The organism is Comamonas kerstersii (genome assembly GCF_002056725.1).
Classification (GTDB): Bacteria; Pseudomonadota; Gammaproteobacteria; order Burkholderiales; family Burkholderiaceae_C; genus Comamonas; species Comamonas kerstersii.
The window spans coordinates 795255-852557 of the sequence record NZ_CP020121.1 but is presented as its reverse complement, the minus strand read 5'-3'; the positions used below and the strand labels follow the sequence as shown (position 1 = coordinate 852557).

The window sequence follows — 57303 nt, the reverse complement described above, 5'->3', positions numbered from 1 at the left end:
TCAAACAGCTGCGGCGAGTCAGTTGACGAAGCGTGTGCGTCTTGCAGCGCACACGCCACCCCACAGGCTGCGCGCCTCGGCGCAGGTAGAAGGGAATGGGGGCGCACCAGTCGCAAGACTTCTGAATGACATATGGCTTAAACGCAGATGTAGCAAGCGCTGTAAGCTATTTTCTTGGAAGCGTTTTTCACTTCTTTGCCCCCTCTCCCGCTTGCGGGAGTGGGCTGGGGTGAGGGAGGAATTGCTCTCCTTCCCCCGTTGGGGGAAGGGGGGATGGGGTCATTGTGCTTTTGTGTGGGCGCTGTGTTTGTGGTGAGGCAGGGAGTCGGCCCTCAGTCCGGCCATCGACCTGCTTCCCTTGGCTTGCCCAAAGAAAAGCAGGTCCAAAAAATAAAGATAAAAAAGACCTTTAAGCCTTATTCAGCAAGCGCTGATAGCTCCTGTTTTTATATGGCTGAAACACAGCCGAGACAACCGCCATGCCCCATGCCAAGACACTGCGGCATGAATGCGCTACAAACGCTCCATCTGCTTTGTATGACTGCCGCCATCCGGCAGAACGCTTATGTCTCATGCTTCGATTTCTGCTGACCGTGATGCTGCCCACTGGCTGACGCCGCGCAACCTGCTGCGGGTGTCGGTGGTGGTGGCGGTTATCACCATCGTGCTCAAGATGCTGGCGTGGTGGCTGACGGGGTCGGTGGGCTTGCTGTCGGATGCGCTGGAGTCGTTTGTGAATCTGGCGGGCTCCATGTTCGCGCTGGCCATGGTCACGATTGCGCAGCGGCCTGCAGATGAAGACCATCCTTACGGGCACTACAAGGCCGAGTATTTTTCGGCAGGCTTTGAGGGGTTGCTGGTCATGGGCGCCAGCGTGGCCATTGTCTGGTTCAGTGTGGACCGGCTGCTGCACCCGCAGCCGCTCGAGCAGCTGGACTGGGGCATGGGGCTGTCTTTGCTGAGTACGGTGCTCAATGGGGCGCTGGCCTGGGTGATGTTCCGTAGTGCGCGCACCTATCGCTCACTGGCGCTCGAGGGGGATGCCAAGCACCTGATGACGGACGTCTACACCTCGGTCGGGGTGGTGGTAGGTTTGCTGCTGGCCGAGCTCACTGGCTGGGTGTGGGTGGACGCGGTCGTGGGTCTGCTGGTGGGCCTGAACATCATGTGGCATGGCTGGCAGCTGGTGTGGCGCTCGTCGCAGGGCTTGATGGACGTGGCCATGGAGCCGCAGCAGCTACAGGTCATGGAAGCGGTGCTGGCACAGCAGGTGCTGGCAGCCAAGTCAGAGACCGGAGCCGGCATCAGTTTTGACGGTATGCACACCCGTCAGGCGGGGGAGCGCTGCTTTGTGGATCTGCACCTGCATGTGCCGGGTGAGTGGAGCCTGTTTCAGGCTGCGCACTGGCGCGAGCAGGCAGAGGCGGCGTTGATGGCGGCCGTCCCCGGTCTGCAGGCGCGTATTGAGCTGCTGCCTGAAGGGGCAAATACCTTGTACGAAAAGCATGCAGATGAAGGAATGCCGCCAGCTGGCGCCATGTAGCAGCGGCGTTCAGCCCTCATTGCTGGCAGGCAGAGCGCTGCTGTCCTCAGGGGGCTTGCTGCCCAGGATGTTCTGGAAGAAGGGAACGTAGGCACGGTCTTCTTCCAGAATGTGGTGCAGCAGCCAGTTCTTCAAAAACTCCATGGCTTCTACAGCCACCTCTTCGCCAGCTTCAAAGCGCAGCAGCCAGTTCATGGCCTGGGCGGTGAACTGGGCATGTTCGGCCATGTGCTCCTGCATCTGGGGATAGCCGTGGCGCTGGAACAGGACTTCCTCTTCGATGAAGTGGTTGTGGGTGTAATCCACCAGTCCTTCGAGCACCTGGCCGATCACTGCACGGTTGGGGATGGGGTTGCCCACCTCGTCGTGCAGGGTGTTGATCAGGCCCACCAGTGTCTGGTGCTGCGCATCAATGTACGGAATTCCCAGCATGAGCGCGCTGGACCACGGCATAAAGGGCATGGTGATTTCCTCCAGAGGGATAGCTGGTATGCATGTTGTCTCGGCGATGCAAGGGTAATGGGGCATCCGTGCGTGTAAGCAGGTCTCCTCAGAGGCTCTGATGCACATCAATGCTTAGGAGGCGTGGGTGTCGTGCCTGCCCCACGGCTCGCTCAGGTATGTGCGCTGCACGCGGTGGCGGGCAGAGCGCGAGATAATCCCTGCCCATGACGCCAGCCCGGCGGGACAACTCTTATAGATTGCTTATGTCTCAGAACGCACTTCCTCTCGATATCGTCATCATGGCTGCCGGTAAGGGCACACGCATGAAAAGCAAGACCCCCAAGGTGTTGCAAAAGCTGGCTGGGCGTGCGCTGCTGCAGCATGTGCTGGATACGGCTGCACAGCTGCAGGCACGCTCTGCGGTAGTGATTACCGGCCATGGTGCACAGGAGGTGGAAGCGGCGGTTGCGCAGGGGCGCAGTGCAGATGTGCTGGATCTGAAGTTTGTGCGCCAGGAGCCCCAGCTGGGTACAGGCCATGCCGTGCAGCAGGCCGTGCCTGTGCTGGCAGATGACGGCATGGTGGTGGTGCTCTCTGGTGATGTGCCGCTGACGCAGGCGGCCATCTTGCAGGATCTGGTGACGGCCGCCGCTGGCACACGCATGGCATTGCTGACCGTGACGCTGGACAACCCCATGGGCTATGGCCGTATCGTGCGCAATGCCCAGGGCACGGTGCAGCGCATCGTGGAGCAAAAAGATGCTAGCCCGGAAGAACGCGCCATCAACGAGATCTACAGCGGCATCATGGCTGTGCCTGCCAAGCAGCTGGCACAGTGGCTCTCTAAACTCAACAACAATAATGCCCAGGGCGAGTACTACCTGACCGACATCGTCGCCATGGCGGTGGCCGATGGCGTGGAGGTGGTAGCCCACCGCATCAGCGATGAAGTGCAGGTGGCAGGTGTGAACAGCCCCCTGCAGCTGGCAGAGCTGGAGCGTGCCCACCAGCTGCGTCAGGCGCGCAGGCTCATGGAGCAGGGCGTGCGTCTGGCGGATCCCGCACGTTTTGACCTGCGTGACGATGTGCGCGGCAACCCTGCTGAACTGGTCTGTGCCCAGGACGTAGAAATTGATGTGGGCTGCATCTTTACAGGCCGTGTAGAAATTGGTGAAGGGGCACGCATCGGTGCCTACTGCCACATCAGCAATGCAACGATTGCCGCAGGTGCGGTGATTCACCCCTTTACCCATATTGACGGTGAAAAGCTGGGCGCCAGTGTGGGCGAAGGTGCGCTGATTGGCCCGTTCGCCCGCCTGCGCCCCGGTGCACAGCTGGGTAAGGAAGTGCACATTGGCAACTTTGTGGAAGTGAAAAACTCCACCCTGGCCGATGGTGCCAAGGCCAACCATCTGGCCTATCTGGGCGATGCCACTGTGGGCGAGCGTGTGAACTATGGTGCAGGCTCGATTACGGCCAACTATGATGGTGCCAACAAGCACCGGACGGTGATCGAAGCGGATGTACATGTGGGCAGCAATTGTGTACTGGTGGCACCCGTGACGCTGGGTGCTGGAGGCACGATTGGTGGTGGTTCGACCATCACCAAAAATACGGAAGCCGGAGCCCTGACTGTGGCTCGCGGCAAGCAGGTGTCCATTGCGAACTGGAAGCGTCCCGTCAAACAAGCCAAGTCTTAAGGCAGAAAGGCCTGCACATGCCAAACGACCACATCCTTCAGCCTGCAACACTGCAAGAAGCGCAGGCCATGCTGGTGCAGCAGCAACAGGAACTGGAACGGCTGCACCGTGCCCATGAAGCCTGGATGCGGGTAGTGGCCCATGATCTGCGCGCACCGCTGCGGCATGTCACATCGTTTGCACCGCTGCTGCGCGAAGCGGTCGAAGACCTGGCGGCCGAGGCTCCACAGGCGGCAGAGGCGGTTGCCGATGCGCGTGAGTTCGTCACCATGATGGACCAGTCGGCCCGCCGGATGTTTGCCATGCTCGAGGGCATGACTCAGGTCTCGCGTGCCATGCGTGCAGTCCTGCATCTGGAGGTGGTGGACTGGGGTGTGCTGCTGGCCCAGGTGCTGCAGCCCGTGCAGCAGCAACACCCGCGTGTGCAGTGGTCAGTGGCGCTGCAGTCAGCACTCATCATGGCCGATGTGCACTGGCTAAAAATGGCCATGCAGGCCGTGCTGGACAACGCCGTGAAGTTTTCTTCCAAGGCGACGGTGCCCATGGTCAGCGTACACATTCAGGCGCTGGAGCCGGGTTGGTGGCGTCTGCAGGTCAAGGACAACGGCGCGGGTTTTGACATGGAGCGTGCCCAGTCACTGGGTGAGCTGTTTCAGCGCATGCACCGTGAACAAGAGTTTGAGGGCGTGGGCTGCGGGCTGGCGCTGGTCGATGTGATCACGCAGCGCCATGGCGCAAGCTGGCAGGTGCAGGCCCAGCCGCAGGGCGGCTGCACGGTATCGCTGGACTGGCCTGTTCCTGTTTAAACCGCATGCTTAGCGCTGCGAATCACCTGCTGCCAGTGGTGGCAGATGCGGGCTGAACTTGGCACGCCTGGTGGCAAAAAAGCTTTTGACATTGCGCACATTGCGGTGCGCAGTAAACAGGCGTTGTGACAGAGCCAGATAGGCGGGCATGTCGCGGCAGGCAATCACGAGCATGAAGTCCGGCCCCGGCGATACGCGCCAGCATTGCTGCACGCCGTCTTCGGCCACGGCCAGGGCTTCAAAGGCATCGAGCGCCTCAGCATTCTGGCGTTCCAGCGAGACTTCTACCAGCGCCTGCAGGCCATGCCCTACCAGCGGGGCCAGTACCTCGGGACGCACGATGGCGACCTGGCGCTCAATCAAGCCCAGGCTGTGTAGTCTGCGCACGCGGCGCAGGCAGGTGGGTGGGGAGATATGCAGCTGCTGCGCCAGGTGCAGATTGCTTTGTCCGGCATCACGCTGCAGCAGGTCCAGCAGCTGCAGGTCGGTGAGGTCCAGACTGCTTTCGCTGATGTTTGTTTCTTTATTCATTAAATATTGAAATTAAATTTCAACGATGGTTTTTTGTGAAATTAAATTTCTCTGACAAGAAAAAATAGATCATAAGTTTTATGGCGATGCTTTTAGCATCAGCACAGTTTCAACCTTTTCGGAGTTCTGTCTATGTGTGGCATCGTCGGCGCAGTGTCTACGCGCAACATCGTTCCCCTGCTGGTGCAGGGTCTGCAGCGACTGGAATACCGCGGCTATGACTCCTGTGGCGTGGCCGTGCATCGCATGGTGGCAGGCAGCCCCATCAGCCAGGGCCTGCAGCGTGCACGCAGCACGGCTCGTGTGGCCGAGCTGCTGGAACAGGTCACGACCGAAGACCTGCAGGGCCTGACCGGTATTGCCCACACCCGCTGGGCCACCCATGGCGAGCCTGCCGTGCGCAATGCCCACCCCCACTTCAGCTATGGCCCCGGCGAGACCATTGACAGCGGCAAGCCAGCCCGTGTGGCGCTGGTGCACAACGGCATCATTGAAAACTACGAAGCCCTGCGTACGCAGCTCGAAGCCAAGGGCTATATCTTTGCCAGCCAGACCGACACGGAGGTGATTTGCCACCTGGTAGACAGCCTCTATAACGGCGATCTGTTTGAAGCCGTCAAGGCAGCGCGCGCCCAGCTGCATGGTGCCTACGCCATTGCTGTGATGCACAAGGATGAACCGCACCGCGTGGTCGGTGGCCGTGCAGGCTCTCCTCTGGTGCTGGGCATCGGCAGTGACAACAGCGAATTCTTCCTGGCCTCGGACGCCATGGCCGTGGCCGGCGTCACCGACCAGATCGTGTATCTGGAAGAGGGTGATCTGGTGGATCTGCAGCCCGGCCGCTACTGGATTGCAGGCAGCGACGGCCATGCCGTGCTGCCCGAGCAGCGCCCCGTCAAGACCGTGCATGCACACAGCGGTGCCGTGGAGCTTGGCCCCTACCGCCACTACATGCAAAAGGAAATCTTTGAGCAGCCCCGAGCTATTGGGGACACGCTGGAAGGCGTGGTCAATGTGGCTCCTGAGCTGTTTGATGGCGCAGATGGTACCGCTGCCTGGCGCGTGTTCAAGGACATCGACAGTGTTCTGATCCTGGCTTGCGGCACCAGCTACTACAGCGGCTGCACTGCCAAGTACTGGCTGGAGGCGATTGCAGGTATCCCCTGCAATGTGGAAGTGGCCAGCGAATACCGCTACCGCACCAGTGTGCCCAATCCCAAGACGCTGGTGGTCACCATCAGTCAGTCCGGCGAGACAGCCGACACATTGGCAGCCCTGCGCCATGCCCAGAGCCTGGGCATGAACAACACCCTGACCATCTGCAACGTAGCCACCAGTGCCATGGTGCGCGAGTGCAAGCTGAGCTACATCACCCGCGCAGGCATGGAAATTGGTGTGGCCTCGACCAAGGCCTTCACCACGCAGCTGGCGGGCCTGTTCCTGCTGACGCTGGCCTTGGCGCAGTCCAAGGGCAAGCTGACTGAAGCGCAGGAGCAGGAATACCTGACTGCCATGCGCCACCTGCCGGTGGCCCTGCAGTCCGTGCTGGCGCTGGAGCCTCAGGTGGTGAGCTGGGCCGAGAACTTTGCCAAGCACCAGAACGCCTTGTTCCTGGGTCGTGGCATGCACTACCCCATTGCCATGGAAGGTGCGCTCAAGCTCAAGGAGATCACCTACATCCACGCCGAGGCCTACCCTGCTGGTGAGCTCAAGCACGGTCCGCTGGCGCTGGTGGACAGCAGCATGCCTGTGGTCACGGTGGCACCTAATGACGAACTGCTGGAAAAGCTCAAGAGCAATATGCAGGAAGTGCGTGCGCGCGGTGGTGTGCTCTATGTGCTGGCCGATACCAAGACCAATATCGAAAACGCCGAAGGCCTGCACGTGATCCGCATGCCCGAAAATTACGGTGCGCTCAGCCCCATCCTGCACGTAGTGCCGCTGCAGCTGCTGGCCTATCACACGGCAGTTGCAAGAGGTACCGACGTAGATAAACCACGTAACTTGGCCAAGAGCGTGACGGTGGAATAACCGTAGCGCCAAGGTGCGTGGTTTGCAGCGAGGCGAAGCCGAGCTACAACCATTTCTTGTTCGCCAAGAGCGTGACGGTGGGGTGTCGTCACGCTCGTTGGGTGCACTCAGCGCATCCCAGAGTACCTGCTTTCATATGCAGCGTTTTTTAGCGCCAGAACTCCTCAGCGTGTCGAGTAGGACAGTGCCGTGAAAACGCGCTCATCGCGCAGTTCTTGTTTCAAACCGCTAGCAAATTCCATGGGACGGCCAACAATGCAGCAATCACCTGCCCATTGCCTTGCTCGTCAAGCGGGGCGGGATTTCTCGTCCCCAGGAGCTGTTATGCAAAAAACATGGAAAAGTGCCGCCTTGGCGGCTGCGCTGATGTTCTCAATGTCGGCCTTCGCTGGTGACAAAGTGCTGAACAAAGACAACCCGGACGGTTACCAGCAATTCAAGATGGACTACGCCGACATGGTGGAAGTCGCCAACCCGAATGTGCTGGCATGGCGCATGTTCTATGTCAAACCATCCACAGGCCCGGATGCAAAGTGGTTTGATGCCGTCAAGCGTGGTGATCTGGAACTGGTCAAACAAATGGTCAAGGAAGGCCAGAACATTGAGGCCAAGGACGAGGATTCACTGGGCCAGACTGCACTGGGCTGGGCCGCTTTTATTGGCTATGAAGACATGGTGGACTATCTGCTGGAACAGAACGCCGACCTGTTTGCCACCGACCGTGGTGATGTCAGCAATGCGCTGAAGTCGGCAGGCCTGGGTGCGAATGTGGATATCTTCAAGAAGCTGCACCAGCGCCTCAAGGACAAGGTCGATCTGAACGACCAGAAAAACGATCGCCAGGGCGAGACCATTCTGATCGTGGCCTCCAGCAATGGCCGGGACGATATCGTGGAATACCTGCTGGAAAACGGTGCCAACCCTAATCTGGTGACCACCATCAAAGACAGCAAGGATGCCGCCTATGACCAGGATGCGCTGACCTTTGCCTGCCAGCGTGGTCATGCAGGCGTGATCAAGCTGCTGCTCAAGCACGGTGCGGTGAATCACCGCACTGGCAAGGCTGCCTGCGACTATTGAGCCGCGCGGTTGATTGCTGCGCTGGGCCTGCAGGGCCAAGGTGCAAGACCCTAGTCCTGCCTTCTGCAGCGTTTGTACGAAGCGGGTAGAGTGGCGCCCTTGTTCTGAGTTGCTTTGTCGCCATGTCCCGCTCCAAAAATACTGCCCCCGTTGCTGATAGCTTTGATGCATTCCTGAGCCCTACCGATGTGGAGCAGGTCTATATCGTGCTGTCGCTGGCGCGGCAGTCGTATGGCAATGATGTGGCGCAGGGTGTGCAAGCCATGCTGGCGCAGCCCACGGAATTCGCGCGCAAGGCCGTAGCGCACCAGGATGCGATTGCCAAGCGCCACTACGGCATTGCAACCCTGTTTGGCGTGATTGTGCTGGCCATGGTCTATGTGATGTACCAGGCCTTCACCACGCCCGATGTGGGCCTGCTGGGTGTTGTTCTGCCGGGCGCTATGGCGGCCTTTGCGCTGTGGCGCATGGAACGCTCGGTCTACCGTGGCCGTCAGGGCAATCTGCTGTTGCTGCGCCTGCTGGATGCGCTCGATGGTCAGCCCTACAGCTATGACGCGGCCAAGTTCGATAAATTCATAGCTGCTCACGCTGAACTGGCAAGCGCTAGAGGTCAATTTCCTGCTTCATCGGAAATGGCGCTCAAGCATATTGCAGCCCTGAAGTGGGCCGAGCTGCAGGCACGCGGTCAACAGGGCTGAGCAGCCCCATCGCCTGTCAAGCCACAGGGGAAACGCTTACAGTGGCGCTATGGCTACTGCAACCCCTTCTTCCTCCCTTCAAGTAGATCTGCCCGTACAGGGTATGAGCTGTGCCTCTTGCGTGGGGCGTGTGGAGCGTGTGCTCAAAAAACTGCCCGGTGTACAGGACGCCAGCGTCAATCTGGCCACCGAGCAGGCGCGCATCCACTTTGCTGGCGTAGCGGATGTGCCCGCCGCCATCGCCGCCATTGAAAAAGCAGGCTACAGTGTGCCGCAGCACAGCCTGGAGCTGCAGGTGCAGGAGATGACCTGTGCCTCCTGTGTGGGGCGTGTGGAGCGCATCCTTCGAAAGCAACCCGGTGTGCTGAACGCCACCGTGAATCTGGCAACAGAGCGCGCCACGGTGCAGGTGGTGGATGGAGTGGATGTAGCGCGTCTGCTCGCGGCAGTGAGCAAGGCTGGCTATCCGGCACAGCTGCTGCAGGCCGATGCGCCAGCCGCCACAGGCAGCACCGCCCAGCGCCATGCCGAAGAAAGCCAGCATCTCCAGCGCGAACTGTGGATCGCTGCCGCGCTGGCATTACCGGTGTTTGTGATGGAAATGGGCGGCCATCTGTGGCCTGCCTTCCACCACTGGGTGCATGCCGCCATCGGTCAGCACAGCAGCTGGCTGCTGCAGTGCGTGCTGACCACGCTGGTGCTCATCGGCCCCGGCCGCCGTTTTTATGCCAAAGGCATTCCCGCCCTGCTGCGTGGTGGGCCGGACATGAACTCGCTGGTCGCGGTGGGCACGCTCGCGGCCTATGGCTATTCGCTGGTTGCGACCTTTGCGCCGCAGTGGCTGCCTGCAGGCAGCACGCATGTGTATTACGAATCGGCCGCTGTCATCGTGGTGCTGATTCTGCTGGGCCGCTTCATGGAAGCGCGCGCCAAGGGCAACACCTCGCAGGCGATTCAGCAGCTGGTGCAGCTGCAGGCCAAGACCGCGCGTGTGCGGCGGGGCGGGCAGGTGATGGAACTCGACATCGCCCAGGTCGTGGCGGGTGATGTGCTGGAAGTGCGCCCCGGCGAGCGCATTCCTGTCGATGGCGTGGTGCTGGAAGGCCGCAGCTTTGTCGATGAATCCATGCTCAGCGGTGAGCCGGTGCCCGTGGAAAAAACCGACGGCGCGCCGCTGATGGGCGGTACGGTGAACCAGCAGGGGGCGCTGGTCATGCAGGCCACCAAGGTGGGGGCGGACACGCTGCTGGCGGGCATCATCCGCATGGTGGAGCAGGCGCAGGGCGCCAAGCTGCCGATCCAGGCGCTGGTGGACAAAGTGACGATGTGGTTTGTGCCTGCCGTCATGGCCGTGGCGCTGCTGACCTTTGTCGGCTGGATGGTCTGGGGGCCAGCGCCTGCGCTGTCCCTGGCGCTGGTTAACGCCGTGGCCGTGCTCATCATTGCCTGCCCATGTGCAATGGGACTGGCTACGCCGACTTCCATCATGGTCGGCACAGGCCGTGCCGCACAGCTCGGTGTGCTGCTGCGCAAGGGCGAGGCGCTGCAGCTGCTCAAGGATGCCAAGGTGGTGGCCGTGGACAAGACCGGCACGCTCACCAAGGGTAAGCCGGAGCTGACCGATGTGCTGCTCGCCCCCGGTTTGGACCGCACCACGGTGCTCGCACAGATTGCGGCCGTGGAAGCCAAATCTGAACACCCGATTGCGCGGGCCATCGTTGAAGGAGCGCAGGCCCAAGGGCTGGCGTTGCCTGCGGTGGACAGTTTCGAGTCGCTCACAGGCCGTGGCGTGCGGGCACAGGTCGCGGGTGTGCGTGTGGACATTGGCGCAGACCGCTGGATGGCAGAACTGGGCTGCGATGTGGCCCTGTTTGCCGCAGAGGCCGAACGGCTGGGCCGCGAAGGCAAGACGCCGCTGTATGCCGCCATCGACGGGCAGCTGGCCGCGATGATTGCTGTGGCGGATCCCATCAAGCCCAGCACGCCCGCTGCCATTGCCGCGCTGCACCAGCTGGGCCTGAAGGTGGCCATGATCACGGGCGACAACCGCCACACGGCGCAGGCGATTGCGCAGCAGCTGGGCATTGACGAGGTCGTGGCTGAAGTGCTGCCCGGCGGCAAGGTCGATGCAGTGCAGCGCCTGCAAGCGCAGTACGGCACGCTGGCCTATGTGGGCGATGGCATCAACGACGCACCCGCGCTGGCGCAGGCCGATGTGGGCGTGGCCATTGGCACGGGCACGGACATTGCCATCGAATCTGCCGATGTGGTGCTCATGTCCGGTGACCTGCAGGGCGTGCCCAGAGCGATGGCGCTGTCTCAGGCCACCATGGCCAATATCCGCCAGAACCTGTTCTGGGCCTTTGCCTACAACGTGGCGCTGATTCCGGTGGCCGCTGGCGTGCTCTATCCGTTTAACGGCACGCTGCTCTCACCCATGTTTGCGGCGGGGGCCATGGCCATGTCCAGCGTGTTTGTGCTGAGCAACGCACTGCGCCTGCGGCGCTTCATGCCTTCAATTTGATAGCTGCTTGCGCACAAAATAAAAGGACTTCAGATAGTTTTCTATCTGAAGTCCTTGTTTTATAAGCGCTGCAAGCTCTTATTTGGGGAGCTTGGGCACGTTGATAAAGTCTTCCAGACTCAGCCCCTTTTCTTGCAGCAGGGCTTCGAGCACCGGCTTGAGCTGGCCCAGGCTGGCCTCGACAGTTTCGCGCACGGTATCGACCACTACCTGCGTGCTGCGCTCGATCTCAATGTTCACCAGATCGCCCACCTGCTTGCGGCCAAATACCGTCATGCGCAGGGTCTCAGGAATCAGCCAGACCTCGAACCAGCCGGCCTTGCGGTCCACTTCCGCCACCGTCAGGCTGGCGCCATTGATGGCGATATAGCCCTTGGCAAACACATAGGGGCGGAAGGGTTCGGGAATGCCAAAGCGGATCTTGTGGTTGGTGTCCGTCTTCAGCACTTCCAGCACGGGCGCGGTGAAGTCCACATGGCCGGACAGCGGGTGGCCGCCGATCTCCGCCCCATCCTTGGCGGCACGCTCCACGTTCAGCACATCGCCCACCTGGTACTGGCCCAGCGTGGTGATGTTCAGGCTTTGCAGCATCACATCAAACGTGGCGCGTGTGGGCGAGAGGATTTCGGTCACCGTCAGGCACACGCCGTCGTGCGAGACGCTGGCGCCAATGGCCAGGTCCTGGCAAAAGCCCTCGGGAAATTCCATGGTGAAAGTGCGCAGACCGTCCTGGTCGCGCAGCGCGGCAATCGTTGCCACGGCTTGGATGATGCCGGTGAACACGGGTGAAACCTCAAAAATCAGACAAGCAGGCGCCAAGTGTAGACGGCGCAGCGCTTAGCCAAGCACTTCAGATATCCAGTTCTGGTAGATGGCTGCTGCCCAGATGCCGCCACACAGCAGCAGGCTCAGCAGCACGGCGGCACTGCCCAGGTCTTTGGCGAGTTTGGATAGGGCATGCCACTCGGGGCCGATGCGGTCAATCGCGGCTTCAATCCCAGTATTGAGCAGCTCCACCACCATGACGGCGACGACGGCGGCGGCCAGCACGGCTGTTTCCAGCCAGGTGCGGCCCAGCCAGCAGCTGGCAGGCAGCATGAGCAGCGCCAGCATCACCTCCAGCCGAAAGGCGGCGGACTCACGCCAGCCTGCGCACAGGCCTTCCAGGGAGTAGCGCCCTGCATGCCACAGGCGTGACAGGCCACGGCGCTGTTTCTGGGCATTCGGGGCTTCGGGGTGGACAGACATGGCGTGGGTAATCAGAGCAAGAGCAAGGCCGCAAGCATAGCGTGCAGCGAATGCGATGGCGTACATAGCGCAGCGGCGATACCTTGCAAATCACGCAGGACTTGGTGCTTTGGGTAACATCGCCCCTCTTGCGCGCGCGTGCATGGGCTGTTCAGGCCTTCGTGTGGAACAGGCAGGCACAGGCCTTCTGCTACCCGGGAATACGTGCGCTTGCCGCTGCCTGCTGCTGGCAGCGCTTCATGAAACATGTCTATGACATCCCAAACACCACCCTCATTCTTTAGCCGCATCGCCATTGCGATCGGTAGTTTTTTTGCCATCCTGGGCAATGGCCGTCTGGCGGCTGACATCACCCGCCTGCGCGCAGGCGAAGCCCTGGCGGCTGATGTGGCGCCCAAGGAAGTGCGTGTCGAAGTGCCGGTTGAGAAGATCGTCGAAGTCCGCGTGGAAGTACCCGTGGAAAAAATCGTCGAGAAAACCGTGGAAAAGCGCGTAGAGATTCCGGTCGAAAAGATCGTGGAAAAAACCGTGGAAGTGCCCACGCAGACGGCTGCCCTGCAGCTGCTGGGCCTGATGCAGCGCGAAGCACGCTTTGTGGACTTCATCCAGGAAGACGTAGCCCCCTACACCGATGCCGAAATCGGCGCTGCTGCACGTGTGGTGCACGAAGGCTGCCGCAAGGTGCTGCGCGAGCATTTCGCCATCGCGCCCGTGCGCACAGAAGCCGAAGGCACGCGCATTACGCTGCAGGCAGGCTTTGACGCTGCTGCCGTGCGCCTGACAGGCAATGTGGTGGGGCAGGCGCCCTTTACCGGCACGCTGGGCCATCGCGGCTGGCAGGTCACTGAAGTGAAGCTGCCCCAGCTCACTGACAGCCGGGCCGCCAAGGTCATTGCCCAGGCAGAAGTGGAGCTGTAAGCCATGAGCGTGTTTGCATCCATTGCACAGTCGGGCCAGAAAGCCGCGTTTGCTAAAAATTCTGTAGCTGCCAGCACCGTATCTACGGGCGCTGAAGGCCAAAATGGCGCGAAATTCAGCATTGGTATTGACCTGGGTACCACCCACTGCGCCCTGTCCTTTGTGGACAAGGCCGCCAGCGACGGTGAAAAGGTCGTGCAGCAGGTGCTGGAGATTCCCCAGCTCACCGCGCCTGCCAGCGTACAGGCTTTGCCGCTGCTGCCATCGTTTCTGTACCTGCCGCACGAGAGCGAGCTGACCGAGGCTGAACGCACGCTGCCCGGCCAGGTGCAGCAGGACTTTATCGTGGGTGAATTCGCGCGCAGCCGTGGTGCGGCCACGCCCATTCGCCTGGTCAGCAGCGCCAAGAGCTGGCTGTGCCACCCCGGCGTGGACCGCCGCAGCCCCTTGCTGCCAGCCGATGCGCCCGCGGAAGTCAGTCGCATCTCGCCGCTGACCGCGTCGATTCGCTATCTGGAGCACCTGCGCTGGGCCTGGGAACAGGCCCATCCGGAAGCGCCGTTTGACCAGCAGGACATCACCGTCACCATTCCCGCATCGTTTGACCCTGCTGCACGCGAGCTGACGGCCGAGGCCTGCCGCGCGGCGGGCTTCAAGCAGTTGACACTGCTGGAAGAGCCCCAGGCAGCGCTGTACAGCTGGATTCAGGCCAGCAACGGCGCATGGCGCAAGCAGGTCAAGCATGGCGACATCATCCTGGTGGTGGACGTGGGCGGTGGTACGACCGACCTCTCGCTGATCGCCGTGCTGGAGTGCGATGGCAACCTCGAGCTGCAGCGCATTGCCGTGGGCGAGCACATTCTGCTCGGCGGCGACAACATGGACCTGGCGCTGGCCTATGGCGTGGCGCGCAAGCTGGCGCAAGAAGGCAAACAGCTGGACGCCTGGCAGACCCGCGCGCTGGCACATGGCTGCCGCGCGGCCAAGGAACAGTTGCTGGCTGACGCCAGCCTGCAGTCCGTGCCCGTGGTCGTGCCCAGCCGTGGCAGCAAGCTGATTGGTGGCAGCATCCGCACCGAAGTCACGCGCGACGAAGTGCTGGCCATGCTGGTCGAAGGCTTCTTCCCCAAGGTGGCCGTCAGCGACAAGCCCCAGACCCGCGCCCGCGCAGGTCTGACGCAGCTGGGCCTGCCCTATGCGCAGGACGCCGCCGTCACACGCCATCTGGCGGCCTTCCTGAGCCGCCAGGTCAACGCGCTGGACAACATTCCCGGTCTGGAAGGCAATCAGGAGCCTGGTTCCACCTTCCTGCACCCTACGGCCATTCTGTTCAACGGCGGTGTGCTCAAGGCCACGCAGATTGAGCAGCGCATTCTGGACGTCATCAACGGCTGGCTCGATGAAGAGGCTTGCGAGCCTGCACGTTTGCTCGACGGTGCGAATCTGGACCTGGCCGTGGCCCGTGGTGCGGCCTACTTTGGCTACATCAACGGCTCGGGCCGTGGCATGCGTATCCGTGGCGGTACGGCGCAGTCGTACTACATTGGCGTGGAATCGAACATGCCAGCCATCCCCGGCATGGAGCCACCGATTTCCGCGCTGTGTCTGGCACCGTTTGGCATGGAAGAAGGCACCGAAGCGGCCGTGCCTGACCTGCAACTGGGTCTGGTCGTGGGCGAGCCTGTGCGTTTGCGCTTCTTTGGCTCGTCCGTGCGCCGCAGCGACACCGTGGGCACCATGCTGGACTTCTGGGGGCCGGAAGAACTCGTGGAACTGCAGGAGATTGAAGCCAATCTGCCCGCCGAAGGCCGCCAGCCCGGTGAAGTCGTGCCTGTGACCCTGCAGGCACGCGTGACCGACATTGGCACGCTGGAACTGAACGCCGTGCCCGTGGGCGGCACAGAGCGCTGGAAGGTGGAGTTTGACGTGCGCGCAGAAACCGCAGACGCCGCATAAGCCGCATAAGCCGCAACCGCACACTGCCCACATGCAGCAAAGCCCACAGGCCCTTGGTCCGTGGGCTTTTTTGTTGCCTTCAGCAATCGGGCTTTCAGGATTGCATGGCGCTTTCGCAGGCGCGCGCCAGGCGCTGAACGGCTTCCTCGATGTCTGGCACTTCGGGGGCTGCAAACGACATGCGCAGCGTGTGCAGGTCTGGCTTGTCAGGATAGAAGGCGTGCCCCGGCACGTAGATCACGCCGTTGTCCACGGCGGCATCAAACAGCCGCTGTGCATCCAGTGCTGGGTCCAGCTGCGCCCAGACAAACATGCCGCCTGCCGGGACGGTGCAGCGAATGGGCTGGCCGGGCAGTTGCAGCAGCCCTTCTGTCAGTGCCTGCATGCGGCGCTGGTATTCGCGGCGGGCACGTTCCACGGTGGCGGCATAGCGGCCACCCGCCAGATAGGCGGCGGCAATCGCCTGGGCCAGCGCAGAGGTGCACAGATCGCTGGTCTGCTTGGCAATGCTGCAGCGGCGCAGCATGCTGGCATCTGCCAGCATCCAGCCTATACGCAGCGCAGGCGCGATGGTTTTGGACAGGCTGCTGAGGTAGATCACGGGATTGCGCGCACTGCTGCCTGCCAGCATCTTTTGGGCCACGGCATGCAGTGATGGAGGCATGGCCAGCGGCAGACCATCGGCTGCATCAAAACGCAGCTCGCCATAGGGATCATCTTCCACAATCCAGAAACCGTATTGCAGCGCCAGCTGTACCAGCTGCGTGCGTCTGCTGGCCGTCAGCAGGCTGCCACGTGGGTTGGAGAAGTTGGGCACGGTGTACAGCAGCTTGGGGCGCTGGCTGGCTGGCAGTGCGGACAGCAATTGCGCCAGCGCCTCGGTGTCCAGACCGTGGGCATCCATGGGGATGGACAGCATCTGAGCCTGTGCCAGCCGCAGCGCCTGCAAGGTGGCTGGATAGGCGGGTACTTCCACCAGCACGCTGTCACCAGGCGAGATCAGTACGCGCACCAGCAGGTCAAAGCCTTGCTGTGAGCCGGTGGTCACCAGAATGTCTTCGGCACGCGCCTGCATGCCACGTTCCTCGGCCTGCTGGGCCAGCGCTGAGCGCAGGCTGGGCAGCCCTTCGGTGGCACCGTACTGCAAATGTGTACTGCCTTGCTGCATGGTCTGCTGGGCAGCCATGGCCAGCCCCTGTGCATCCAGCAGGCTGGCAGAAGGGTAGCCGCCAGCCAGCGAAATCATGCCCGGACGGCTCAGGTAAGGAAACAGTTCACGAATGGGCGAGCCCTGAGGCTCTGCAAACATGGGGGTGAAGTCAGCCAGTGGCATAGGTGTCATGGGCATACAAAGACTGGGGCAGAAAACAGCGGCCATGCACCATGGCAGGCCGTGTGGTGAAGCTGGGTGCTGCTCAGTGCACGGTGGCGTTCAGGCCAAAGTCCACCGTGCCGCACAGCTGCTCAGGGTCCATCAGCTGGCGTACCCCCTGTGCCAGCTGGCGCACGGGTGCCGGTGTGTACTGCTGGTAGTAGGCAAGGTTGTGCGGACCAATGCCATGCTCTGCGCTGTAGCTGCCTGCAAAGTCCTGCACCACCATGGCGTAGATGCGATCGCGCAGGGCTTGTACCTGTGCTGGGTCATAGGCAAGGGCGGCATCGTTGCGCCAGATGACGTTGAAGTGCACGCCACCATCGGCAATATGGCCAAAGTCCACCACGTGCAGGAACGGAAAGTCCTGATCTACCACCGCACGCGCTGCACGGCAGAACGCCATGATGCGTGAGCGAGGCACGCTCACATCAAAGGCAATAGGCTTGCCCAGTGCGCGTGCACCTTCGGTGATGCTGTGGCGCAGATGCCAGAGTTCTGCCGCATTGCCAATGACGGCGTTGCAGATGGTGTGCTCAAACTGGTCCTGCAGAAACTGGTTCAGCGCCTCCTGCAGGTCGAGCCCGGTGTAGGTCTTGCTGCTCTGGGCTTCCAGCTCGATCAGGATGGCAAAGTCTGGTGCAGGCTCTGGCGCAAACGGGTTGCGCAGATGGGGAACGTGCTCAATCGCTGCCTGCATGGCATTGCCGCTCAGGCCTTCAAAGGCGCTGAGGTAGTCGCCCAGGTCCTGCTCCAGCGCCTGCAGCAGCTGCAGTACGGCTTCGTCCGAGGTAGGTACCACCAGCGCCGTCGCACTTTGCTGAGGCTTGCGCTGGACTTCCAGCGTAACCTGGGTGATCACTGCACCGGCGCCTGAGGTGCCGATGAACAGCTGCTTGAGGTCTGGCCCCGTGTTGTCCTTGCGCAGTGCACGACCTAGCTGCAGTACTTGTGCCTGTGGGTGCAGCAGCACGGCCTGCAGGCCCAGTACGTTGTGGCGCACATCGCCATAGCGGATCAGGCGCGTTCCGCCGGTGTTGGCGGCCACCATGCCACCAATGGATGGATTGGCCCCCAGATCCACGGGAAACCACAGACCCAGTGGTTCCAGCTTTTCGTTAAGTTCCTGCAGCGTCATGCCCGCATCGACGGTCACACTGCGGTTGGCAGCATCAATGTCGCAGCGCTGGCGCAGACGGCTGGTAGAGAGCACCACCTGTGTAGCGCTGCCATCCGGGGTGCTGGCGCCGACCAGCCCCGTGTTGGCCCCCTGTGGAACCAGTGGAATATGGTGAGCCGCGCACCAGCGCACGACTTCCTGTACTTCCTCTGTGGTGGCGGGGCGCACTACACACAGGGCCTTACCCTGACCGTAGCGTGCGCCGTGCTCGTAGCTGACGGTGTCATCCCCCATCAGCAAGCCATGGCGGCCCACGATAGGCAGCAAAGCCTGTTCAATGGCCTGTGGTGTCCAGGTGCTCATGCGTTCACCGCCAGTCCCAGTGCTTCGCAGACCTTGTGCAGCGAACGCTGCTGTGCGGCTTCATACAGGGCAATTTCATCGTGCACGCTGCCGCCCAGTGCTGCTTCAAAGGCTTGCTGTGCGGCATTCGCCTGGTAGTGCTTCTGCTCGTCGCCACCGAGGTTGGACTGGAAGATGCCAGCCGCACTCACGGGCAGAAAGTCTTCATAGGTAATGGGCTCTGCCTGTACTACGCCCTGAGCAATCAAGGTTTCCAGATCTGCGCCGGCATGGTTGTTGGAGGCAGGGCCGCTGATGCTGTAGCGGTAGAAAGCCAGGCCTAGCTGGCGCAACGTAGTGTGGTCATCCGGGAACTGGGCAAATGCGGCCTGCAGGCGCTCCGTGTAGTCGCTGGCGGCGCTGCCCGCGTTGTCCATGCTGCGCACCTGTGCCAGCAGTGTGTCGTACAGGGCGCGGCCCTTGCGTGTCAGTGCTACGCCGCGCTGCTCAATTTCGCCAAAGCGTGCTGTGTGGGCGCCCAGTGCATCGCCTTGCGTATCGGTAAAGCGGATGCTTTCCTTGAGCGCCTTGAAACTGGTCTGGCGCAGCAGAATGGGGCAGTTGCGGCGCGGAGGGCCTTCCACCACATCCTTGGCATCCATGCCGCGTGCGGGCATGCCTGCCTGTGCAGCGTCAATGTCCAGCGTGCGTGGTGTCAGGTGGTTGATGTGCGGGCCTTTGAAGCACACCACGTCGGCAATCAGGCGGTGCGCCTGCTGCAGGGCCGTGTAGGTGGCTGCGTCCACCGTGGCTTCGCTGTGCCAGCGGAAGGTTTCCAGCGCTTCCTGCACAAAACTGTCTGCATCTGCATCGTTCAGACCGCCATCGCGCTCGGCCTGTGCAATCAGCTCCAGCAAGCGTGGCGTGAAGATATTGCGGCGCGCCAGAATCTCCTGTGCCTGTGCACGCAGTGCGGGGTCCTGAATCAGCTCCAGACGTAGCAGCGAGGTAAAGACACGGAACGGATTGGCTAGCAGGTCTTCATCCTTGACGGGACGAAATGCTGTGGAGTGCACCGGCACACCTGCGACGGAAAGGTCGTAGTAGCCCACAGCCTCCATGCCCATGACGGCAAACAGGCGGCGCAGTGTGGACAGTTCCTGGGCTGTACCGACTCGGATGGCGCCATGGCGCTCCACATCCAGGCGCTCAAGCTCACCAGTGCGTGAAAGCTGTGCGTGCAGTGCAGGGTCTGCCTGCAGCGCCTGTGCGTTGATGTCAGCCACCAGTTCTACCAGGGTGCCGTATTGGGGAACTTCCTTGCGGTACATGTCAGACATGGCGCGTGAGAAGCGGGTGCGAATATCGTTGCTGGAGACGAAACCGGAATGGGGCTGGGTGTGACTCATGGCTGTAAGTGCAAAACAGGGGGCAAGAAAAAAATCTGGTGCTGACAGTGCATATGCGCAGGGTTATCACCAGATATTTGCTATGCATATTGCGTGCTGGTCAGTGCTCGGTCAAACGATAATCGTGTGCTCAGGTCATACGATTTTGGAATGACCGTGGCCTGGCTCTCTTGGTTTGACACGCATGTCTTTGTCTCGACGTTTTCTGCCCCCCATGTCCTTGCTGTGCGCGTTCGAAGCTGCAGCCAGACACCAGAGCTTTACGGCCGCTGCCGCAGAGCTGCATCTCACGCAAAGTGCGGTCAGTCGCCAGATACGGGCACTGGAAGATCGTCTTGGGGCAGAGCTTTTTGTGCGCGAACGCCAGACGGTGCGGCTGACGGCAGCCGGTCAGGCCTATGCGCAGGAAATACGTGGCTCACTCATGCGCATTGCGAATGCCACGCTGAGCTTTCGGACCAACCCACAAGGTGGCCAGCTCAACCTGGCCATCTTGCCGACCTTTGGTACACGGTGGCTGGCGCCGCGCCTGCCGCAGTTCTTTTCGGAGCAACCGGGCATCACCATTAATCTCACCACGCGCTTGTCGCAGTTTGACTTTCAATTGGAAGCCGTGGATGCGGCCATCCACTTTGGTCAGCCGCACTGGCCTGGTGCAGAGCTGGCGTTTCTGATGAGTGAAACCGTGGTGCCAGCCTGCAGCGCAGCAATGTGGGCGCAGCACCAGTTTTCCCAGCCACGGGACCTGATCAAGGCACCGCTGCTACATCTTGCATCGCGCCCGGATGCGTGGCGTCGCTGGTTTGAGCACCAGGGCTGTCGTGTGGCAGAAACCCCAGGCATGCTGCTGGACCAGTTTGCGACGGCTGCGCAGGCTGCAACGGCTGGGGTCGGGATTGCCTTGCTGCCCAAGTTTCTGATTGAGCGCGAACTCGCAAACGGTGATCTGGTCCATGCCCTGCCTGGCTGCCCTGAGATGGAAAGTGCAGAGCGCTATTACCTGGCCTGGCCTAGCAGTCGCACGGACTATCCACCGCTGCAGGTCTTTCGTGACTGGCTCAAAGAAGCTGCAGCCAGCTTCATGGCGCAAGCACAGCAGGGATAGGACAGCAAGGATAGACGGGCATAAAGAAGTAGCCTTGGCAGCTTCTTTGAGGCGGGAGGCCAGCTCTGCGCGGCTTACATGCGAATCCCTGCTTTTTCAATGATCGCGGCGTTGTTGGCACTTTCCTTGCGCAGCAGGTCGGCAAACTCCTCTCTGCTTTGAAAGAGCGCGATATTGTCAGTGGACTGCAGGATGGCCTGAATGTCTGGCGTGCGGATGTGGGTCTGCACCAGTTGCTTGATCTGCTCGAGAATGGCTTCAGGCGTGCCTGCCGGAGCCATGAAGCCAAACATGGAGGTGAGATTGGCCTGTGGCACACCCAGTTCAGCCAGCGTCGGTACCTGTGGCTGATTGGGTGCACGCTGCGGGCCTGTGGTGGCAAGTACCTGCAGCTTGCCCTGCTCAATCAGTGCATTGATAGTGGGGAAAGGGTTGCCCAGCATGACTTCAAAGTGCGCGCCAGCAGCATCTGTGACCACCTGACTTACTCCCTTGTAGGGCACGTGCACCAGTTCGACACCTGTCTGCGCCTGAATCTGCTCCACCATGATGTGACCTACCGAGCCCACACCAGAGGTCGCAATCCGGATGCTGCCGGGCTTTGCTTTCGCCTGGGCAATCAGGTCATCCCAGCTCTTGCCGCTGAAGGCCGTGGTGCCCAGCACATAGACCGGTGAATACATCATGGGCGCGACGGCCACAATGTCCTTGAACGGGTCATAAGGCAGTTTCATCAGATGCGGTGACAGCGTCAGCGGGCTGATGGCGCTCAGCGCCAGCGTATAGCCATCGGCCGGGGCTTTGGCTACTTCTGCCATGCCGACCGTGCCGCCAGCACCACCTTTGTTTTCTGCCATGAAGTTCTGGCCCAGAGCCTGGCCCATCTGCTCCAGCAGCTTGCGGCCCACGCTGTCAGTCACCCCTCCTGCGGTGTAGGGGATGACGACGCGCACGGGCTTTTGTGGCCACTGCGCCTGCGCCCATGTCTGGCTGAGCCCCAGCGCCGCCATGCTGGCGAGAACAAAATCACGACGATCCATCATGCAAACATCCTTTCCGTGGCATTCCCATCACACAGAGTCTGTCTGCAGACCGCCGCGTGCATCCGCGGTCTGCACGACGGTCATCAGGAGGTGTAAGCCTCCAGTGGCTTGTCGTTGGGCTCTTGCAGCAATTGCTTCAGGGTTTCGCCCATGGGCAGGTTCAGAGGCTTGTCCTTGGGTGGGATGGGCTGCATGAACCATTTGTCGTAGATGCTGGCCACTTCGCCGGACTTCATCATCTCTATCAGCGCCGCATCCACGGCTTGCTTGAAGGCCGGGTCATCCTTGCGCATCACCAGCGCAATTGGTTCTGCACCGAGCACTTCACCCACGATCTTGTAACCATCGGGATTCTTGGAGTTGGCAATCACGCCTGCGAGCAGGTTGTCATCCAGCACAAAGGCTTCGGCACGGCCGGCTTCCAGCAGCATGAAGCTTTCAAAGTGGTCCTTGCCCAGTTGCAGAGGCAGCTCGACGTTGTTGTCCTTGGCATATTTGCGCAGCAGCTGCACCGCCGTGGTGCCAGCCGAGGCGGCCAGAGTTTTGCCATCCAGCTGCTTGAAGGAGGTGATAGGTGAGTCTGCAGGCACGGCCATGCGTACTTCGCTCACATAGGTGGTGACGGAAAACGCCACCTGCTTCTGGCGGCCCATGTTGTTGGTGGTGGGGCCACAGCCCAGATCCACCGTGCCGTTCTGCACCAGCGGTAGGGTGTTCTGCGCTGTCATGGCCATGTATTCAATCTTGGCCTGAGGAACGACTTTGGCCAGCACCTTCTCGCACAGCTCCACGTGGTAGCCGACGAACTTGTGGTTGCCGCCCAGTGCATAGGCCATGGGGGCTGAGCTTTCGCGCACACCAATCACCACCTTGCCTTGCTGCTGGATCTTGTCCAGCGTGGCGGGAGACTGTGCCTGTGCACCAAAGGCTGCCATGACTGCAGCGCATGCCAAAGTTATACGGGCGGAAAACTGACGCATAGAGGACTCCTTGTTATGGCATGGTCATGCAATCTTCGTGCCGTCTCTTGTGTCTCCCAGCAGGGACGGCTTGAGCACGAAGATGCACACATCGTCAAACGATTACGTCAACTATCAAGCAATTAGCTGTCAGGGCATAACGATGAAATGGAAGAACGTCATGCAGTCTGCGTATGACCAAGGGAATGCCCTGATGCATACCGCATTGCTTGGGCGTGCCGCCTCTCCTACGCAGTCGCTGGTGCTGCAATTTCTATAATGCCCCGGCAGGTGCTGTACCTGCGCTTGCAGATGCCGAACCTGCCTGTGCTCGGCCTTTGAGGAGACAAGGTGGAAGACCACGCAAGCTTGGGTCAATACCTGTTTGGGGCTGGATTGTTGCTGGTGTGCCTGCTCGCGGCCCTCAGCCTCAGCTGGCTGGAGCGTCGCCGCCGCAGCTGGTCACGCAGCATCATCGTGCATGCGGTGCAGCTGTCTTTCATGTTCTGCGCGCTGGGCGTTGCGCGGCACTATGTGCGCATGGCCATCGTGGACTATCAGCTCAACTGGATTTCCCCCGGCGCTGTGGATGTGGTCACGGTCATCCTCATCGTCGGTCTGTTCATGTACCAGCTGTCCATGCTGATTAACCGGCTGGAGAACAAGCAGATCAGCAAGGGCCGTGACCCAACCTCGGCCCACATGATCGGGCGGGTGATGAAGTTTGGCATCTTCATCATCATGCTGCTCTTTTTTGGGGAGCGCTTTGGGCTCAGCATGTCTGGTTTGCTGGCCTTTGGTGGCATTGGCGGTATTGCCATCGGCATGGCCAGCAAGGACATTCTGAGCAATGTCTTTTCCGGCACCATGCTGTACTTTGACCGCCAGTTCAATATTGGTGACTGGATCTCCTCGCCCGACCGCCAGATTGAAGGCACGGTGGTGGAAATCGGCTGGCGGCTCACCAAGATCATGACGTTTGACAACCGGCCGCTGTACGTGCCGAACTCGCTGTTTTCTTCCATCAGCGTGGAAAACCCGGGCCGCATGACCAACCGCCGCATCAGCACCGAAATTGGTCTGCGCTATGAAGATGCGGGCAAGGTGCGGGCTATCGTGCAGGACATTGACCAGATGCTGCGCCATCACCCGGACATTGATCAGACACAGACCATCCTCGTGTACTTCGATGCGTTTGCGGATTCTTCGCTGAACGTCATGGTGTACTGCTTTACCAAGACCACCAAGTGGGCCGAGTGGCTGGGCATTCAGCAGGAGGTGTATCTGCAGATCATCGAGATTGTGCAAAAGCACGGGGCGGATTTTGCGTATCCGACGCAGACTTTGTACGTCCAGCGCGATGCAGCGGCGCCCTCGCCATCAGCTGAGAACTTGCCCGTGCGTTGAGCAGGGCAGGGGCAGTTCAAGGTGTTTTTTTCAAATGTGTTGACAGAGTGAAGGTGCTTGCATGCTGGAGGTGGTTGAATTTTTCAAGCTGGTAGGGACGGGCATGGCTGTGATGCTGCCAATGGCCAACCCCATGACCTCGATGACCTTGCTGGTCACCATGGGCAAGCACTTGCCGCGACAGGAGAAAAACCGGCAAATCTTCCAGGCGGCCTGTTATGTGGTCGGCATTTTGCTGGTCACCTATTACATCGGCCACACGCTGATCCATGCGCTGGATATTTCCATGCCGGGAATTCGTATTGCAGGCGGACTGATCATTGCATTCATCGGCTTCAGCATGCTGTTTCCGAAGCCGGATGCAGACTCTGGTGCAGGTGCGGAGCAGCCGCAGCTGGCCAATATTGCCTTTGTGCCCCTGGCACTGCCCGGAACCGCCGGGCCGGGCAGCATGGCGATGGTGCTTAGCGCGTCTTCTCAAATGCAGCAGGTACGTGCGGAATATGCCGCATGGGTGTGGTGGCTGGCACCTGTGGTGGTGGCCGTGATGCTGGGTGTGATTTTCTGGGCCTGTCTGCGGGCAGCGCCTCGCATCGTGGTCAAGATGGGCCCGCACGGTATTGATGCCATGTCACGGGTAATGGGCTTTTTGCTGATCTGCATGGGGGTGCAGTTCTGTATTGATGGCATCGGGCAGCTGCCCTATGTGGCAGGCGCTGGCGCAGAGGCTGTCTCCAAACTGCCTTGATGAGGTGTGACCTCGTGGCACAGGTATGTCTGCCCTCAGCTGGCTGGCAGGTGCGGGCTGCAGCTAGGCTGCATGCTTCTGGAACACACATCACATAAGAAACAAGCTATGAACGTGACGCTGCTGATTTTTATTCTGGTCTATATCGCCATGGGCTTTGGCAAGCTGCCGGGCTTCAAGATAGACCGCACCGGCGCGGCGGTGGTGGGAGCGCTGGCCATGATGGCGCTGGGCAGTATTTCGGCGCAGGCAGCGTGGCAGGCCATGGATTACAAGACGCTGGGGCTGCTGTTCGGGCTGATGGTGATTTCTGGCGCATTTGCGGTCTCGGGCTTTTATGCGTGGACGGCGCAGAAGGTGGCTTTGCTGCCCATCAGTCCGGCCAAGCTGCTGGCCGTGTTTGTGCTGGTCAGTGGCGTGCTGTCGTCCATGTTGACCAATGATGTGGTGGTGGTGGCCATGACGCCGCTGCTGGTGTCTATCACGCTGGCGCGGGGGCTGAATCCGATTCCTTTTCTGCTGGCCTTTTGCTTTGCGGCCAATGCAGGCTCGGTGGGCACCATGATTGGCAGTCCGCAGAACATGATCGCCGCGCAGGCGCTGGATGTGTCGTTTGTGGAATTGCTCAAGCTTGCGGGTGTGCCTGCACTGGGCTCGCTGGTGATCGTCTGGGGTGTGGTGGCCTGGCTGTATCGCGGGCGCTGGACTTTGCCGCAGCAGGCAGCCTCGGCACCAGCCGCCGCGCAGGCTACCCCTGTAGTGCTGAATGTGACAGAAACACTCAAGGCTGCGCTGGTGATGGCAGTGACGGTGGTGCTGTTTGTGCTTGATATCTGGCCCCAGGAAATTGTGGCGCTGGGTGCAGCCGGCATCTTGCTGGTGAACCGCAGTATTGCCTCCAGCGATGTGCTCCAGGAAGTCGATGGCAATTTGCTGCTGCTCATCATGGGCCTGTTTGTGGTGAATGCCGCCATGGCGGCCACGGGCCTGCCGCAGCAGGTGCTGGGTGATCTGAAGCACATGGGTGTGAATCTGGATGCACCGCAGTCTTTGTTCTGGACCAGCGCGGTGCTGAGCAATATCGTGGGCAACAACCCCGCCGTGATGCTGCTGGTTCCTTACCTTCAGGCAGGCGCGAACTCGGATGCGCTGTGCGCCGCACTGGCCCTGGGCACGGGCTTTTCCAGCAATATGGTGATTTTTGGCAGCCTGGCCGGCATTGTGGTGGTGGAGCAGGCCAAGGCCAGCGGCGTGAACATCTCGTTCATGGACTTTGCCAAGGCGGGTCTGCCCGTGGCGCTGATCTGCCTGCTGTTGTCGGCACTGTGGATTGCGTGGCTTTAGGTTCTGGGGTCAAGGTTTTTCAGCATGCACGAGTAAAAAGCTTCCGGCGCTGCAAACACTGGAAGCTTTCTGCTGTACAGCATGCAACGACGTGAAGCGGTCAGCTTTTAAAACGCATGGCGCAGGCCAACGCCGAGACTGCGGGCATCCTGGCCGTAGCCGACGCCACCGTTAAAGCTGTAGCCGTACTTCGCGTTTTTTGCGTTGTCGTACTTGGTGAACAGGGCGTAGACCTTGGTGCGCTTGCTCAGGTGGTAGTTGTAGCCGAGCATGATTTGCTTGGCATCACTGTCACGCTGCTCACTCCAGCTACCGGCCCAGCCATAACCAATCACGAACTGCGAGGGGCCTGTGGTGTACATGGTGTTGACACGCCCTGAGTTGCGTGTACCGCAGCCACCCGTCGCGCGGTTGCAGACCGAGCCAGAAACGGGGTCGTCTGCGCGCTGGATATAGGCGCCAATCTCGAAGGCTTCATAGGTGTACGAAGCACGCAGGCCCCACTGGTTGCGTTCACCGCGCTTGGTGTAGCCTGCACCGAAGTTCCAGTTGCTACGTCCCCAGATGGCTGACAGGTCCACGCTGTTCTTCATGTCACTGCTCGGATCTTTCTCGTGCATGGAAAGCGCAGCTTCTACGATCAGACCTGCGATATTGGGCGTGCTGTAAGAGATGCCATTAGTCCCTCGCGTCACGCCGTAGTAGAGTGCGTCGGAGACTGTACCAGTGTCGTGGTTGGGCTCGTCCAGTACACCATAGTCCGCAACATAGTCGTACGAGCTGCCGCCAGCACGGCCCAGCTGCACTTTGCCGAAGTTGCCGCTCAGGTAGACATGGCTGCTGCGGCCAAATGAAAACCCTCCGCCATTGAGCATGCCTGCACCTGTGTCAGACTGAAAGCCACCTTCCAGCTTGAATCCGGCTCTGAGACCGTTACCCAGGTCTTCGCGCCCGATAAATCCGATGCGCGAGTTGTTGTTGACCATGGCAGTGACGGAGCGATCTCCGACCTTCTGGTGCTCAATCGACGTATTGATACGACCATAGATGGCGACATTGCTTTGGGCCAGTGCGGTGCAGCAGCCGGTCAGGGCCAGAGCAGCCAGGGTGATGCGGGAGGTCTTATGCATAGCGATATGAAGCGATAACAGATGCGACCAACGGTCGTATGCCTCACTTGGCAATTAGCATGCCAAGTTGTTGCACTTGTTTATGTAGCGACGAGCGGTCTTGGGGTCTCTGTATGCACTGCACCAAGCTGGGGTACTCTTGCTACGATCGCGCCACTTTTTGGTTTGTTTTTGAGACTTCATGCATCCGTCTGCACCGCAATTCATCATCGGCATTGACCTAGGTACCAGCCACACGGTGGTGGCCAGTGTGCCGATTGGCGGGCAGGTGCTGGACATTGCCTTGCTGCAGGTGCCGCAGCGCATATCTGCTACGGAAGTGCGTCAAGAGGCGCTGCTGCCCTCGGCGCGCTACCAGGCGGCACCGGGTGAGTTGGGCGATGCCTGGCAGCAGCCGTGGGAGGCGCAGGGGGCGAGTGAGCAAGCTCCGGCCGTGATTGGCCGCTGGGCCCGTGAACTGGGCGCGGCAGTGCCCAGCCGGCTGGTGGTCAGTGCCAAAAGCTGGCTTTCACATGCAGGCGTTGACCGCACGGCCGCCATCCTGCCCTGGGGGGCAGGGGACGATGTGGCCAAGATCTCACCGCTGGCGGCATCGGCCTCCTACCTCGCACACATCAAGACCACATGGGACAGAGCACACCCCGCCGCGCCGCTGCATGCACAGGTGGTGGTGCTCACCGTGCCCGCTTCATTTGACGAAGGCGCACGTGCGCTGACGCTGGAGGCTGCGAAGCTCGCAGGCCTGGAGCGCGTCCAGCTGCTGGAAGAGCCCAAGGCAGCCTTTCACGACTGGCTGGTGCTGCAGGGCGAGCAGCTTGCGCAGCAGCTGGCAGCCAGCCGTCTGGTGCTGGTGGTGGACGTGGGCGGCGGCACGACGGATTTGACGCTGATTCGCGTGGAGCCTGCTGCCGATGGCGGCCTGCCGACCCTTACGCGCACAGCCGTGGGTGAACACTTGATGCTTGGCGGCGACAACATGGATCTGGCGCTGGCCCACCAGCTGGAGCAACAGCTGACAGGAGAAGGCCAGAAGCTCACCGCCGCGCGCTTTGCGCAGCTGGTGCAGCGCTGCCGTATGGCCAAGGAGCAGCTGCTGGCGCAGGATGCACCCGAGCAAGTCACAGTCACGCTGCTGGGCAGCGGCAGCAAGCTGCTGGGCGGCACCAAGTCCGCCACGCTCACGCGGGAGCAGGTGCAGCAGTGGGTGGTGCAGGGGTTTCTGCCGCAAGTGGCACTGACGGATGGGCCGATCAAGCGCCAGAGCGCGCTGCGCGGCTTTGGCCTGCCGTATCCGGCGGATGCGGCCATTTCGCGCCATCTCGCGCAGTTTCTGCGCCAGCATGCGGGTGAGGCACTGCCAGATACCGTGCTGCTCAATGGCGGCGTGTTCCATGCGCATGCGCTGGTGCAGCGCCTGACGCAGCAGCTCTGCGACTGGCGGGGCAGCCCCGTGCGTGTGCTGCATAACCCGCACCCGGACTGGGCCGTGGCACGCGGTGCTGCGGCCTATGGCCTGGCGCGTGAACAGGCCCGGCAAGTTTCAGAACAAAATCAGGCGCTAGAAAAGGCAGGACAAGCGCTGACAGCTATACCTTCGATAGTTCCAACGATTGGCGGAGGTTCGGCCCGCAGCTACTGGCTGCTGCTGCCCGGCAAAAAGGAGGCAGCGCCGCAGCTGGTCTGCCTGCTGCCCAAAGGCACGGAAGAAGGCGTGCGCATGGTGCTGACGGGCCGGCGCTTTGCGCTCCGGCTGGGGCAGGCCGTGCGCTTTGTGCTGCTGGCCAATAGCAGCCAGCTGACCGCACAGGCCGGGCAGCTGCTGCCGCTGCAGGGCGAAGGCTGGGTGGAGCTGCCTGCGCTGTCCACCGTGCTGCCCGCTCCGGAAGGCAAGGCACTGGCGCTGGTCGAAGTGCAGCTGCAAGCCTGTATGACGGAGGTGGGTACGCTGGAGGTGCGCTGTGTGTCTGTGGCCGATCCTGCGCAATCCTGGCTGCTGCCCTTCAGCGTGCGTGGTGCGGTGAGCCATGCCGAAGCAAAAAACATAGCTGTCAGAGCAGATGCAGCAAGCGCTGAAAGCCAAAAAGGCTTGCAACCTGCAAGCAGCAAACTGCCTGAAGCGGTGGCGCTGATAGAGCGCATCTTTGGCACCCAGGCCAAGGATGTCACGTCCAAGGACGTGCGCCAGCTGCGCCAGTCGCTCGAAAAAGTGTTGGGCGCGCGGGACAGCTGGAATGTGGCGCTGCTGCGCGCACTGTTTGATACTTTGCTGGCCCGTGCCAGGCGCCGCCGCCGCACGGCCGACCATGAGCGCGTGTGGTTCAACCTTGCAGGCTGGTGCTTGCGCCCCGGCGTGGGGGCGGAGCTGGACAGCTGGCGCATGCAGCAGGTCTGGGCTTTGTATGCGCAGGGGCTGGGACACGCCCGGGACACTGCCAGCTGGACGGAATGGTGGGTGTTCTGGCGCCGTGTGGCGGCAGGCCTGAACGAAGCACAGCAGATGCAGGTGCTGGAAGCCGTGGCTGCCGCCATGCAAAAGACCGTGCAGCAGGCCACGGTGCGCAACGGAGGCAAGAGCAGTCATGGCAGCTATGACGACATGCTGCGCCTGTTTGCTGCCATGGAAGCCGTGCCCTGGCAGTACCGGCAGGAGATGGGGCAGTGGATGCTGCAGCGCCTCCAGCGACCGGATGAATCCGTACAGACCTGGTGGGCACTGGGCCGCCTGGCAGCCCGCCAGTCTCTGGCCGCGAATGCGCACCTGGTGATGCCACCTTCGGCTGCGCAGGAGTTTCTCGACGCCACATTGGCGCAAGATTGGCGCAAAAACGAAACCGCCATGTTTGCTGCCGTGCAGATCATCCGCATGACGGGCGACGTAGCGCGTGACTTTCCCGACAGCGTGCGCCAGCAGGTGCTGGACAAAATGCGTGCAGCCGGTGCGCCACAGCGCTGGCTGGAGTTGGTGGAGCGCGTGGTACAGATGGATGCCCAAGACCAGCAACGCAGCCTGGGCGACAGCTTGCCGCCAGGGTTGGTGTTGTTGTAGCCCCATCCACCAGCGTTGCTGGTGGGTATGAACAAGGAGATGCCCATGTCATTCACTGCAACAGAAGTGCAGGCCATGCAACTGGCGATGGAGGCCGCACGCCAGGCCCGTGCAGTTGGCGATACACCGTTTGGAGCAACACTGGTGTCGTCTGAGGGTGAGATCCTGCACACCTCACCCAACCGGCAAAACAGCACGGGTGACTGCACAGCCCATGCCGAAGTGGTCCTCGTACGAGAGGCTACGCAGCGGTTCGGCCCAGAGCGTCTGCATGGAGCAGTCGTATTTGCCAGCGGTGAACCCTGCGCTATGTGCAGCGGTGCCATGTTCTGGGCGGGGATCAAACGTGTGGTGTTTGCAGCCAGCACGCAAGATATTGGTGACGCTCTGGGAGGGCCGGTTCTGCCTGCACGCTGCGCTGAGGTGCTGGAGCCTGCACAACCTGCGGTGCGCGTAGAAGAAGGCCTGCTGCGTGATGAGGCCGTCGCAGTGCTGAACGGGCGCTGAACAGCCCGGAGTCTGACAGAACACTGGCAGACACCTCTGTTTTGCTATGGGGCAGCGGGTGGCTTGCCTATGATTCCCCCATCTTCTTCCAAGCCTGCTGCCTGCGAACACCCTCGCGCCAGCGGTCTTGACATTGCGCAGCCTGGGCCACACGCCTGCGCAATCCCCTTGCAAGCCACAAGCAGCAAGTTCGCCTTGAATTTCCGTGAGCACTGCGTTGTCAATGTGGTGGCTGTGCTTAGGCGTATGGCTGCATCTCCAGTGCTGACGGTTGAACCACCCCATTGACGTACTTGGAGTTGTGATGCCTGTGCATTCCGCTTTTTCTCGCCGCCATGCTTTGGCGCTGGCCGTTGCCAGCGTGGTCTCTATGGCTGCACCTGCCGCCTGGGCGCAGGACAGCTGGCCCACCAAGCCCATTACCTTTGTGGTGCCACAAAATCCCGGCGGTGCCAATGACGTGATTGCGCGTGCCGTAGCGCAAAGCCTGGAAAACTCGCTGGGCCAGCCCGTGATCGTGGAAAACCGTGCGGGTGCCAACGGTAACGTGGGAACGGGCCAGGTAGCACGCAGCGCGCCCGATGGTTATACCTTTCTGGTGACGGCGCAAAGCGCACACACCATCAACCCTGCGCTGTATTCGCGCACGGGGTTTGACCCCATCAAAGACTTCACCCCCGTGATGCAGCTGGCTGTGGCGCCGTATCTGCTGGTGGTCAATCCACAGTTTCCTGCCACGACCTTCGACGAGCTGGTGGCCTATGCCAAAGCCAATCCCTATAAGGTGGAATACGCCTCGGCCGGCAATGGCACGCTGAATCACTTGCTGGGCGAGATGCTCAAGAAGCAAAAGGGCGTGGAAATGCTGCATGTGCCCTACAAGGGGGCTGCAGCGGCAGCGACCGATGTGGTGGCTGGCCAGCTGCCCGTGACCTTTGGCAGCTTCCCCGGCGTCATGCCGTTCGTGAGCAGCGGCAAGCTGCGTGTGCTGGGTGTGGCGTCGGACAAGCCGACACCGCTGGCACCTGAAATTCCTGTGCTGAAGGATCTGGCCGTGACGTCCTGGTACGGCCTGTTTGCCCCTGCAGGCACACCCCAGCCCATCATCGACAAGGTCTATACCGAGATCTCTCGCGTGCTGGCTACCCCCGCCATGCAGGAGCGCCTGAAGACGCTGGGTGCGGAGCCCGTGCAGTCCAACCCGCAAAGCTTTGCAGCCAGCTTGCCTGCAGAGCTGGCGCACTGGAAAAAAGTGGTGGATGAGTCGGGCGCAAAAATCGATTAACGCACGCTGCGTTGCCTCACATGCGCTCCACAAGGCCTGCAGATGCAGGCCTTTTTTTCACACACATGTGTCGTGCACCATTTCTCGGCGTTAGTGCGTGCACATTAGGGCATTGCCTGATGCGGTTCAGTGCATTTTGGTGCAGATGTTTCTGTGAATGCTGATGCCTAGAGCCTAGAGCCTAGAGGATAGATGCCGACAGTGCACAAGCTGGCACGACTGTTGCGATAAATGGTCAAGACATGCGGTAGTTCGCGTGTCGAAAACCGAAAGCTCTGTTCTATGCCAGAAGAAAAAACACCACTGACACGGCGAAAACTCCTCACCATGATTGGCCATATGGCAGGTGGCGCAGCCATGTACTCCGCCATGGGGACTCTGGGCCATGCCGCTGAATCTTCGTATTCCGGCCCCATCAAGCTCAGCAAGGCCAAGCCTGGCGCATCCGTAGTGGTGCTGGGTGCTGGCCTGGCAGGCATGCTGGCCGCCATTGAGCTGCGCAATGCGGGTTACAAGGTCACAGTGCTGGAATACCAGAATCGCGCTGGTGGCCGTGCTTGGACACTGCGTGGCGGTGACACTTTTACCGAGCTGGATGGCACGACCCAGACCGTTGGCTTTGCCAAGGGGAATTATCTGAACCCAGGGCCCTGGCGTGTGCCCCACAACCACCATGCCATGATGGATCTGTACCGTCGTTATGGCATTGAGCTGGATGTGTTCAACCAGGTCAATCACAACGCCTATGTGCACAACAGCAAGGCTTTTGGTGGCAAGCCACAGCGCTTTCGTCATATCGCAACGGACTACCGTGGACACACGGCCGAGCTGCTGGCCAAGGCGGTCAACCAGGGCGCTCTGGATACGGTCATCAGCAAGGAAGATGCAGAAAAGCTGCTGGCCAGCCTGAAGAGCACAGGAGCGCTGGATAAGGACTATCGCTATGTGGCCAGCCTGCACACCAGCGAATACCGCGGCTTTGATGTGGACCATGGTGGCGGTCTGATGCCACGTGCCAAGGCATCGCAGCCCATTGGTGTGAGTGAAGTGCTGCAGTCCAACCTGTGGGGGCAGATCGGCTCGGGCAATCTGACGGAATTCCACAGCACCATTTTCCAGCCCAAGGGCGGCATGGACATGCTGCCTCAGGCCATGGCCAAGGATCTGGGCAAGGCGATTCAGTACAACGCCAAGGTGAGCAAGATTGCACAGGATGAAAAGTCCGTCACCGTGAGCTATACCCGCAATGGCGTACAGCAGCAGGTGACTGCCGACTGGTGCGTCTGCACGATTCCTGCTTCCATCTTGGCGCAGATGGACATTCAGGTGGGCGACAAGATGCGCGCCGCCATTGAGGCCTTGCCATACGGCAGTTCGGTCAAGGTGGGTCTGGAATTCAAGCGACGTTTCTGGGAAGAGGATGAGCGCATCTACGGTGGCATTACCTCGACGGACCTGCCGATTCAGCAGATTTCCTACCCATCCAACGACTATATGAAGCCCGGCCCTGCTGTGCTGCTGGGGGCATATGCCTTTGACAACACCAATGCCTATCGCTTGGCTTCGCTGACGCCCAAGGAGCGGGTCCGTCTGGCCCTGGAGTGGGGTAGCCAGATTCACCCGCAGTACAAGCAGGAATTCCTGAACGGCGTGTCTGTGGCATGGCACCGCACACCCTGGACTCAGGGCTGCTATGGCGCATGGAACGACAACCTGCGCGCGCAGCACTACGACAACATGGCGCAGATTGACAACCGTCTGGTGCTGGCTGGCGAGCATATCTCCTTCATTCCCGCATGGCAGGAAGGTGCCGTGCTGTCTGCCCTCGACGCTGTGCAGCGCCTGCACGCCAAGGCCGTGAATGTCTGAGTCAGGCCACTTGAAAGGAACGAACGCTATGAGCACAAAGAAGTTGCACCGTGGTCTGTCTGTGGCCGTAGTGGTGCTGGCAAGCATGGCCAGTCTGTCCGCTTTCGCAGGGCCTGTGACAGGCACTGCTGCCGAGGTACTGGCGATTGCTGACACACAGGTTGAAGCCCTCAAGGCGGGCTTTTCCAGCGACCGTCGCCTGAACACCCAGCGTGATGGGGAAAAGATCTACCAGGCCATTTGCCAGGGCTGCCACATGCCCCAGGGGCAAGGTGCTGCCGAGGTGGGTTTTTACCCTGCACTGGCGGGCAATGAAAAGCTGGCTGCAGCTGCGTATCCGGTGGGTGTGGTCATGAATGGCCTGCATGGCATGCCTGGCTTTGCCCATCGACTGGACGACGCACAGGTAGCAGAAGTGGTGAACTATGTGCGCAGCAATTTTGGCAATCAGTTCACTGACACCGTGACGGCAGAAGACGTCAAGCTCTTCCGCAAGTAATTCCCCGGCCCCGTGTTCCAGTCGGGCTGCGGGGCGATGAGCAATGTTTTGAGAGAAAGAGGTAATTCCATGTCTTTGCGCACTCCTGTGATGGTTGCGGGTCTTCTGGCTGCTGCGGTGCTGAGCGGCTGCGCCGCCAACGGCGTACCAACGGGTGAAGTCACGCGTTACAAGATCCCCGGCTCGAGCTTTCCCATCTCCAATGCCGTGGAGGTTTCGCCCGGCGTCAGTACGGTCTATCTGTCGGGCAAGGTGCCAGCCATGCTGGATAAGAGCAAGCCAGCCACAGACCCAGCTGCCTATGGCGGTGATACCGAAGGCCAGACAGTCAATGTGCTCAAGAGCATTGAGGCCCAGCTCAAGAGCATGGGCCTGAGCATGTCGGACGTGATCAAGATGCAGGTCTTCCTGGTCAAGGATCCAGCTAAGGGCAACAAGATGGACTTTGCGGGTTTCATGAAGGGCTACACCCAGTTCTTTGGCACGGCCGAGCAGCCCAACCTGCCCGCACGCTCTGCATTTGAAATCGCCGCACTGGCCAACCCCGCATGGCTGGTGGAAATTGAAGTGGTGGCTGTGCGTGGCGGCAAGAACGTCGTGAAGTAAGGCTGTATTGCTGCGGGCAGCATGTACTGCTGTGCCACTGCCTGCAGCCAAGGAATGTGTATGAAGACAATGAAGCGCGTAATGTGCGCATCGGCCATCGCTGTGGCGGGCCTGCTGGTGACACCGGCTGTCATGGCCTCAGACTGCGCCGTGACCGTGGAAAGCAATGACGCCATGCAGTTCAATGTGAAGAGCCTGCAAGTGCCCAGCTCCTGCAAAAGCTTTGACATCACGCTCAAGCATGTGGGCAAGCTGCCCAAGGCAGCCATGGGGCATAACGTGGTGATCACCAAGACAGCAGACATGGCCGCAGTGGCGAAAGACGGTATCAGTGCAGGAGTCTCCAACGACTACCTCAAGCCTGGCGATAGCCGTGTGCTGGCGAACTCCAAGCTCATCGGCGGTGGAGAAAGCGACACACTGACACTTGATGTGGGAAAGCTTGCCGCAGGCGAGAGCTACAGCTTTTTCTGCTCTTTCCCCGGTCATGCATCGATGATGAAAGGCTCGCTCAAGCTCAGTCAGTAAGGCGCAGCTTGGCTTTTGTACAGCGTTCTTCCGTGTGCCATGGCAGTTGGTACATGGTCCTTTGCCCACTTCGGTGGGCTTCTTTTTGGGTGAACCGTATCCGCACATGGATGACAGCTTTTGCAAGGCAGGCGCGCTAAGGTGTCAGGCATGTGTACCGTACATCCCACTATGGCGCTGCGAGCAGCGCCTTCTACAATGGGTGGTCACCTGGATTTTTAAAAGTGAAGCAGCTAGCGCTGATAAATACAGGATTTGCAAATGTTTTTGCATTGAAATGCTTGTAGTTAAAGCGCAAGCAGCTATCTATTTTGAAATTCTGCCAACCAGTTTTCACCTTTCTCTTCAACGAGTGCAAGCACCATGAGCCAGACTTACCCCGACACCCAATTGCTCATCGACGGCCAATGGCAGAACGCAGCCAGCGGCAAGACCATTGCCGTGCGCAACCCCGCCACGGGTGAAGTGATTGGCCAGCTGGCCCATGCAGGCAAGGAAGACCTGGACCGCGCCCTGGCCGCCGCTGAAAAAGGCTTTGCCATCTGGCGCAACACCAGCGCCCATGAGCGCCAGGCCACCATGCGCAAGGCGGCAGTTCTGCTCAAGGAGCGTGCCGACCAGATTGCTGCGCTACTGACGCAGGAGCAAGGCAAGCCACTGGCCGAAGCCCGTGCCGAAGTGCTGGCTGGCGTGGGCATCATTGAATGGTTTGCGGATGAGGCACTGCGTCTGTACGGCCGCATCGTGCCCGCACGCCGCAGTGATGTGCAGCAGCTGGTGATCAAGGAGCCTGTGGGCCCTGTGGCCGCCTTTACGCCCTGGAACTTTCCGGTCAACCAGATCGTGCGCAAGATCAGCGCAGCGCTGGCAACGGGCTGCTCCTTTCTGTGCAAGGCACCGGAAGAAACGCCGGCATCGCCTGCTGCGCTGTTCCAGTGCTTTGTGGATGCAGGCGTGCCTGCGGGTGTGATCGGACTGGTCTATGGCGACCCGGCTGAGATTTCCAGCTACCTGATCCCCCACCCCACCATCCGCAAGGTGACGTTTACGGGTTCCACGGCCGTGGGCAAGCAGCTGGCGGCCATGGCAGGTGCGCACATGAAGCGCTGCACCATGGAGCTGGGCGGTCACGCGCCGGTGATCATTGCCGAAGATGCAGACGTGGATCTGGCCGTCAAAGCCGTGGGCGCCTCCAAGCTGCGCAATGCCGGGCAGGTCTGTATTTCTCCGACCCGCTTTCTGGTGCACCGCAGCCTGGAAAAAGTGTTTACGGAAAAGATGGTGGACTACTTCGCAGCCATCAAGGTGGGCAATGGCCTGGACCCAGACACCAAGATGGGGCCGCTGGCCAACCCACGCCGCATCACCGCCATGCAGTCGCTGGTTGCCAATGCGCAGGCCAAAGGGGCCCAGCTGCTGCTAGGCGGCAAGGCCTTGAGCGATGTGGGCAACTTCTATGCACCCACGGTGCTGGCCAATGTGCCGCTGGAGGCCGATGTGTTCAACAACGAGCCCTTTGGCCCCGTGGTGGCGCTGCGCACCTTTGACAAGCTGGAAGAAGCCATTGCCGAAGCCAATCGCCTGCCTTATGGGCTGGCGGCGTATGCCTTTACCTCCTCGCTCAAGCATGCGCAGCTGCTGAGCCAGCAGGTGGAAACCGGCATGCTGTGGATCAACCAGCCTGCTGTGGCATCGGCCGAAATGCCATTTGGTGGAGTGAAGGATTCCGGCTATGGTTCAGAAGGTGGCACAGAAGCACTGGAGGCCTATCTGGTGGCCAAGGCAGTGTCTATCGCCATGGTCTGACGCGTACACGGATGCAGGGCGCTTTACCATGCACTTCACACCCCACAACATGACTGCAAAGGAGTTGGCTTATGTCTTTGATCCCCGGTGAATCTCAGCCCGGATTTACGGAACTCTTTGCGCAGCTGGGCCTGCCCAATGACCCCGCCAGCATCCAGCAGTTCATTGCGCACCACAGCCCCCTGCCAGAAGGCATGTTGCTGCATGAGGCACCCTGCTGGACGCAGCAGCAGGCGCAGATGCTGCGCGAAAGGCTGTACTGCGATGATGACTGGGCCATCGTGATCGACCAGCTCAACGCTGCGCTGCACGAAAAGCCGGATCTAAACCAGCTGTAAGGCCCTTTGCAGGCTTAGTTGCCGTTGACGGGAGACTCCGCCAGCCGCTGCATCAGCGCCACGGTGGAGGGGTCAACCCCTGTCCAGTCCTGGCTCTGCTGGCGTGCACGCAGTTGCTGCGCCAGCTTTTTGCCCAGCTCTACACCCCATTGATCAAAGCTGTTGATGCCCCAGACTGCGCCAGAGACAAAAATGCGGTGCTCATACAGCGCGATCAAAGCGCCCAGCGAGGCTGGGTCCAGCGCCTGCAGCAGCAGGAAAGTGCTGGGGCGGTTGCCGGGGCAGTCACGCTCTGCGCCATCCCCGGAGCGGCCTTCCATCAGTGCCTGGGCCTGGGCAATGGCGTTGATGACCAGGCTTTGGTGGTGTGCCCCCAGGTATTTACCGCCATCACGCAGCGCAATGAATTCCACGGGAATGACATCTGGCCCCTGGTGCAGCATCTGAAAAAATGCGTGCTGGCCATTGGTGCCGGGCTCGCCCCAGACAATGGGTGCTGTAGCTACTAGCAGCTTGTGCCCATCGCGGGTGACGCCCTTGCCATTGCTTTCCATCTCCAGCTGCTGCAGATAAGCCGTGAGCCTGCGCAGCCCGTGGCTGTAGGGCGCAATGCAGCGGCTGCCAAAACCGCAGAAGTTGCGGTTCCACACATCCAGCAGCCCCAGCCGCATAGGCAGGTTCTGCGCATCGGGGGCTGAGAAAAAATGCGCATCCATTGCGTGTGCGCCCTGCAGCATCTGGCGAAACTGCTCGGCACCAATGGCAATCGCAATCGGCAGGCCAATGGCCGACCACAGTGAAAAACGCCCACCCACCCAGTCCCAGAAGCCAAGGGTGCGTGAAATGCCAAATTCCGCGGCCGCTTCGGTGTTGGTGGTGAGTGCGACAAAGTGCTGGTCGATGCTGCAGGCATCCTGCGGGTGTGGGCTGCCGCCGTGTGCCAGAAACCATTCCCGTGCAGAGCGCGCGTTGAGCATGGTCTCTGCCGTAGTGAAGGACTTGGAAGCAATCAGAAACAGCGTGTTTTCCGGCCGCACCTTGCGCAGCACATGCCCCAGTTCATGCCCGTCCACGTTGGAGACAAAGTGGAAATGCTTGTCGCCATCCACCCAGTCTTCCAGCGCCTGCACGACGACTTCCGGCCCCAGGTGTGAGCCGCCAATGCCAATATTGACCACATCGGTGATTTGTGGGTTGGCGCGCACCTGCTCCGCCAGGGTGAGCATGGCATCCAGTGTGTCGTGCACGGACTGCAGCGCCTGCTGCATTTGGGGCGTCCATTGCTGCACCACAGGGCGCGTTCGTAGCAAACCACCATCGCGTGGTGTGCGCAGCAGCCAGTGCATGACTGCGCGGGACTCGGTGTTGTTAATGGTCTGGCCTGCCAGCATGGCATCGCGCAGGGCATGCACCTCGCAGGCCTGTGCCAGCGCAGAAAGCAGCACTTCGGTCTGCGGCAGCATCCAGTTCTTGGACAGGTCAGCAAACACGTGCGGGGCCTGCTGGCTCAGATGTGCCAGGCGCTGCGGGTCCTGCCTGAATGCAGCCTGTAAATCCAGCCCCCCCTCCATGCTGTGAAAGTGGGCCTTGAGTTGCGCCCATTCAGGCTTTGTATGGCAAACCAAACCTTGTGCTCCGCTTACTGTTTGCGCACGACGACACTGCCCACCGAATACCCAGCACCAAAAGAGCAGATGACGCCGAGGTCCCCGGGGACCAGATCGTTACGGTGCTTGTGGAAGGCGATGATAGAACCTGCAGAGGCCGTGTTCGCAAACTCATCCAGAATCAGTGGCGCGCGGTCTTCCGTGGCTTCGCCGACCAGTTTTTTCAGCACCAGCTGGTTCATGCTCAGATTGGCCTGGTGCAACCAGTAGCGGCGAATGTCTGCAGGGGCATGGGCCAGCTGCTGCAGGTGGGTGGCAATGTGCTCGGCTGCGATCGGCACCACTTCCTTGAAGACCTTGCGGCCTTCCTGGCGGAAAGTCTTGTCGCGTGCTGCAGGGTCGCTGTCTTCGCTGCGGTTGAGGAAGCCGAAATTGTTGCGGATGTTGTTGGAAAACTGTGTGGCCAGCCGTGTGCCCAGCACCTCCCAGCGGTCGGCGCTGGTGGCCGTTTCTGCACGTTCCACGATGATGGCGGTGCACACATCGCCAAAAATAAAGTGGCAGTCGCGGTCGCGCCACTCCAGGTGGGCGGAGGTGATTTCGGGGTTCACGATCAGCACGCAGCGTGCCGAGCCGCAGCGCACGGCATTGACGGCCTGCTCCAGCGCAAAGGTGGCCGAAGAGCAGGCCACATTCATGTCAAAACCATAGCCACCAGCACCCAGCGCCTGCTGAATCTCTACGGCCATGGCGGGGTAGGCGCGCTGCATGTTCGATGCGGCGCACAGCACCATATCAATGTCCGCACCCGTCTTGCCCGCCTGCTGCATGGCCTGCTGGGCTGCAGACACGGCAATTTCTGCCATCAGCGACAGCTGCTCGTCACCTCGCTCCTCAAAGCGTGGATACATGCGCAGGGGGTCCAGCACCCCGGTTTTCTCCAGCACATAACGCTGGCGAATGCCCGAGGCTTTTTCAATGAACTCCACGCTGGAGTGCTGCATGGGCGTGTGTGTGCCTGCAGCAATTTCAGCTGCAAAACGCTGATTGTGCAGATCGGCATACTGGTTGAAGGCAGTAACCAGTTCCGCATTGGTAATGGTGTGGGGTGGCTGGTACAGGCCTGTACCGCTGATGACGGCAGAGTGCATGGGAGGTGTCTCCACGGGCAGGTCATGCTGCATGCCTGCCTCTGGCTTGGGAAAGTTGGTAGGGGTGATGGGATTAAACGGAGCGGATGAGCTGTTCCAGCTTCTGCGCATCCGCCACAAAGGCACGAATGCCCTCGGCCAGTTTTTCGGTGGCCATGGCGTCCTGATTCAGCGCCAGGCGAAAGCTGGCTTCGTCATAGTGTTCACGCTCTAGGTCTTGCTGCTTGGCTGCTTCATGGCTCAATGCCTGGATGACGGGCGCATCCTGCTGCTGTAGCTGAGCCAGCAGGTCGGGGGAGATGGTCAGCAAATCACAGCCCGCCAGCGCCAGAATCTGGCCCGTGTTGCGAAAGCTCGCCCCCATCACTTCGGTGGTGATGCCAAAGCGCTTGTAATAGTCGTAGATGGCCCGCACGGAGCGCACGCCGGGGTCGTTGGCACCTGCCATCGCTGCTTCGTCCCATTGCGCGCCAGCCTGCTTTTTGTACCAGTCGTAAATACGGCCCACAAAGGGGGAAATCAGCTGCACCTTGGCATCCCCGCAGGCCACAGCCTGCACCTTGGAAAACAGCAGGGTCAGATTGGTGTGAATGCCGCGTTGCTCCAGCTGGCGTGCGGCGGCAATGCCTTCCCATGTAGCGGCAATCTTGATCAGCACGCGGTCAATATGCACACCAGCGGCTTCGTACAGGGCAATGAGGCGTTCCGCACGCGCCACGGTGGCTGCGGTGTCAAAGGACAGGCGCGCGTCGACTTCTGTCGAGACACGGCCTGGCACTACAGAGAGAATTTCGCAGCCAAACTTCACCAGCAGACGGTCCACCACTTCATCCAGCGGTGCATCACGCCATTGGTTGGCGGTGGCCTGCAGCAAGGGCTGGTACTGCGCCTGCTGGACAGCCTTCAAAATCAGGGAGGGGTTGGTGGTGGCATCCTGGGGCTGGTACTGGGCGATTTGCTGGAAATCGCCGGTGTCAGCCACCACCGTGGTGTATTGCTTGAGTTGTTCGAGCTGGTTCATGCGGTCTCGCTGGCGTTATGCGTTTTTATAGGTGTGGCAAGTGTAGTGTGCTTCAGGGATTGCACGGTCTGCAACGCCTGAGAGCCTGTGTGTTTGTTGTTCGTGGCGCAAAATCTCGGCTTTACGTGTGTGACTGATTGGACCTTCCATGCTTGACCGAATTGCAGCATCTCTTCCTTCTCTGGCACCCGCTGAGCAAAGGGTGGGGCGCCTCGTGCTGGCAGATCCACACAGCTTTGCACGCCTGCCAGTGCGCGAGCTGGCAGAAAAAGCCAATGTCAGCAAGCCCACCGTGGTGCGTTTTTGCCGCAGCATGGGCTATGACGGCCTGGCAGACTTCAAGCTCAAGCTCGCAGGCAATGTGGCCGAAGGCGTACCCTATGTGCACCGTAGCGTGGATGCCGATGACAAGACGGCAGATGTGCTGGTCAAGGTAATCGATAACTCGGTGGCTGCCTTTTTGCAGTACCGCAACGCCGCATCGCCCCAGGCCGTGGAGCAGGCTGTGCAGGCCATTGTGGATACCTGGCGCAAGAAAAAACGCCTGGAAATCTATGGCGTAGGCAACTCCGGCGTGGTAGCGCAGGACGCGCAGCACAAGTTTTTGCGTCTGGGCATCAGCAGCCATGCCTCCAGCGACACCCACCTGCAGGTGATTGGTGCCACCATGCTGGCACAAGGCGATTGCGCCATCCTGATCTCTAACTCTGGCCGCACCAAAGATCTGCTGGAAGTGGCGCAGATTGCCAAAAACAACGGGGCCACCATTATTGCGATTACCTCCAGCCATACCCCGCTTTCACAGATTAGTCATATTCATCTGGCAGCCGATAATCTGGAAGGTTCAGACTTTTATACGCCCATGGCATCCCGTCTCTTGCACTTGCTGATTATTGATATTCTGGCAACAGCAGCCGCTTTGAATATGGGTGAACCCTTGTCAGAAAAGCTCAAACATTTGCAGAATAATATGCAAAACAAGCGCTCTGAGCTGTAAAACAAAAAACCGGCTTTGCCGGCTTTTTGTTGGAGAGGCTCTTTTTTTTAGAAGCGGTGGCGCAGGCCGGCGGTAATACCTGTGCGGCTGCGGGCTTTGCTGGTGCGGTCCAGGTACATATCCTCACCACCACGCACCTTGGTGTGGTCTACGCCAAAGTAGGCATCGGTGCGCTTGCTGAAGGCGTAATTGGCCAGTGCCACTACAAAGTCAGCCTTGCCGTTGTAATTGCCAGAGGCTGAACCTTTTTGCTTGGCATGGTAGTAATGAATGCCAGCATTAATTTGTGGGGTAATCTGGTAGCCAAAGCCCAATTTATACATGGTGCGTTTATCGGAATCACCTGCTAAGAAACCGCCATTGGTTTGACCTTGCCAAAAACCATTGATAATGGTTTGGTCAACAAGGCGGCGTGCTTCAAATTTTGCAATATCAGAGATGGTGGAGTTGGCTGTTTGGTTAAAGGTTTCTCGATTTTTGATTTTGTTGGCGCCATAACCCAAGTTCACATACAACTTATCTTTGCGATAAGAGCCACCTAAGGTCCAGGCATCCAGTTTGGTCCCTGCTGGCAGGTGCGTTCTTAAATAACCACCGCCAACAGAGATGCCATCTTGGGAATAGCGTAAAAAACCACCAAATGTTTTGAGTGAACTTGTAGCTATAGGGCTGAGGGAAGGTGCAACAGCTTGGCCCAAGGGGCTGTTAGGATCTGCATTATTGATGGTGGATTTCACTCCACTCATCAGAGCGGCAAGATTTTGGGGGCCGATAGCACTTGCTATTTGGCCTAATGTTGTTGCTCCAGTCACTGACGGAGCTCCTGGAGGTAGCTGGCTGTTAATCAGACCAGGGGCTGCAGCAGCTAGCGTATTTTCTACAGCGCTAGTGTTTTGATTGCCTTCATGAAAGGAGTACTGAAGTGCACCCACCCAGCGTCGATCAGGAGTAGCCAGCAAATATTTCAGGGAATTGCTGGTGCGCGCACCAGCTGCCATTCCAAGCTCTGGCTTATAGGCATCCATATAAGGCGAGTAGGGGAAGGATGCATAGGTGGAAGACACCACATCAAACAGCACGTTCCACTGGCGGCCCATGGTCAGACGTCCATATGGACCTTGCAGACCAATATAGGAAAGTTGGAAAAAAGGTGCTGTTGCATCTTTTTCACCGGTATCCAGATTAAAACGGTGTTCCAGGTGTACCAGCGCCTTGGTGCCACCGCCCAGGTCTTCCTCCACATTGATGCCCCAGCGGCTCTGGGACATGCCGCCGCCAATCATTTTGGTCAGGCTGCCTTTGTCTGCCCCTTCATTATTGGTGTGGCGGATTGCCGCATCAGCAATACCCCATAGCTCTACCTTGCTGGTAGAGGCTTGCTGTGCCATGGCGGCGGATGTGCCAAAGCCGCAGATGGCGGCAATGGCTGCTCCCAGAATTGTTTTTTGCATCTTTTGTCTCCTTGATTTGAAACCAATGAATAGGTATGGGTGCAAAAAACATTCTAGAAAAGCACATGCGTTCGAATAGATGCGCTGGCATGAAAACCACGCTGGTTTTCCCTTGGCTGTAAAAGTGCCAGACGTAAAAAAGCCAGCGCTAAGGCTGGCTTTTTGTGCTTCTTTTGGAAATGCAGGCTTACACCTGCCATCCATTAGAAAGCGTGGCGAACGCCAACTTGAACACCTTGCATCTTGCCGGAGTCGTTAGCGCCGTTCACGCCAGCGAATGCACCGTTCAGTTCAAAGTCGGCGCCATTCTTGTTCTTCAGGTAGGAGTATGTGCCGTACAGAGCAGTACGCTTGGACAGGCTGTGCACATAACCCAGAGAGAACTGCTGAGCCTTTTCGGAGCTATCAGACAACTTGTAGTTGTTGTAAGAAGCCTTTACAACACCAGCGGCGCCCACGGGGGCGGAAACACCCAGGTTCCAAGTCTTCAGCTTATCGCTGCCGTTGGTAGAAATTTGGGTGTACTTTGTTTCCTTGTAGAAAGCTGCCAGCTTGACCACTGCGAAGTCATAAGAGCCACCCAGCTGCCAAGTCTTCAGGTCTTCGTTGGGCAGTTCGCCCAAGCCGTTGTTTTGCTTGTCGTAACCCAGACCCAAGCTCAGAGGGCCGTTGTCATAGGTGGCGCCAATGCCCATGTAGCGGTTGGTCTTGTTCTTTTTCTGTTCGCCAAAACCGTAGTCAATACCCACGCCAAAGCCAGCAAACTTGGGCGAGATGTAGCTGATCATGTTGTTGGAGCGGTTTTGGTAGCCAGTTTCAGCACCAGACCAAGCCAGTGTAGAACCCAGGCCGTTAGTGCCGAACACGTCGTAACGGCTCACAGCGTTGTAGGAAGCAGTCAGGGCACGGCCCAGACGCACTTGACCGAATTCACTGGACAGACCCACGGTCGACTGACGCTTGAAGTCAAAGCTGGAACCACCGTTGTCAGGAGACACAGCGCCTTCCAGCACGAATTCAGCCTTCAGGCCGTTGCCCAGATCTTCCACGCCGCGGAAGCCCAGACGGCTGGTAGCAGCACCGTTGTTCAGCAGGCCGGAAACGCTTTTGTCGCCCTTCACGTAAGCAACGGATGTGTCCACCACGCCGTACAGGGTGACGGAAGATTGAGCCATTGCGGCGCCGGAAGCAGCAACAGCTGCCAAAGCGATCAGAGATTTCTTCATTTGATACTCCAAGGTTTGTTGAAGGCGCATTGCAGTGTCTGGTGCATAAAGCGGTGCAGCTGCTGCAAGACGCGCCAACCTCCTGGTGGGGAAGTTGCTGGCTATTGCACCAGAGAGGGCCGTCTTGCGCAAAGAAAAACCATGTCGCGACGCAAAAAACGGCGGTTTTTGTTGTCTTGGTGCAACACCCGGGATGAGGTGTGCCCGGCCGCGATTGGCTGAGAGATTCGTGACATTTGCTTGCATTCTTTGTTGAGAAAAAAGTGTGCAAATACTTTCGTGTAATTCTTTGCCGTAGATAGACAAACAAAAAAAGCGCCATATAGGCGCTTGTGTGTGCAGATAGGCATTGAAAGCCAGCAGTTGCTACCTTGTTACACCTCAACCAGCTCAAAGCTGGTGGTGATCTCGGCCGTCTTGCCCAGCATGATGCTGGCCGAGCAGTACTTCTCGTGGCTCATGGCGATGGCGCGTTCGACGGCCGCAGCAGGGATGCCCTTGCCGGTCACGGTGAAGTGCATGTTGATCTTGGTGAAAACCTTGGGTTCGACTTCTGCGCGTTCGGCCTGGAGCTTGACGCTGCAGCCGCGCACATCGTGGCGGCCGCGTTTGAGGATAAGCACCACGTCATACGCGGTGCAGCCGCCCGTGCCAGCCAGCAGGGCTTCCATGGGGCGGGGGGCCAGGTTCTGGCCGCCATTGGCGGGGTTGCGTTCGTCGGGCGCGCCATCCATGGCGAGGATGTGGCCACTGCCGGTTTCAGCAATAAAGCCCATGCCCGAACGGGTACCTGTTGCGCCGGTCCAGCTGACGGTGCATTCCATAGTGATTACTCCTGTGCAATTTCTGTGAGAGGGCCGATGTTTACGGGATTGATTGTCCCTACTTTGATGTCTGGCATTTCAGTAAACATTGAAACCTTATTGCGGCGCAGCATGAAACGCCGTACAATTTCGGCTTCGCGTTCATCGCTTGTCAGGCAAGCGATCAAGACAGTTCATGACTGTAGCGCACCAGTTGTCTCCTCCACCTCCTCTAACGGTGGATTCAGCCCCAAGCCCCAGCGGCTCGGGGCTTTTTTTTGCGCTGACGATGGGGGCGTTGCGACACGGTGATGGTTGGCGCGCCTGTGAGTGCCTATGATGGTTTCTTTTGCGTGTCGCCGGACGCGCTCACTGGATACCGCTTGCTTGGTCGCTGTATGACACAGAAAAAGACACTCACGCCCTTTGATTACCTGACAAAAATCCTGAATGCACGCGTGTACGACGTGGCGATTGAGTCGGATCTGGAACCCGCCAGGAATCTGAGCCGCCGCCTGCACAACAAGGTTCTGCTCAAGCGTGAAGACCAGCAGCCGGTGTTCAGCTTCAAGCTGCGCGGGGCCTACAACAAGATGGCCAATCTCTCGCAGGAGCAGCTGGCCAAGGGCGTGATCTGTGCCTCTGCAGGCAACCATGCGCAAGGTGTGGCGCTGGGTGCGAAAAAGCTGGGCTGCCGTGCCGTGATCGTGATGCCTACGACCACGCCCCAGGTGAAGGTGGATGCCGTGGCTGCGCTGGGCGGTGAAGTGGTGCTGGCAGGTGACAGCTATTCGGACGCCTACAAGCACTCGGTCAAGCTGCAAAAAGAGCAGGGCATGACCTTTATCCACCCCTTTGACGACCCTGATGTGATTGCGGGCCAGGGCACGATTGCCATGGAAATGCTTAGCCAATTGCAAAAGCTGGGCAGCCCACGGCTGGATGCGGTGTTTGTGGCCATTGGCGGTGGCGGCCTGATTTCTGGCGTGGCCAACTACATCAAGGCCGTGCGCCCAGAGATCAAGGTGATTGGCGTGCAGACCAGGGATTCCAACGCCATGCTGCAGTCTGTGCAGGCGGGTGAGCGGGTGGAGCTGCCCGATGTGGGCCTGTTCTCGGATGGCACGGCCGTCAAGCTGGTGGGCGAAGAAACTTTCCGCATTGCCAAGGGGTTGGTGGATGACTACATCGAGGTGGATACCGACCAGGTCTGCGCCGCCATCAAGGATATTTTTGTAGACACCCGCTCCATTGTGGAGCCTTCTGGCGCGCTGGCGGTGGCGGCGATCAAGCAGTATGTGGCCAAGCACAAGACCAAGGGTGAGACCTACGCAGCCATTCTGTGCGGCGCCAACATGAATTTTGACCGCCTGCGCTTTGTGGCCGAGCGTGCCGAGGTCGGGGAAGAGCGTGAGGCCCTGTTTGCCGTGACCATTCCCGAAGAGCGCGGCAGCTTCAAGCGCTTTTGTGAAGTGGTGGGCAAGCTGCCTGGCGGTGCACGCAATGTGACGGAGTTCAACTACCGCATCAGCCACGACAGCAAGGCCCATGTGTTTGTGGGCCTGACCACGAATGCCAAGGGTGAGAGCGAAAAAATCACCAAGAACTTTGAGAAAAACGGTTTTGCTGCGCTCGACCTGACTTTTGACGAAATGGCCAAGGAGCACCTGCGCCACATGGTGGGCGGCCATTCCCCGCTGGCGCAGGATGAGCGTCTGCTGCGCTTTGTCTTCCCCGAGCGGCCCGGAGCGCTGTTCAAGTTCCTGAGCCTGATGGCGCCGACCTGGAATATTTCGCTTTTCCACTATCGCAACCAGGGCGCTGACTATGGCCGCATTCTGGTGGGCATGCAGGTGCCTGCCAAGGACAGCAAGAAGTTTGAAAGCTTCCTCAAGCAGCTGGGCTACCCCTGGGTGGAAGAAACCCACAACCCGGCTTACCAGCTGTTCCTGAAGTAAGCCGACTACTAAAAACGGAGCTGCTGGCGCTTGTCTATCCATGGTTTGCAAATCAAAGTACTTGCAAAGCATGAATGGGTCAGCGAGAGCAGCTCCTTTTTTTTTTGAATGATTCATGCAGGCATTGCGTCACTTTCTTTTGGCTGTGCAGTTCTTCAGTCGCATCCCCGTGACGGGGCGGCTGGCTGCCTGGGTGGGCTGGAGCCCTGAGCTGCAGCGTGCCAGTGCGGCGCACTTGCCGGGCGTGGGCTGGCTGGTGGGCCTGCTGGCGCTGGCCGTGGTGCTGGGCTGTAACTACCTGCTGCCTGCACAGCCCCTGCTGCCCTGGGTGGCTGCCGTGTTGAGTACGGTGGCGACGCTGTGTGTCACAGGCGGCTTTCATGAAGACGGCATGGCCGATGTGGCGGATGGCCTGGGTGGTCACCTGCCAGCCGAGCGTGCGCTGGAGGTGATGAAGGATTCACGCCTGGGCGCATACGGCGTGATGGCGCTGTGCATGGGCTTGCTGACCAAGGTGGTGCTGGTAGCGTTGCTGCTGTCGATCGACATCGCCGCTGGCGCCTTGCTGCTGTGTTGCGTGCATGTGCTCTCCCGCGGTGCACCTTTGCTGCTGATGCGCGCGCTGCGTCATGTGAGTCTGCCTGCCACCTCGAAGACACTGCACATCGCCGGTCAGCCGTTGGGCTGGGCGGGGGTAATCACCGGCTGGCTCTGGTGCCTGCCTGCCGTGGTGGCGCTGTGGGTGTATCTGGGCTGGCCGCTGGTGGTGGCGCTGCTGCTGGTAGCGGTGCTGGTGACGGCCTATATGGGCTGGCGCTTTCAGCGCCGTCTGGGCGGCATGACGGGCGATTGCTTGGGCGCGACGCAGCAGGTCTGTGAGCTGGCCTTGTATCTGACCGCTGGCATGGTGCTGGCGCAGTGTGTGGCATGAAGCGGCCCGCCTGCCTGTGGCTGCTGCGCCATGCCCAGCCCCTGATTGCGCAGGGCGTGTGCTATGGGCGGCTGGATGTGCCCGCTGACCCCGGCCAGACCTTGCAGGCCGCCATGCGCTTTGCGGCGCAGATGCCGCAAGGGGCGCTGCTGCGCTATTCCCCATTGCAAAGATGTGAGCAGCTGGCGCTTGCATTGCAAGCCTCAGAAGCCAATGTGGTGTGTGATCCGCGGCTGCAGGAAATGGATTTTGGTCAGTGGGAAGGCATGGCCTGGCGCGATATTGGCAAGTCGCAGGTCGATGCCTGGGCGCAGGATTTGTATGGGGTAGCGCCCGGTGGCGGAGAAAGCCTGGGGGGCATGTTGCAGCGCGTAGCGGCGGCCCTGCGTGAGAGCTGGCTGCACGATAGCCAGCAGGGCCAGCGGGATGTGGTCTGGGTCACGCATGCTGGCGTGGCGCGCTGCGTGCAGTGGCTGCTGCACTATGGGCAGGCGCAACCCACATCGGCAGACTGGACGCTGCCAGCCCCCGCCTATGGCGGCTGGCAGCAGCTGCCGTGGCAGATGCACGCTGCGGCCCTGCAGGCACTGGGCTGATATTCCCGCAGCGCAAAGGCCTTGCAGGCAGGTGGCGCAAGTCTTCTGCCTCACAATGTACGCATGATGGAATCTCTGCGTGCCTGGGCCACTCCTTACGGTGGCGATCCCTTTCTCTACATTAGCTTGCTGGCGATTGTGAGCCTGGTGGCCTTGCTGCTGCTCAAGGCCAGGCTGAGCGCCTTTACCCTGAACCGCTTTATCCGCCTGGGCGCGTTGATTGCGCTGCCGCTGAGTTTTGTGTCCATGGAAATGGGCGACAACAACTGGGGCGTGGCTGTGGTGGCCATTGTCTGGGCGGTGCTGGTGGCCATCATCAGCAAGAACGAAGTCAATCAGCGTCAGATAGCAAAAAAGTGAGCTTGTAGCGCTTGAGTATCAAAGGTTTCAAATAAAAAAGTATTTGAAACATAGAAATTGCAAGCGCTAGCAGCTCTTGAAATAGGAGTTAATGTGGTATGTGGGTGAAAAAACCACGTCTTTCCATGCTGGATCTGGTGCCCGTGCGCGAAGGCGGCACGGTGCGCGAGGCGCTGGACATTGCGGTGCAGACCGCTCAGAAGGCTGAGGAACTGGGCTTTGTGCGCTACTGGCTGGCAGAGCACCACAACATGCCCGGCATTGCCAGCTCGGCCACGGCGGTGCTGATTGGGCATATTGCGGGCAAGACCGAGCGCATCCGTGTGGGCTCGGGCGGCATTATGCTGCCCAACCATGCGCCGCTGGTGGTGGCCGAAGCCTTTGGCACACTGGCCGAGCTGTATCCGGGCCGTATTGATCTGGGGCTGGGCCGTGCACCAGGCACGGACGGTGCCACCATGCGTGCGCTGCGCCGCGACCGGCTGGAAACCGAAGAAGACTTTCCGCGCGATGTGGCTGAGCTGCAGCGCCTGCTGGGCCCTGCGGACCCGCAGGCACGCATCAGCGCGACACCTGGTGCGGACACACATATTCCTATCTGGCTGCTGGGCTCCAGCCTGTATTCCGCCCAGCTGGCTGCCATGAAGGGCTTGCCCTACGCCTTTGCCTCCCACTTTGCGCCGCGCTTTTTGCATCAGGCGATTGCGATGTACCGCCAGCTTTTCCGCCCCTCGGCGGTGCTGGACAAGCCCTATGTCATGGTCGGCGTGCCCGTGGTGGCAGCGCCTACGGACGAAGAAGCGCAGTACCTGGCCACCAGCAGCCAGCAGCGCGTGCTCGGCATTCTGACCGGTCAGCGCGGCAAGATGCCGCCGCCGCTGGAAGGCTTCATGCAGATGATTGGCCCGCGCGAGCAGGCGGCCATCAACGACTTTCTGGCCATGTCGGTGGTCGGCAGCGAAGAGACCGTGCGCCAGGGCTTTGCACGCATCCAGCAGCAGTGCGAGGCCGATGAGTTGATTCTGGTCAGCGATGTGTACGATCCAGCACTGCGCCTGCGCAGTCTGGAGATTGCTGCCCAGGCGGTGGCCAAGCCCTGATCCTCTGAAAGCTCCGGAGCCTTCCCGCCATGGCTGTTTCGCTGCAAGACCAACTCGTTGTTGCCATTTCCTCGCGCGCGCTGTTCGACTTTGAAGCCGAAAACCGTGTGTTTGATGAAGATCCCGCGGCCTACGTGCGGCTACAGCGTGAGCGCCTGGATGTGCCTGCTGCGCCCGGTGTGGCGCTGCCCCTGGTGCGCAAGCTGCTGGCCTTTAACCAGGGCGGTCAGCGGCGGGTGGAGGTGGTGTTGCTCTCGCGCAATGACCCGGTCAGCGGCATGCGCGTGTTTCGCAGCGCCAAAGCCCATGGGCTGGACAGCATTCAGCGCGGCGTGTTTACCCAGGGGCGAGACCCGTATGCCTATCTGCGGCCGCTGGGGGCGGACCTGTTCCTGTCTGCCAATGCGGCAGATGTGACCGAGGCGCTGAACCTGGGCTACCCCGCAGCGCGGGTGATTACGGAATCCGCCGGTGCCAGCAACGCCCACCCACAGGAAGTGTGTATTGCTTTTGACGGTGATGCCGTGCTCTTCAGCGACGAGGCCGAGCGCGTCTACCAGCGTGATGGGCTGGCAGCTTTCATGCAGCATGAGGTGGAGCATGTGACCCAGCCCTTGCCGGATGGCCCTTTCAAGCCGCTGCTGGTGGCGCTGCACCGCTTGCAGCAGGCGGTGCAGGACGGTGACACGGGCGGCATGCGCCTGCGCACCGCGCTGGTGACAGCCCGCAGCGCACCGGCGCATGAGCGGGCCATTCGCACGCTGATGGACTGGCAGATCGAGGTGGATGAAGCCATGTTCCTGGGCGGTCTGCCCAAGGGCGAGTTTCTGCGCGAGTTCGCGCCAGACTTTTTCTTTGATGACCAGACCGGCCATGTGCAGTCCGCCAGCGCCCATGTGCCTGCCGGGCATGTGCGCAGCGGGATTGCCAATATTTAGGCGGACGCTGCCCCCAGAGCACAAAAAAAGCCACTTTCAAGTGGCTTTTTTGTGGGTGGAAAGAAGGCTTACAGGCCGCCGGTGCGCTTGACGCGGGGCTCGTCGTAGGTCAGCGGTTCATTGCGCACCTGCTGCATGTTGCGCTCCTGCTGGTCGGTCTTCTGTGCCTGTTCAAACACTTCCACCGCCATGGCACTGGCGCGCCACATGGACTGGATGTGCTCGATCAGCTGCTTGTACAGCGGCTCCTTGGGCGGCTCCTGCTCTTCTTCCTTGACCTGCTTGGCCTGCACTTCGGTCCAGTCGCGGTCTTCGCGGCTGACGTCGGTGGGGCGCTCAGGGCTCTTGATGGTGACCGTGACACCCTCGCCGAGCTTGTCGGTGGACTCCACGGCATTCACGGGATGAACCGGGCGGATGGCGGCGGGACCAGACGCACCTGTGGAATACAAATTCGCACCTTGGGTGTTGGTCCACTGGATGGGATTGCGCTCTACAGGTGGTATGGACATGGTGAGGACCTCAGCTGGTGGTGATCGTCAAAAATTGGTTCCGTCACCTTTATCGGCAGCGTGAAGCGAAAATTTAGAAGATTTTTTGAAAAAAATCGACCGGTCGTCGGAATCGCTCCTGGCCCATTCGGCAGAGGGCCATTCTGTTACAGGAAACGCTCCAGGAATTTCTGCGATGCCTTGTCCAGCTGGCGTGCGTCGCGGATGCGGTATTGCACGCCATCACGGCTGGTGATGAGTAGGTGGTGGCGGCCTTCGAGCTTGCGGATGTCTTCCTCGGCCTTGAGCGTGAGCTTGGCCACGCCTTTGTCGGTGCGCACCGTCCAGGTGCTGGGCACGGAAATCGCATCAATGGCTTCGATCTGCAGCACTTCGGGCACAAACTCGCGCACGGCAAAGTCTTCGGCCAGCAGCTGCTGCATAGGGGCTGGCAGTTCGGCCAGCTGGTCAATCCAGTAGACCTCCTTGCCGTTGCTGCCGACCAGAGAGATGGCTTCCTCAGGTGCAGCAATCGGAAAGGCACGCACGGGCGTGATGTCTTCGTGCAAAGTGCCGTCTGCCAGCGTCAGGCACAGGCGGCCATGGGTATTGCGGTGCAGGGTGATGGTGGCGGCACTCATGCTTTTTCTCCTTCACGGGCCACGGTCAGACCGGCCGCCTGTGCATCTTCTTCGGCGCGGCGGGCCTGGGCTTCATACAGGCGCCAGTAGGCGCCCTTGGCGGCCATGAGTTCATCATGGGGGCCGACTTCCACAATCTCGCCACGGTCCATGACGACCAGACGGTCCGCCTTGCGCAGTGTGGACAGGCGGTGGGCAATGGCAATCGTGGTGCGGCCCTGTACCAGGTTGTCCAGGGCCTTCTGGATTTCCTTTTCGGTTTCCGTGTCTACGGCAGAGGTGGCTTCGTCCAGAATCAGCAGGCGTGGGTCAATCAGCAGGGCGCGCGCAATGCTGATGCGCTGGCGCTCACCGCCCGACAGGCCCTGGCCGCGCTCGCCGACCACGGAGTCATAGCCATGGGGCAGGCGCAAAATGAATTCATGTGCGTGGGCCGCGCGGGCGGCCGCCACAATCTCTGCACGGGTGGCGTTGGGCTTGCCGTAGGCAATGTTCTCTGCCACGGTGCCAAAGAACAGGAAGGGCTCCTGCAGCACCAGGCCGATGTTGCGGCGGTAGTCGGCCACGGCCATACGGCGCACGTCGATGCCATCCAGCTGGATGCTGCCTTCGGTGACGTCGTAGAAGCGGTTGATCAGGTTGACCAGTGTGGACTTGCCAGAGCCGCTGTGGCCCACCAGACCAATCATCTCGCCGGGCTGGATGTCCAGATTCAGGTTGCGAATCACCTGGCGGCTGCCATAGCGAAAGCCTACGTCCTGCAGCGTGATGCGCCCCTGCACAGGCTTTTGCAGCTGCACGGGGTTGGTGGGCTCTGGCACGGTGCTGACCTGATCGAGCACATCAAAAATACGCTTGGCCCCAGCGGCTGCTTTCTGCGTGATGTTCACGATGCGGCTCATGGAGTCCAGCCGTGTGTAAAAGCGCCCGATGTAGGCAATGAATGCCGCCAGCACACCCACGGTGATCTGGTCATGTGCCACCAGCCAGATGCCGAAGCCCCAGACGATGAGGATACCGATTTCCGTCATCAGACCCACGGTGGGGGAGAACAGCGACCAGGTCTTGTTGACCTTGTCATTGGCTTCCAGATTGCGCTGGTTGGCCTGACGGAAGCGCTCGATTTCGTGCTCTTCCTGGGCAAAGGCCTTGACCACGCGCACGCCGGGGATGGTGTCGGACAGCACATTGGTCACTTCGGCCCAGACGCGGCTGGTGCGGTCAAAGCCCACGCTCAGGCGGCCGCGCACCTTCTGAATCAGCCAGACGATAAAGGGCAGAGGCACCAGCGTGACCAGTGCCAGCCAGGGGTTGATGGAGGCCAGAATCACCGCCGTCATCACAATCATGATCACGTCGGTCACAAAGTCCAGCGCATACAGCGACAGGAACATGTTGATACGGTCGGTGTCTGCACTGATGCGGCTCATCAGGTCACCCGTGCGCTTGCCGCCAAAGTATTCCAGCGACTGCTTCATCATGTGTGCGTAGGTGGTGGTGCGCATGTCCGCGCCAATGCGCTCGGACACCTTGGCCATCACCCAGGTCCGGGCCCAGCCCAGGCCCCAGGCCAGCAGGGCGGACACCAGCAGGCCGCCCAGGTACAGCCCGGTGAGCCACATGTCCACAGGTTTGCCATCGCGCTGGAAGGGAACCAGGATGTCATCCATCAGCGGGATGGTCATATAGGGCGGCACCAAGGTCGCAGCGGTGGACAGCAGCGTCAGGATAAAACCCAGAATCAGCAGCTTGCGGTAGGGCTTGGCAAAGCGGCCAATGCGCAGCAGCACCCAGGTCGATGTCTTGGGAGCGGCCTGGCGGGCACAGGCGGGGCACTCATCGCTGTCTGGGGGCAGCACCTCGCTGCAGGTGGGGCAGCGGCTTTCCTCTGGAGCGACCAGTGCCTGCTGCAGCTTGCCAGCGGCTACGGCATCACGCAGGCGGTCAAAACGCTGCAGAAAATGCATCACCTGGGTCTGCTGGCCCAGCGTGAAGCGCCACAATGCCAGGCGTTCGGTCTGGTTGTGCAGTTCCAGCGTGCCCACTCCGGCATGGTCAATCAGGCGCAGCTGCAGCTCGGCTGTCAGGGGCCAGGCCTGCCATGCGCCATCGGCGTCTTTGCCAATGATGCGCTGGTCCGTCAGTGCCAGCAGCCCTGGAGCGAAGCGCAGCGAGACGCTCAAGTCAACCGCCAGGGCTGCTTGCACGTTTTCATGTGGTGCGAGTTGTTCGCGCAGTTCGGCCCCTAGAGGGGTGGAGGCATCGACGTGATGGAAATGTTGCATGTTGAATCGTTGGAACCCCGCGCTGGCTGTTCAGCCACGGAGGTGGGCAAGGCGTATTCTCTGCAAGAACGCATTGCCATCGAGTAGGAACTAAACCCTTGAACGTATCAGGGCAGAGTTTGGCTGACAAACAGCTTTGGCTTTACCTCCCGCACACAATAGGCCTTTCTTATTCAGACTGTGGTTTCTGACCCAGCCTTCTCAACACCACGCTGATTATTCATGGCGACATTCAAAGACATCCAACTGCTTCGTACCACTTACCTGCGTGGCCCCAGCGTATGGACTTACCGTCCAGTGCTTGAGGTGTGGTTGGACCTGGGCGAGCTGGAGGACTACCCCTCCAACAAGATCGACGGCTTTACGGAGCGCCTGACAGCCTGGCTGCCTGGGCTGGTGGAGCATCACTGTGGCGTGGGCCACCGTGGCGGCTTTATTGAGCGCCTGCAGGAAGGCACGTGGTGCGGCCATGTGATGGAGCACACCATCATTGAGCTGCTGAACATGGCGGGCATGCCTGCTGAGTTTGGTCAGACCCGCAGTGTCTCGCAGCGTGGTGTGTACCGCATGGTCTTCCGCTGCCCTGAAGAGTCGGTAGCCCATGTGGCGCTGAATCAGGGCCATGCCCTGATCATGGCAGCCATCAACAACCAGCCCTTTGATGTGCAGGCGGCGGTCGAAGCCATCAAGGCAGAAATCGAAAACCGCTACCTGGGGCCCAGCACGGCCAGCATCGTCAATGCCGCCGCTGTGCGCCGCATTCCTTTTATTCGCCTGAATGATGGCAATCTGGTGCAGTTGGGCTATGGCGCAGCACAGCGCCGCGTCTGGAGTACAGAGACCGACAAGACCAGCGCCATCGGCTTTGGCATTGCCGAAGACAAGGACCTGAGCAAACAGCTGCTCAAGGCCTGTGGCGTGCCTGTGCCTGAGTGGGAGCTGGTCAAGTCTGCAGACGATGCCTGGGAAGAAGCCGACTACATGGGCCTGCCCGTGACTGTGAAGCCCTACAACTCCAACAAGGGTGAGGGCGTCAGCGTCAATCTGACCTCTGAGGCCGAAGTGCGCGCCGCCTATGACGAGGCGCGCAAGCTCACCCGCTATGTGATGGTGGAGCGCTTTGTGCCTGGCCATGTGCACCGCCTGCTGGTCGTGGGTGGCAAGGTGGTGGCGGCTTCGCGCGGTGAATACCCCAATGGTCAGCACGACCCGCGCGCCAAGGTGGTGACGGTGGACTGCACAGACGATGTCCACCCTGAGGTGGCTTATATGGCTGCCCTGTCTGCCAAGGTGGTGGGGCTGGATATTGCTGGTGTGGACCTGGTGTGCCAGGACATCTCCAAGCCGCTGGAAGCCCAGGGTGGCGCCATTCTGGAGGTCAATGGCGGCCCTGGTTTGCTGATGCACCTCAAGCCCAGCGTGGGTGTGGCGCGCCCTGTGGGGCAGGCCATTGTGGAGCACCTGTTCCCTTCTGAGGACGGCGACAGCGAAGGCCTGGCAGCCCGCATTCCTGTGGTGGGCATTGCCGGAACACGCCACAACGCCTTTATCGCACGCCTGGTGGGCTGGCTGCTGCAGCTGAGTGGCAAGCGCACGGGCGTGGCCAGCAGCGAAGGCACCTTCCTGGAAGGTCGTCTGACCCAGAAGGGTGACAACACCAACTGGCATGCAGCCCACCGCCTGCTGGTCAACCGCCTGGCGGAAGCTGCGGTGATCCAGACCTCGGCCCGCTCGATTCTGGAAGAAGGTCTGGCCTATGACCGCTGCCAGGTGGGCGTGGTGACCGATATGGATGGCTACGA

At 60.3% G+C, this 57303-nt stretch carries 49 protein-coding genes (1 of these 49 cut by a window edge); 30 read left to right on the top strand and 19 right to left on the bottom strand.

The genetic code is table 11. The features are described from left to right. Window positions 1–565: 565 nt before the first annotated feature. Window positions 566–1543, top strand: a complete 978-nt coding sequence (locus B5M06_RS03990) for a cation diffusion facilitator family transporter (protein ID WP_054065132.1) — start codon at window positions 566–568, stop codon at window positions 1541–1543. Window positions 1544–1552: 9 nt separating this feature from the next. Here the strand turns inward: B5M06_RS03990 and B5M06_RS03985 are convergent, their stop codons facing one another. Next, window positions 1553–2005, bottom strand: a complete 453-nt coding sequence (locus B5M06_RS03985; protein WP_054065133.1) for a bacteriohemerythrin — start codon at window positions 2003–2005, stop codon at window positions 1553–1555. Between the two features lie 245 nt (window positions 2006–2250). Between B5M06_RS03985 and glmU the strand changes: the two genes are divergently transcribed. Together glmU and B5M06_RS03975 are read left to right on the top strand one after the other, a co-directional pair. Continuing rightward, window positions 2251–3687 (top strand): bifunctional UDP-N-acetylglucosamine diphosphorylase/glucosamine-1-phosphate N-acetyltransferase GlmU, encoded by a 1437-nt coding sequence (glmU, locus tag B5M06_RS03980; protein ID WP_174870319.1) that lies wholly within the window; start codon window positions 2251–2253, stop codon window positions 3685–3687. 17 nt (window positions 3688–3704) lie between these two features. After that, on the top strand, window positions 3705–4493 hold the full coding sequence (locus tag B5M06_RS03975; RefSeq protein ID WP_054065135.1) for a sensor histidine kinase: 789 nt from the start codon (window positions 3705–3707) through the stop codon (window positions 4491–4493). 9 nt (window positions 4494–4502) lie between these two features. Here B5M06_RS03975 and B5M06_RS03970 read toward each other — a convergent pair whose 3' ends face one another. Continuing rightward, entirely contained in the window at window positions 4503–5024 is a 522-nt protein-coding gene (locus tag B5M06_RS03970) for an Lrp/AsnC family transcriptional regulator (protein WP_054065136.1), read from the bottom strand. 132 nt (window positions 5025–5156) lie between these two features. Between B5M06_RS03970 and glmS the strand changes: the two genes are divergently transcribed. The 4 genes from glmS to B5M06_RS03950 all read left to right on the top strand — a co-directional run bounded on the left by glmS (window position 5157) and on the right by B5M06_RS03950 (window position 11360). Further along, complete coding sequence (gene glmS, locus B5M06_RS03965; protein ID WP_054065137.1) at window positions 5157–7055, top strand: glutamine--fructose-6-phosphate transaminase (isomerizing); 1899 nt, start codon at window positions 5157–5159, stop codon at window positions 7053–7055. Window positions 7056–7379: 324 nt separating this feature from the next. Further along, the gene (locus B5M06_RS03960; protein WP_054065138.1) at window positions 7380–8135 is read left to right on the top strand and encodes an ankyrin repeat domain-containing protein; all 756 of its coding nucleotides are present in this window, start codon (window positions 7380–7382) and stop codon (window positions 8133–8135) included. A 122-nt stretch (window positions 8136–8257) separates the two neighbouring features. Further along, window positions 8258–8836 (top strand): hypothetical protein, encoded by a 579-nt coding sequence (locus tag B5M06_RS03955; protein WP_054065139.1) that lies wholly within the window; start codon window positions 8258–8260, stop codon window positions 8834–8836. Window positions 8837–8885: 49 nt separating this feature from the next. Beyond that, entirely contained in the window at window positions 8886–11360 is a 2475-nt protein-coding gene (locus B5M06_RS03950; protein WP_054065140.1) for a heavy metal translocating P-type ATPase, read from the top strand. Window positions 11361–11438: 78 nt separating this feature from the next. Here B5M06_RS03950 and B5M06_RS03945 read toward each other — a convergent pair whose 3' ends face one another. Together B5M06_RS03945 and B5M06_RS03940 are read right to left on the bottom strand one after the other, a co-directional pair. Continuing rightward, a complete protein-coding gene (locus tag B5M06_RS03945; RefSeq protein WP_054065203.1) occupies window positions 11439–12143 on the bottom strand; it encodes a riboflavin synthase in 705 nt (234 codons plus the stop codon). Window positions 12144–12197: 54 nt separating this feature from the next. Continuing rightward, window positions 12198–12608 carry a diacylglycerol kinase gene (locus B5M06_RS03940; RefSeq protein ID WP_054065204.1) on the bottom strand — a complete coding sequence of 137 codons (411 nt, stop codon included), beginning with the start codon at window positions 12606–12608 and terminating at the stop codon, window positions 12198–12200. A gap of 252 nt (window positions 12609–12860) precedes the next feature. Between B5M06_RS03940 and B5M06_RS03935 the strand changes: the two genes are divergently transcribed. Beyond that, window positions 12861–13526 carry a DUF2760 domain-containing protein gene (locus B5M06_RS03935; protein ID WP_054065205.1) on the top strand — a complete coding sequence of 222 codons (666 nt, stop codon included), beginning with the start codon at window positions 12861–12863 and terminating at the stop codon, window positions 13524–13526. Window positions 13527–13529: 3 nt separating this feature from the next. Beyond that, the gene (locus B5M06_RS03930; RefSeq protein ID WP_054065141.1) at window positions 13530–15482 is read left to right on the top strand and encodes an Hsp70 family protein; all 1953 of its coding nucleotides are present in this window, start codon (window positions 13530–13532) and stop codon (window positions 15480–15482) included. Between the two features lie 94 nt (window positions 15483–15576). On the opposite strand, the gene B5M06_RS03925 is transcribed toward B5M06_RS03930, so the two are convergent. The 3 genes from B5M06_RS03925 to hglS form a co-directional block, all read right to left on the bottom strand. Continuing rightward, window positions 15577–16830 (bottom strand): aminotransferase-like domain-containing protein, encoded by a 1254-nt coding sequence (locus B5M06_RS03925; RefSeq protein WP_240183992.1) that lies wholly within the window; start codon window positions 16828–16830, stop codon window positions 15577–15579. 67 nt (window positions 16831–16897) lie between these two features. Continuing rightward, window positions 16898–18337 carry an FAD-binding oxidoreductase gene (locus B5M06_RS03920; RefSeq protein WP_054065142.1) on the bottom strand — a complete coding sequence of 480 codons (1440 nt, stop codon included), beginning with the start codon at window positions 18335–18337 and terminating at the stop codon, window positions 16898–16900. Further along, on the bottom strand, window positions 18334–19725 hold the full coding sequence (hglS, locus tag B5M06_RS03915) for a 2-oxoadipate dioxygenase/decarboxylase HglS (protein WP_054065143.1): 1392 nt from the start codon (window positions 19723–19725) through the stop codon (window positions 18334–18336). Before hglS ends, B5M06_RS03920 begins: the two co-directional genes overlap by 4 nt. Window positions 19726–19909: 184 nt before the next feature. Here hglS and B5M06_RS03910 point away from each other — a divergent pair, with 184 nt between their 5' ends. Continuing rightward, window positions 19910–20830 (top strand): LysR family transcriptional regulator, encoded by a 921-nt coding sequence (locus B5M06_RS03910; RefSeq protein WP_054065207.1) that lies wholly within the window; start codon window positions 19910–19912, stop codon window positions 20828–20830. A 74-nt stretch (window positions 20831–20904) separates the two neighbouring features. Here B5M06_RS03910 and B5M06_RS03905 read toward each other — a convergent pair whose 3' ends face one another. Together B5M06_RS03905 and B5M06_RS03900 are read right to left on the bottom strand one after the other, a co-directional pair. Continuing rightward, window positions 20905–21873: a Bug family tripartite tricarboxylate transporter substrate binding protein gene (locus tag B5M06_RS03905; RefSeq protein WP_054065144.1), complete on the bottom strand. Its 969-nt coding sequence runs from the start codon at window positions 21871–21873 to the stop codon at window positions 20905–20907. Window positions 21874–21956: 83 nt separating this feature from the next. Then, on the bottom strand, window positions 21957–22853 hold the full coding sequence (locus B5M06_RS03900; protein WP_054065145.1) for a transporter substrate-binding domain-containing protein: 897 nt from the start codon (window positions 22851–22853) through the stop codon (window positions 21957–21959). A gap of 330 nt (window positions 22854–23183) precedes the next feature. On the opposite strand from B5M06_RS03900, the gene B5M06_RS03890 reads away from it, so the two are divergent. From B5M06_RS03890 to B5M06_RS03880, 3 genes are all read left to right on the top strand, one after another. After that, on the top strand, window positions 23184–24239 hold the full coding sequence (locus tag B5M06_RS03890) for a mechanosensitive ion channel family protein (RefSeq protein ID WP_054065147.1): 1056 nt from the start codon (window positions 23184–23186) through the stop codon (window positions 24237–24239). 61 nt (window positions 24240–24300) lie between these two features. Next, window positions 24301–24987, top strand: coding sequence for a MarC family NAAT transporter (locus B5M06_RS03885; RefSeq protein ID WP_054065148.1), 687 nt, complete (start codon window positions 24301–24303; stop codon window positions 24985–24987). Window positions 24988–25095: 108 nt separating this feature from the next. Then, the gene (locus tag B5M06_RS03880) at window positions 25096–26331 is read left to right on the top strand and encodes an ArsB/NhaD family transporter (RefSeq protein WP_054065149.1); all 1236 of its coding nucleotides are present in this window, start codon (window positions 25096–25098) and stop codon (window positions 26329–26331) included. A gap of 107 nt (window positions 26332–26438) precedes the next feature. On the opposite strand, the gene B5M06_RS03875 is transcribed toward B5M06_RS03880, so the two are convergent. After that, on the bottom strand, window positions 26439–27461 hold the full coding sequence (locus B5M06_RS03875) for a porin (protein WP_054065150.1): 1023 nt from the start codon (window positions 27459–27461) through the stop codon (window positions 26439–26441). A gap of 181 nt (window positions 27462–27642) precedes the next feature. On the opposite strand from B5M06_RS03875, the gene B5M06_RS03870 reads away from it, so the two are divergent. The 9 genes from B5M06_RS03870 (at window position 27643) to B5M06_RS03830 (ending at window position 37945) form a co-directional block, all read left to right on the top strand. After that, window positions 27643–30507, top strand: a complete 2865-nt coding sequence (locus tag B5M06_RS03870) for an Hsp70 family protein (protein ID WP_054065151.1) — start codon at window positions 27643–27645, stop codon at window positions 30505–30507. A gap of 45 nt (window positions 30508–30552) precedes the next feature. Further along, a complete protein-coding gene (locus tag B5M06_RS03865) occupies window positions 30553–31014 on the top strand; it encodes a nucleoside deaminase (RefSeq protein WP_054065208.1) in 462 nt (153 codons plus the stop codon). 304 nt (window positions 31015–31318) lie between these two features. Beyond that, a complete protein-coding gene (locus B5M06_RS03860; RefSeq protein WP_054065152.1) occupies window positions 31319–32299 on the top strand; it encodes a Bug family tripartite tricarboxylate transporter substrate binding protein in 981 nt (326 codons plus the stop codon). A gap of 282 nt (window positions 32300–32581) precedes the next feature. Then, window positions 32582–34168, top strand: a complete 1587-nt coding sequence (locus B5M06_RS03855; protein WP_054065153.1) for a flavin monoamine oxidase family protein — start codon at window positions 32582–32584, stop codon at window positions 34166–34168. A gap of 28 nt (window positions 34169–34196) precedes the next feature. Next, the gene (locus B5M06_RS03850; RefSeq protein WP_054065154.1) at window positions 34197–34667 is read left to right on the top strand and encodes a c-type cytochrome; all 471 of its coding nucleotides are present in this window, start codon (window positions 34197–34199) and stop codon (window positions 34665–34667) included. Window positions 34668–34736: 69 nt separating this feature from the next. Then, window positions 34737–35273, top strand: a complete 537-nt coding sequence (locus tag B5M06_RS03845; RefSeq protein ID WP_054065155.1) for a RidA family protein — start codon at window positions 34737–34739, stop codon at window positions 35271–35273. Window positions 35274–35405: 132 nt separating this feature from the next. After that, entirely contained in the window at window positions 35406–35801 is a 396-nt protein-coding gene (azu, locus tag B5M06_RS03840; RefSeq protein ID WP_420809980.1) for an azurin, read from the top strand. A 363-nt stretch (window positions 35802–36164) separates the two neighbouring features. Then, a complete protein-coding gene (locus B5M06_RS03835) occupies window positions 36165–37607 on the top strand; it encodes an NAD-dependent succinate-semialdehyde dehydrogenase (protein ID WP_054065156.1) in 1443 nt (480 codons plus the stop codon). A gap of 71 nt (window positions 37608–37678) precedes the next feature. Next, window positions 37679–37945, top strand: coding sequence for a DUF2789 family protein (locus B5M06_RS03830; protein WP_054065157.1), 267 nt, complete (start codon window positions 37679–37681; stop codon window positions 37943–37945). Window positions 37946–37959: 14 nt separating this feature from the next. On the opposite strand, the gene pgi is transcribed toward B5M06_RS03830, so the two are convergent. From pgi to tal, 3 genes are all read right to left on the bottom strand, one after another. Next, window positions 37960–39570 (bottom strand): glucose-6-phosphate isomerase, encoded by a 1611-nt coding sequence (gene pgi / locus B5M06_RS03825; RefSeq protein WP_054065158.1) that lies wholly within the window; start codon window positions 39568–39570, stop codon window positions 37960–37962. Window positions 39571–39584: 14 nt separating this feature from the next. Next, window positions 39585–40703 (bottom strand): beta-ketoacyl-ACP synthase III, encoded by a 1119-nt coding sequence (locus B5M06_RS03820; protein WP_054065210.1) that lies wholly within the window; start codon window positions 40701–40703, stop codon window positions 39585–39587. 73 nt (window positions 40704–40776) lie between these two features. Then, window positions 40777–41724, bottom strand: coding sequence for a transaldolase (gene tal / locus B5M06_RS03815; protein WP_054065159.1), 948 nt, complete (start codon window positions 41722–41724; stop codon window positions 40777–40779). A 148-nt stretch (window positions 41725–41872) separates the two neighbouring features. Here tal and B5M06_RS03810 point away from each other — a divergent pair, with 148 nt between their 5' ends. Next, window positions 41873–42721, top strand: coding sequence for a MurR/RpiR family transcriptional regulator (locus tag B5M06_RS03810; protein WP_054065160.1), 849 nt, complete (start codon window positions 41873–41875; stop codon window positions 42719–42721). Window positions 42722–42768: 47 nt separating this feature from the next. Here B5M06_RS03810 and B5M06_RS03805 read toward each other — a convergent pair whose 3' ends face one another. From B5M06_RS03805 to B5M06_RS03795, 3 genes are all read right to left on the bottom strand, one after another. Further along, window positions 42769–44172 (bottom strand): porin, encoded by a 1404-nt coding sequence (locus tag B5M06_RS03805; RefSeq protein ID WP_054065161.1) that lies wholly within the window; start codon window positions 44170–44172, stop codon window positions 42769–42771. Between the two features lie 203 nt (window positions 44173–44375). After that, the gene (locus B5M06_RS03800) at window positions 44376–45398 is read right to left on the bottom strand and encodes a porin (protein ID WP_054065162.1); all 1023 of its coding nucleotides are present in this window, start codon (window positions 45396–45398) and stop codon (window positions 44376–44378) included. 374 nt (window positions 45399–45772) lie between these two features. Beyond that, complete coding sequence (locus B5M06_RS03795; RefSeq protein WP_054065163.1) at window positions 45773–46222, bottom strand: OsmC family protein; 450 nt, start codon at window positions 46220–46222, stop codon at window positions 45773–45775. Between the two features lie 377 nt (window positions 46223–46599). Here B5M06_RS03795 and ilvA point away from each other — a divergent pair, with 377 nt between their 5' ends. From ilvA to B5M06_RS03765, 6 genes are all read left to right on the top strand, one after another. After that, window positions 46600–48159 carry a threonine ammonia-lyase, biosynthetic gene (ilvA, locus tag B5M06_RS03790; RefSeq protein ID WP_054065164.1) on the top strand — a complete coding sequence of 520 codons (1560 nt, stop codon included), beginning with the start codon at window positions 46600–46602 and terminating at the stop codon, window positions 48157–48159. 115 nt (window positions 48160–48274) lie between these two features. Next, entirely contained in the window at window positions 48275–49090 is an 816-nt protein-coding gene (locus tag B5M06_RS03785) for an adenosylcobinamide-GDP ribazoletransferase (RefSeq protein ID WP_054065165.1), read from the top strand. Beyond that, window positions 49087–49686: a histidine phosphatase family protein gene (locus tag B5M06_RS03780; protein ID WP_054065166.1), complete on the top strand. Its 600-nt coding sequence runs from the start codon at window positions 49087–49089 to the stop codon at window positions 49684–49686. Before B5M06_RS03785 ends, B5M06_RS03780 begins: the two co-directional genes overlap by 4 nt. A gap of 63 nt (window positions 49687–49749) precedes the next feature. After that, window positions 49750–50046, top strand: coding sequence for a hypothetical protein (locus B5M06_RS03775; protein ID WP_054065167.1), 297 nt, complete (start codon window positions 49750–49752; stop codon window positions 50044–50046). A gap of 98 nt (window positions 50047–50144) precedes the next feature. After that, complete coding sequence (locus B5M06_RS03770) at window positions 50145–51146, top strand: LLM class flavin-dependent oxidoreductase (protein WP_054065168.1); 1002 nt, start codon at window positions 50145–50147, stop codon at window positions 51144–51146. A gap of 29 nt (window positions 51147–51175) precedes the next feature. Beyond that, window positions 51176–52084 carry a 5'-nucleotidase gene (locus B5M06_RS03765; RefSeq protein WP_054065169.1) on the top strand — a complete coding sequence of 303 codons (909 nt, stop codon included), beginning with the start codon at window positions 51176–51178 and terminating at the stop codon, window positions 52082–52084. Between the two features lie 68 nt (window positions 52085–52152). Here the strand turns inward: B5M06_RS03765 and B5M06_RS03760 are convergent, their stop codons facing one another. The 3 genes from B5M06_RS03760 to B5M06_RS03750 all read right to left on the bottom strand — a co-directional run bounded on the left by B5M06_RS03760 (window position 52153) and on the right by B5M06_RS03750 (window position 55501). After that, on the bottom strand, window positions 52153–52596 hold the full coding sequence (locus tag B5M06_RS03760) for a hypothetical protein (RefSeq protein ID WP_054065170.1): 444 nt from the start codon (window positions 52594–52596) through the stop codon (window positions 52153–52155). 146 nt (window positions 52597–52742) lie between these two features. Further along, a complete protein-coding gene (locus B5M06_RS03755) occupies window positions 52743–53216 on the bottom strand; it encodes a cyanophycin metabolism-associated DUF1854 family protein (RefSeq protein ID WP_054065171.1) in 474 nt (157 codons plus the stop codon). Continuing rightward, entirely contained in the window at window positions 53213–55501 is a 2289-nt protein-coding gene (locus B5M06_RS03750; RefSeq protein WP_054065172.1) for a cyanophycin metabolism-associated ABC transporter, read from the bottom strand. The genes B5M06_RS03755 and B5M06_RS03750 overlap by 4 nt, the downstream gene beginning before the upstream one ends. A gap of 222 nt (window positions 55502–55723) precedes the next feature. On the opposite strand from B5M06_RS03750, the gene B5M06_RS03745 reads away from it, so the two are divergent. Continuing rightward, window positions 55724–57303: the 5' portion of a cyanophycin synthetase family protein gene (locus B5M06_RS03745; protein WP_054065173.1), read on the top strand. 421 nt of this gene lie beyond the right edge of the window; 1580 of the gene's 2001 nt are visible here — the first part of the coding sequence; it begins with the start codon at window positions 55724–55726; its stop codon lies off the right edge, out of view.

Coding starts and splice junctions, on each gene's coding strand:
- B5M06_RS03900 (WP_054065145.1), bottom strand. CDS start 22,853: ATGCGTCAGTTTTCCGCCCGTATAACTTTGGCATGCGCTGCAGTCATG.
- B5M06_RS03845 (WP_054065155.1), top strand. CDS start 34,737: ATGTCTTTGCGCACTCCTGTGATGGTTGCGGGTCTTCTGGCTGCTGCG.
- B5M06_RS03930 (WP_054065141.1), top strand. CDS start 13,530: ATGAGCGTGTTTGCATCCATTGCACAGTCGGGCCAGAAAGCCGCGTTT.
- B5M06_RS03765 (WP_054065169.1), top strand. CDS start 51,176: ATGGCTGTTTCGCTGCAAGACCAACTCGTTGTTGCCATTTCCTCGCGC.
- B5M06_RS03780 (WP_054065166.1), top strand. CDS start 49,087: ATGAAGCGGCCCGCCTGCCTGTGGCTGCTGCGCCATGCCCAGCCCCTG.
- B5M06_RS03910 (WP_054065207.1), top strand. CDS start 19,910: ATGTCTTTGTCTCGACGTTTTCTGCCCCCCATGTCCTTGCTGTGCGCG.
- glmS (WP_054065137.1), top strand. CDS start 5,157: ATGTGTGGCATCGTCGGCGCAGTGTCTACGCGCAACATCGTTCCCCTG.
- B5M06_RS03835 (WP_054065156.1), top strand. CDS start 36,165: ATGAGCCAGACTTACCCCGACACCCAATTGCTCATCGACGGCCAATGG.
- B5M06_RS03885 (WP_054065148.1), top strand. CDS start 24,301: ATGCTGGAGGTGGTTGAATTTTTCAAGCTGGTAGGGACGGGCATGGCT.
- B5M06_RS03970 (WP_054065136.1), bottom strand. CDS start 5,024: ATGAATAAAGAAACAAACATCAGCGAAAGCAGTCTGGACCTCACCGAC.
- B5M06_RS03935 (WP_054065205.1), top strand. CDS start 12,861: ATGACATCCCAAACACCACCCTCATTCTTTAGCCGCATCGCCATTGCG.
- B5M06_RS03875 (WP_054065150.1), bottom strand. CDS start 27,461: ATGCATAAGACCTCCCGCATCACCCTGGCTGCTCTGGCCCTGACCGGC.
- B5M06_RS03870 (WP_054065151.1), top strand. CDS start 27,643: ATGCATCCGTCTGCACCGCAATTCATCATCGGCATTGACCTAGGTACC.
- ilvA (WP_054065164.1), top strand. CDS start 46,600: ATGACACAGAAAAAGACACTCACGCCCTTTGATTACCTGACAAAAATC.
- glmU (WP_174870319.1), top strand. CDS start 2,251: ATGTCTCAGAACGCACTTCCTCTCGATATCGTCATCATGGCTGCCGGT.
- azu (WP_420809980.1), top strand. CDS start 35,406: ATGGCCTCAGACTGCGCCGTGACCGTGGAAAGCAATGACGCCATGCAG.
- hglS (WP_054065143.1), bottom strand. CDS start 19,725: ATGAGTCACACCCAGCCCCATTCCGGTTTCGTCTCCAGCAACGATATT.
- B5M06_RS03925 (WP_240183992.1), bottom strand. CDS start 16,830: ATGCCCATGACACCTATGCCACTGGCTGACTTCACCCCCATGTTTGCA.
- B5M06_RS03905 (WP_054065144.1), bottom strand. CDS start 21,873: ATGATGGATCGTCGTGATTTTGTTCTCGCCAGCATGGCGGCGCTGGGG.
- B5M06_RS03985 (WP_054065133.1), bottom strand. CDS start 2,005: ATGCCCTTTATGCCGTGGTCCAGCGCGCTCATGCTGGGAATTCCGTAC.
- B5M06_RS03940 (WP_054065204.1), bottom strand. CDS start 12,608: ATGTCTGTCCACCCCGAAGCCCCGAATGCCCAGAAACAGCGCCGTGGC.
- B5M06_RS03850 (WP_054065154.1), top strand. CDS start 34,197: ATGAGCACAAAGAAGTTGCACCGTGGTCTGTCTGTGGCCGTAGTGGTG.
- B5M06_RS03755 (WP_054065171.1), bottom strand. CDS start 53,216: ATGAGTGCCGCCACCATCACCCTGCACCGCAATACCCATGGCCGCCTG.
- B5M06_RS03990 (WP_054065132.1), top strand. CDS start 566: ATGTCTCATGCTTCGATTTCTGCTGACCGTGATGCTGCCCACTGGCTG.
- B5M06_RS03805 (WP_054065161.1), bottom strand. CDS start 44,172: ATGCAAAAAACAATTCTGGGAGCAGCCATTGCCGCCATCTGCGGCTTT.
- B5M06_RS03800 (WP_054065162.1), bottom strand. CDS start 45,398: ATGAAGAAATCTCTGATCGCTTTGGCAGCTGTTGCTGCTTCCGGCGCC.
- B5M06_RS03975 (WP_054065135.1), top strand. CDS start 3,705: ATGCCAAACGACCACATCCTTCAGCCTGCAACACTGCAAGAAGCGCAG.
- B5M06_RS03860 (WP_054065152.1), top strand. CDS start 31,319: ATGCCTGTGCATTCCGCTTTTTCTCGCCGCCATGCTTTGGCGCTGGCC.
- B5M06_RS03760 (WP_054065170.1), bottom strand. CDS start 52,596: ATGTCCATACCACCTGTAGAGCGCAATCCCATCCAGTGGACCAACACC.
- B5M06_RS03810 (WP_054065160.1), top strand. CDS start 41,873: ATGCTTGACCGAATTGCAGCATCTCTTCCTTCTCTGGCACCCGCTGAG.
- B5M06_RS03920 (WP_054065142.1), bottom strand. CDS start 18,337: ATGAGCACCTGGACACCACAGGCCATTGAACAGGCTTTGCTGCCTATC.
- B5M06_RS03960 (WP_054065138.1), top strand. CDS start 7,380: ATGCAAAAAACATGGAAAAGTGCCGCCTTGGCGGCTGCGCTGATGTTC.
- B5M06_RS03950 (WP_054065140.1), top strand. CDS start 8,886: ATGGCTACTGCAACCCCTTCTTCCTCCCTTCAAGTAGATCTGCCCGTA.
- B5M06_RS03955 (WP_054065139.1), top strand. CDS start 8,258: ATGTCCCGCTCCAAAAATACTGCCCCCGTTGCTGATAGCTTTGATGCA.
- B5M06_RS03785 (WP_054065165.1), top strand. CDS start 48,275: ATGCAGGCATTGCGTCACTTTCTTTTGGCTGTGCAGTTCTTCAGTCGC.
- B5M06_RS03855 (WP_054065153.1), top strand. CDS start 32,582: ATGCCAGAAGAAAAAACACCACTGACACGGCGAAAACTCCTCACCATG.
- B5M06_RS03865 (WP_054065208.1), top strand. CDS start 30,553: ATGTCATTCACTGCAACAGAAGTGCAGGCCATGCAACTGGCGATGGAG.
- tal (WP_054065159.1), bottom strand. CDS start 41,724: ATGAACCAGCTCGAACAACTCAAGCAATACACCACGGTGGTGGCTGAC.
- B5M06_RS03770 (WP_054065168.1), top strand. CDS start 50,145: ATGTGGGTGAAAAAACCACGTCTTTCCATGCTGGATCTGGTGCCCGTG.
- B5M06_RS03830 (WP_054065157.1), top strand. CDS start 37,679: ATGTCTTTGATCCCCGGTGAATCTCAGCCCGGATTTACGGAACTCTTT.
- B5M06_RS03820 (WP_054065210.1), bottom strand. CDS start 40,703: ATGCACTCTGCCGTCATCAGCGGTACAGGCCTGTACCAGCCACCCCAC.
- B5M06_RS03880 (WP_054065149.1), top strand. CDS start 25,096: ATGAACGTGACGCTGCTGATTTTTATTCTGGTCTATATCGCCATGGGC.
- B5M06_RS03775 (WP_054065167.1), top strand. CDS start 49,750: ATGATGGAATCTCTGCGTGCCTGGGCCACTCCTTACGGTGGCGATCCC.
- B5M06_RS03750 (WP_054065172.1), bottom strand. CDS start 55,501: ATGCAACATTTCCATCACGTCGATGCCTCCACCCCTCTAGGGGCCGAA.
- B5M06_RS03795 (WP_054065163.1), bottom strand. CDS start 46,222: ATGGAATGCACCGTCAGCTGGACCGGCGCAACAGGTACCCGTTCGGGC.